Origin of the sequence: Kingella sp. SNUBH-2017 (assembly GCF_028680565.1) — a bacterium.
GTDB classification, from domain to species: domain Bacteria; phylum Pseudomonadota; class Gammaproteobacteria; order Burkholderiales; family Neisseriaceae; genus Kingella_D; species Kingella_D pumchi.
In genome coordinates this window covers 56,224-111,493 of sequence record NZ_JAPHVK010000008.1, presented here as the reverse complement: position 1 = coordinate 111,493, position 55,270 = coordinate 56,224, and the positions used below count along the sequence as shown (strand labels likewise).

Sequence of the window (55,270 nt, the reverse complement as noted above, 5' to 3'; positions counted from 1 at the left end):
GCCGGAAGGCGTTTTGGCGGCGATGGCCTGCAGAATCGGTTTTACATGCGGCCAGGCTTCTTCATTGCCGCCGGGCATAATCGACGGTCCGTGACGCGCGCCTTCTTCACCGCCGGAAATGCCGGCTCCTACAAAACGGATGCCTTTCTCGCGCAAATCCCGGGTGCGCCGTTCGGTATCGGGATAATTGGCATTGCCGCCATCGATAATGATGTCGCCGGCATCCAAAAGCGGCAGCAGCTGATCGATAAAGTCATCAACCGCTTCGCCGGCGCGCACCATCAGCAGGATTTTGCGCGGATGATCGAGCATCGCCACCAGTTCTTCCAAGCTGTAGGCAGCCTGAACGGTGCTTCCTTTGGCGGCGGTGGTGAGAAATTCCTGTGTTTTGGACGCGGTGCGGTTGTAAGCGGCAACCTTAAAACCCTTGTCGTTCATATTCAAAACCAGATTCTGCCCCATTACCGCTAGGCCGATTACGCCGATATCCGCTTTCATTTTGCTACCTTCCAAATATTTTGAGACGGCGCACTTTACATTAGCTTGTCTGACCAGACAACCGCTATTCCTGCGCCCGGGCTTTATCATTATTACGAATCTGATTTTAGAAATTTATTTGGTAATGTTAGTTTATATGGCCGGTCTGTTTTGCTGAATAAGAATAATTCATTCGATAAAACATTATCTTGAGTCGACGTCGAACCTGCGGAAAACCCTTGCGGAGGACAAAATAATCATGTGGAGTAATGTGGATAAAACTGGGCATAAATACGAATTCTGTGTATAAGTTACGCCGCGTTTTAGAATATACCGCCTGAAGCATACCCAAATCAGGCGGTTTCGGCTAAAATCCGTCCGGCTTTCAGGCTGCCTGATTTCGATAGGCAGCCTGAAAAAATCTTGGTCAGTCCGAAAGCCTTAAGGAATTGTTATGAAAGCATTGGTAGCCGTCAAACGGGTTGTCGATTACAACGTCAAAGTCCGCGTGAAAGCGGACGGTTCGGATGTTGATATTGGCAATGTGAAAATGTCGATGAATCCTTTCGATGAAATTGCGGTGGAAGAAGCCGTCCGTTTGAAGGAAGCGGGCAAAGTGAGCGAGGTGGTGGCGGTGTCGATCGGCAGCAAAAAAGCCGAAGATACCCTGCGTACCGCTTTGGCGATGGGCGCCGACCGTGCCGTGCATATCGAAACCGAAAGCAGCGTCGAGCCGCTGGTTGTGGCGAAACTGCTGAAAAAAATCGCCGAGCGGGAAGAGGCACAACTGCTGCTTTTGGGCAAACAGGCGATTGACGACGATGCCAACCAGACTGCGCAAATGCTGGCGGCGCTGATGAATGCGCCGCAGGCAACCTTTGCCGGCAAAATTGAAGTGAACGGCGGTGAAGTGTTGGTTAGCCGCGAAATCGACGGCGGCGAGGAAACGCTTGCTTTCAGGCTGCCTGTGGTGGTCAGCGCCGATTTGCGTTTGAACGAGCCGCGTTTTGTGAAGCTGCCAAGCCTGATGCAGGCCAAAAAGAAACCTTTGGAAAAGTATACCGTTGAAGAATTAGGCGTCGATATTTCGCCGCGTTTAGCGGTGGCAAAATACGCCGAGCCCAAACCGCGCCAAGCCGGTATCAAGGTGGCGGACGTTGATGAGCTGCTGGCAAAACTGAAAGAAGCAAAGGCAATTTAAGGAGCGCGAAATGACTGTATTGGTATTGGCCGAACACAACGGCAAAACTTTGAATCCGTCCGTACTGCATGCGGTAACGGCGGCCAAACAGCTGGGTGAAGTACACGTTTTGCTTGCCGGCTCGGATATCGGTGCGCTGGTGGCGCAAGCGGCGCAAATCGAAGGTGTGGCCAAAGTATTGGCGGCCGATGCGGCGCATTATGCCGAAAACCTTGCCGAAGAAATCGCACCGCTGCTGGTATCGCTGGCCGGAGGCTACCGCCATTTGCTGGCCGCTGCCAATGTTTACGGCAAAAACATCATGCCACGCGTTGCCGCCCTGCTCGACAGCCAGCAGGTTTCTGATGTTATTGAAATTGTTAATGAAAACACTTTTGTTCGCCCGATTTACGCCGGCAATGTGTTCATTACCGTTTCCAGCCGGGATCCGCATCTGGTACTGACCGTGCGCAGCAGTTCGTTTGACAAGGCTTCCGCCAGCGGCGGCAATGCCCAAATTGACAACGTAACGGCTACTGCGCCGCAGAATCTGAGCCGTTTTGTCAGCCGCAAGCTGACCGAGTCCGACCGCCCCGATTTGACTCAGGCGCGGGTAGTGGTTTCCGGCGGGCGCGGACTGGGCAGCACTGAGCAGTTTAATGCGCTGCTGACGCCGCTGGCCGATGCTTTGGGCGCCGCAATCGGTGCTTCACGCGCCGCCGTTGATGCCGAATATGCGCCCAACGATTACCAAGTGGGACAAACCGGTAAAATCGTTGCGCCCGAGCTGTATGTTGCCGTCGGCATTTCCGGCGCCATCCAGCACATCGCCGGCATGCAGGACAGCAAAGTGGTGGTCGCCATCAATAAAGATCCGGATGCGCCGATTTTTAATGTTGCCGATTTCGGCTTGGTGGGTGATTTGTTTGATGTTGTGCCAAAGCTGACAGCCGCTTTGCAGGCAAACGCATAAACAAGGTTTCACGTGAAACAAGGTTTGTTTCAGGCAGCTTGAAAACTGGTTCTATGGAAATATTCACTTATCAGACGATAGCCGCTTTGGTTCAGGCTGAATTTAAGGATAAAGGCAGCAGTTTTACCGCTTATGCCTATCCGGTTCGAACTAAATCTGAAGTGAAAGAATACGTCGATAAGCTGAAGCAAGAGCATCATAAGGCGCGGCACCATTGCTATGCCTACCGCATCGGCGTGGACGGCAACCGTTTTCGCGCCAACGACGACGGCGAGCCGGCGGGAAGTGCCGGTCGGCCGATACTCGGGCAGATTGACTCTTTCGGGCTGACTGATGTTTTGGTGGTGGTGGTGCGCTATTTCGGCGGCACGCTGTTGGGCGTGCCCGGCCTGATTCGGGCTTATAAAAGTTCGACCGAAATGGCTTTGTGTGAAGCGCAAATCATCGAAAAAAATATTGAAAAAACGGTATTGCTGCGCTGCGAATATCCGCATCTCAGCCAGATGCTGACCATAGGCCGGCAACATCAGGCGCAGGTGCTGGAGCAGGATTTGCAGCTGGACTGCCGGATTACATTCAGCATTCCCCTGTCGTCATACCGGCATTGTCTTGATGCCTGGATGGAAACACGGCAGGCGGAAATTATCGAACAGGCAGCCTGAAAAGTTTTCAGGCTGCCTTATTGTGATAAAGGAAAAGGGATAATTATGAAAGTGTTGGTAATCGGCGGCGGCGGCCGCGAGCATGCTTTGGCGTGGAAGCTGACGCAGTCTGAAAAAGTCTCGTGCGTGTATCTGATGCCCGGCAATGCGGGTACGGCGCGGGAAAATAAAATCGTTAATCTGGCGGCGAAAAGCCATCAGGAGTTGATTGAATTTTGCCGTGATGAAAAAATCGCTTTTACCGTTGTCGGTCCTGAGGCACCGTTGGCGGCGGGGATTGTTGATGATTTTCAGGCTGCTGGGCTGGCGATTTTTGGCCCCAGTCGTGCAGCGGCGCAGCTGGAAAGCTCCAAAGATTTTGCCAAAGCCTTTATGCAGCGGCACGGCATCCCTACCGCCGCCTACCAAACTTTTACCGATGCCGCAGCAGCGCATGCTTATTTGGAGCGAAAAGGCGCGCCGATTGTGATTAAAGCCGACGGTTTGGCGGCGGGCAAAGGCGTGATTGTTGCCGAAACTTTGGAGCAGGCGCATGCCGCGGTGGACGATATGCTGTGCGGCAACAAGATGGGCGATGCCGGCTCGCGGGTGGTGATTGAAGATTTTTTGCGCGGCGAAGAGGCCAGCTTTATCGTGATGGCCGACGGCGAAAACGTGCTGCCGATGGCCAGCAGCCAAGACCACAAACGCCTGTTGGACGGCGATAAAGGGCCGAATACCGGCGGCATGGGCGCGTACAGCCCGGCGCCGGTGGTCAGCCCGCAGGTGCACCAGCGGGTAATGGAAAAAATCATTTTGCCCACCGTGCGCGGTATGAAAGCCGAAGGCCATCCGTTTACCGGTTTTCTGTATGCCGGCTTGATGATAGACGGGCAGGGCGAGCCTTATACCGTCGAATTCAATTGCCGCTTCGGCGATCCCGAAACCCAGCCGATTATGAGTCGCTTGGACAGCGATTTGGCCGTTTTGGTTCAGGCTGCCTTAAACGGCACTTTGAACGAAGTTCAGGCTGCATGGAATCCGCAAACCGCGCTCGGTGTGGTGCTGGCGGCACAAAACTACCCCGATTCGCCGCGCAAAGGCGACGTAATCGAAGGGCTGCAGCAGGCTGAAGATGCCGGCTGCAAAGTTTTCCATGCCGGAACCGCCGCCGATGGTGCCGGCAATATTATCAGTGCCGGCGGACGGGTGTTGTGCGTGGTCGGGCTGGGTGACGATGTGGCACAGGCCAAAGCGCAGGCTTATCGCGGTGTCGATGCCGTTCGTTTTGCCGGCATGCAGTACCGCCACGATATTGGCGACAAGGCTTTGCCGGCCTGATGCCTGTTAGCCTGTTTTCAGGCTGCCTGAAAACAGGAAAAACACGAATATCAAAAAAACAATAGAAAAGCAGCCTGAAAAGCGTTTTCAGGCTGCTTCAAGCGTTTATCCGCGCTTAGTTGCGGCAGGTGGTTTCGACGTTGTTGCCGTAGGGATCGGAGAACTGGAAGAAAGCTTCGTTGCCTTTTTGGTGCCATTCGGTGGGCTTGTCATACAGGCCGTTTTTGGCGGCGTAGCGCTCTCCGGAAGCGGAAACTTCGCGTTTGAGATTGGCGCGTTTGCCGTCGTGAATCAGCGTCAGGCGGTCTTGGCCGGAGTGTTGGACTTCGACGATGAGGCCGTTTTCACATTCGAATTTGCTGCTGGCGTGGTTGTGGCGCGGTTCGGCATGGCGCTCTTCATAGCGCTGGTCGTGATGGGAGCCGTCATCGAGTACGCCGCAGGCAGTCAAAGCCAGAAGCAGGGACAAAGGGGCGAGCAGTTTGGCGGTTTTCATAAATCAAACTCCAAAAGTAAGTGGAAAAATGCTGCCGCGGGGCAGACGGAGACAATGCTAATCAGGCTTGCTGCCGCTGGCAATATCACTTGACACAAATTTACACCGCCAAGGGTGGCCGTTTCAGCTTTTCATTAGGCGCACAGCCTTATAAAATGAAGCCCTTTTGGTTCCAATCCGCCGCTTTCAGGCTGCCTGAAAAAGACACAGGATTAACATTTATATACTGGAAACACCATGACCGACTATTCCAAAACCGTCAATCTTTACGAATCCCCCTTCCCTATGCGCGGCAATCTGGCCAAGCGCGAGCCGGGTTGGGTGAAGCAGTGGCAGGAGCAGCAGCGCTACGCCAAACTGCGCCGGAAGGCGGCGGGGCGGCCGAAATTCATCCTGCACGACGGCCCGCCCTATGCCAACGGCGACATCCACATCGGTCATGCCGTTAACAAAATCCTGAAAGACATCATCATCCGCAGCAAAACGCTGGCCGGCTTCGACGCGCCCTATGTGCCGGGCTGGGACTGCCACGGCCTGCCGATTGAAGTGATGGTGGAAAAGCTGCACGGCAAAGACATGCCGCCGAGCCGTTTTCGCGAGCTGTGCCGCGAATACGCCGCCGAGCAGATTGCCCGCCAGAAAAAAGACTTTATCCGTCTGGGCGTGCTGGGCGACTGGGACAAACCCTACCTGACCATGGACTACCGGACCGAAGCCGACACCGTGCGCACGCTGGGCGAGATTTACAAGGCTGGTTATCTGTATCGCGGTGCCAAGCCGGTGCAGTTTTGTTTGGACTGCGGTTCGTCGCTGGCCGAAGCGGAAGTGGAATACAAAGACAAAGTCTCGCACGCTATCGACGTTGCCTATCCTTTCCAAGATCCCGCTGCGCTGGCCAAGGCTTTCAGGCTGCCTGAAAACGATGCGCCCGCCTTTGCGGTGATTTGGACGACCACGCCGTGGACGCTGCCCGCCAGCCAGGCAGTCAGCGCCGGTGAGAATATTGTTTACCAGCTGATCGACACGCCCAAAGGCCGCCTGCTCTTGGCCAAAGACCTGGCCGCAGCCGCTCTGGAGCGTTACGGTTTTTCAGGCTGCCCCGTGCTGGCTGAAACCAGCGGCGCTGCGCTGGAAGGCCTGCTGTGCCGTCATCCCTTCTTGGAGCGCGATATTCCGCTGCTACTGGGCGAACACGTTACCACCGATGCCGGTACCGGCTTGGTGCACACCGCGCCCGCGCACGGTTTGGAAGACTATTTTGTCTGCAACAAATACGGTATCGAACTCTACAATCCGGTCAATGCCGAAGGCCGCTACATCGGCGAAGTGCCGCGCGTGGCGGGCATGACCGTATGGCAGGCCAATCCGGTGATTATCGACTGGCTGCGCGAAAACGAGCGCCTGCTGTGCGAAGCCAAAATCGAGCACAGCTACGCCCACTGCTGGCGCCACAAAACCCCGCTGATCTACCGCGCCACCGGCCAGTGGTTTATCGGCATGGACAAAGCCGGTACCGACGGCAAAACCCTGCGCGACAAAGCCATCAAAGCGGTGGACGACACCGAATTTTTCCCCGCCTGGGGGCGCGCCCGTTTGCAGGCGATGATCGAAGGTCGCCCCGACTGGGTGGTTTCCCGCCAGCGCTACTGGGGCACGCCGATGACCTTTTTCGCCCACAAAGAAAGCGGCGAGCTGCATCCCGATTCCGCCGCGCTGCTGGAAAAAATCGCCAAACGCATCGAAGAAAAAGGCATCAACGCCTGGTTCGAACTCGACAAAGCCGAGCTGCTGTCGCCCGAAGACTGCGAACAGTACGACAAACTGCCCGACACCATGGACGTATGGTTCGATTCCGGCAGCACCCACTTTTCCGTGCTCAAACAGCGCGAAGAGCTGGCCTGGCCGGCCGATCTGTATCTCGAAGGCAGCGACCAGCACCGCGGCTGGTTCCAATCTTCCATGCTCACCGGCTGCGCCACGCTCGGCCGCGCGCCCTACAAGCAGCTTCTGACCCACGGTTTTGTCGTTGATCAAAACGGGCGCAAAATGTCCAAATCCATCGGCAACGTCGTCGCCCCGCAGGAAGTCTATAACGAATTCGGCGCCGACATCCTGCGCCTGTGGGCGGCCGCCACCGACTATTCCGGCGAGCTGGCCATCTCCAAAGAAATCCTGAAACGCGTTACCGAAAGCTACCGCCGCATCCGGAACACTCTGAGCTTTCTGTTTGCCAACCTGAAAGACTTCAGCCCGATTGAAGACGCCGTACCCTTTGCCGATATGGTGGAAATCGACCGCTACGCCTTGGTGCTTGCCCGCCTGCTGCAAGAGCGCGTGGCCGGCGACTACTACCCGCGCTACGCCTTCCACTTTGCCGTGCAGGACATCGTCCAATTCTGCTCCGAAGAACTCGGCGCCTTCTATCTCGACATCCTCAAAGACCGCTTGTACACCACCCAAGCCGGCAGCCACGCCCGCCGCAGCGCCCAAACCGCGCTCTACCACATCACCCGCAGCCTGGTGCTGCTGATGTCGCCGATACTCTGCTTCACCGCCGAAGAAGCGTGGGACATCATCGGCGGCGGCGAAGAAGACAGCGTGCTGTTCCACACCTGGCACAACTTCCCGCCCGCCAGCGCCGGCGAAGCGCCGCTGCTGCACAAATGGACCGCTGTGCGCGAAGCCCGCGCCGTGGTTAACGCCGCCATCGAACCGCTGCGCGCCGACAAAACTGTCGGCTCGTCCCTGCAGGCCGAAGTGGTGCTGACCGCACCCGAGCCGCTTTACGGCTACCTGAAAGCACTCGGCAATGAACTGCGCTTCGCCCTGCTGGTTTCCGCCGTGCGGCTGGAGAAAGGCGACACCCTTGCCGCCAGCGTTACCCCCAGCGCCGCCCCCAAATGCGAGCGCTGCTGGCACTACGTCGGCGACGTCGGCACCGTTGCCGCCCATCCCACCCTGTGCGGCCGCTGCGCCGACAATATCGACGGCCAAGGCGAAAGCCGCGACTACGTGTAAGGGCTTTCAGGCTGCCTTTGGCAAACAGGCAGCCTGAAACGCAAACCCCAAAAAGCAGCCTGAAAACGACCAATCCGGTTTTCAGGCTGCTTAAACCGCTTTTGTTCACCCGTATTTTTTCAGGCTGCCCATGTCCAATCCGCCCCAAACCATCGCTGCCGTCGCCACCGCCCCCGGGCGCGGCGGCGTCGGCGTAATCCGCATTTCCGGCAAAGAGCTGCTGCCGCTGGCGCAGGCTCTTAGCGGCGGCAAAACGCCCAAGCCGCGTACGGCGCTCTACACCGATTTCACCGCTGCCGACGGCACGCCGATCGACAACGGTCTGCTGCTGTATTTCCCCGCGCCGGCCAGCTTTACCGGCGAAGACGTTATCGAGCTGCAGGGGCACGGCGGGCCGGTGGTGATGCAGATGCTGCTCTCGCGCTGTTTGGAGTTGGGCGCCCGCGCCGCCGAGCCGGGCGAGTTCACCAAACGCGCGTTTCTCAACAACAAACTCGATCTGGCGCAGGCCGAAAGCGTGGCCGACCTGATTGACGCATCCAGCCAGAGCGCCGCCAAAATGGCGCTGCGCTCGCTCAAAGGCGAGTTTTCGCGGCACATCCACGCGCTGGTGGACGAATTGATTACGTTGCGGATGCTGGTAGAAGCCACGCTCGATTTCCCCGAAGAAGACATTGATTTTCTCGAAGCCGCCGATGCCCGCGGCCGGCTGGCGGCGCTGCAGCGGCAGGTGGAAGCCGTGCGCGCGTCGGCGCGGCAGGGCAGCCTGTTGCGCGAAGGTATGACGGTGGTGCTGGTGGGCGCGCCCAATGTCGGCAAGTCCAGCCTGCTCAACGCGCTGGCGGGCGACGAAGTGGCGATTGTTACCGACATCGCCGGCACCACCCGCGACACCGTGCGCGAGCAGATTGCGCTGGATGGTGTACCGGTACACATCGTCGATACCGCCGGCCTGCGCGAAACCGACGATGTGGTCGAGCAAATCGGCATCGGCCGCAGCCGCCGCGCCGCTGAAGAAGCCGATGTGGCGCTGGTGCTGGTTGATCCCGCCGAAGGTCTGAACGCCGCCACCCGCGACATTCTCGCCCAGCTGCCGGCCGGCCTGAAGCGGATTGAAATCGAAAACAAAATCGACTTAAACGGCACCACGCCCGAGCGCCAGGACTTAAACCAAGCGGCAGACAGCGGCGCCGCCACCCGCATCCGCCTGTCGGCCAAAACCGGCGCGGGGCTGGATTTGCTGCGGCAGGCGCTGCTCGATCAGGTCGGCTGGCAGGGCGAAAGCGAAAGCCTGTTTCTGGCGCGCAGCCGCCATTTGAGCGCGCTCGAAGCCGCTGCCGCCGAGCTGGACGCCGCCGCGCTGTGCAATAATCAGCAAATCGAACTGTTTGCCGAGCACCTGCGGCTGGCGCAGCTTGCCTGCAGCGAAATCACCGGCGAATTTAGCGCCGACGATTTGCTCGGCGTGATTTTCTCGCGCTTCTGTATCGGCAAATAATCGGCAAACAAAGGCAGCCTGAAAGCCCGAAATCCGTTTCAGGCTGCCGCTATCGGGATTGGCAGACACCATGTGGCACATCGTTATCATCGCCTATATTTTCACCACCGCCATGTTTGCGGTGGCGCAGCCGGGCATCGCCCGCAAGCTGATTTACCTGACCTTTTGGACGATACTGCCGACGTGGTTTTTTTTCTGGTCGGCAATGATCCGTCACCGCAACCGCCAGATGAAGCTGCAAGAGCGCCTGCCGCAGGGCGGGCAGCCTGAAAACGCTCCGCCACTGCCGCCCCAAGACGGCACGGCGGAAGATTGAGCGTTCAGGCTGCCGGCAAAGCATCCGGGCAGCCTGAAAAACAAGGCAGCCTGAAAGCCGGTCAAACCGTTTTCAGGCTGCCTTGTTCTTTGCCTTCATCCCGCGTCTCCCGCTTTTGCTATACAATCGCGCCCGCCGCGCCTGCGGACGATTAACCGTTTTTTATTCCTTAAGGACACCCACATGCTGCATCCCGAACAAGTAAAAGAAATGATCCAATCCGTCGCCCCCTGCGAATTTATCGAAGTGGAAGGCGACGGCCACCACTTTTTCGCCCGCATCGTTTCGCCCGCCTTTGAAGGTCTGAACCGGCTGGCGCGCCACCGCCTGATTAAAGACGGTCTGGCGGAAAAGCTGGCGAGCAACGAACTGCACGCGCTGTCGATTTCGATGGCCGCTACCCCCGCAGAATGGGAAAAGGCAGGTAAAGCCTGATTGCAGGCAGCCTGAAAAAACATGAGCGCGTTTGCCGAACATACCGAAGCCTACCTGCTGACGCTGGTTCAGCAGGGGCGCTCGCCGCATACCGTAGCCGCCGCGCGCCGCGATTTGGCGCAGCTGCTGCCGCTGCTGCCCGATAACAGCGAACCGCAGCGGCGCGATCTGACGGCGGCGCTGATGCGGCTGTCGCAACGCGGTCTCAGTCCCGCCTCGCTGGCGCGCAAGCTGTCGGTTTGGCGGGCTTATTGCGCTTTTCTGGTGGCCAAAGGCAGCCTGAAAAACAATCCGGCGGAAAACCTGAAAGCCCCCAAACAGCGCGAGCGTCTGCCCAAGGCGCTGGAGCGGGAAACTTTGGCGCTGATGCTCGACAGGGCGGCCGCCGATGCCGACGGGGCGCTGGCCTGCCGCGACTATGCGGCGGCGGAACTGATGTACGGCAGCGGACTGCGTTTGTCGGAACTGTGCGCGCTGAATCTGGCCGACGTCCGTTTTGCCGAAGGCTGGCTGGACATCAAAGCCGGCAAAGGCGGCCGCCAGCGCCGCGTGCCGCTGACCGCCAAAAGCATCGCCGCGCTGCAGGCCTATCTGCCGCTGCGCGTGGCGGCGGCGGGCGAAACAGCGCTGTTTACCGGCCAAAGCGGTCGTCGCATCGGCGCGCGCCAAATACAGAAGCGCCTTGCACAGTGGGCGCAGCAGCACGGTGGCGAATCTTTGTCGCCGCATATGCTGCGCCACAGCTACGCCAGCCATCTTTTGCAGGCTTCGCGCGATTTGCGGGCGGTGCAGGATCTGCTCGGCCACAGCAGCCTGAAAGCGACGCAGATTTACACCAAGCTCGATTTCGACCATCTGGCGCAGGTTTACGACCAGGCGCATCCGCGCGCGCAGCGGCAGCCTGAAAGCGCAGAAAAGGAAGAAACGTGAACAATCTCTACCAATGGGCGCAGGTGGTGCATCTGTTTTGCGCCATTGCCTTTGTGGGCGGCGTGTTTTTTGAAATGCTGGTGCTGGGCGTGATCCACGATAAAAAACGGGTGTCGCGCGAATCGCGCCGCGAAGTGGAGCGGGCGCTGTCCTACCGCGCCACCCGCGTGATGCCCTTTGTGGTGCTGGGGGTGTTCGTTTCCGGCATCACGATGGCACTCAACCGCTACCTTGCGGTGCTCAGCCAGCCCTTCGCGTCGGCCTTTTCCATCCAACTGACGCTGAAAATCTGCGTGGCGGCGAGCATTCTGGTGCATTTTGTGATTGCAGTTTACAAAATGCGCACCCACACCCTGACGGCAGCGTGGTCGAAATACATCCATATTGCGGTGTTCTGCCATATGCTGCTGATTGTGCTGCTGGCAAAAACTATGTTTTTCGTCAGCTGGTAGTTTGGAATAAAACAAAAAAGGCAGCCTGAAAACTTTTCAGGCTGCCTTTTTGGCGTTTGCCGGCATCAGATGCGCATCGGCATCACGATGTATTTAAAGTTCGGCTGGTTGGGCACGGTAAATAGGGTGGAGCGGTTGGCATCGCCGAAAGCCAGCTGCATATCGTCGCTGTGCACGCTGCGCAGCACGTCCATCAGATAGTTGATGTTGAAGCCGACTTCCAATTCGCCGCCTTGGTAGGCGATTTCCAAATCTTCCTGCGCTTCTTCCTGCTCGTTGTTGCTGCACAAAATCCGCAGCACGCCGGGCAGCAGCTGCAGGCGCACGCCGCGGAATTTTTCGTTGGCGAGAATCGCCGAGCGCTCCAGCGCGCCCAAGAGTTCGCTGCGGCCGATCAGGAAGATTTTGTCGTTGTCCAACGGGATCACGCGGTTGTAATCGGGGAATTTGCCGTCGATGACTTTGCTGACGATAACTGTGCCGTTACAGGTGAAGCGCACTTGGTTGCGCAAAAGTTCGATGTTGATGTCTTCGTTCGGACGGTTGAGCAGTTTCACCAGTTCGAGCACGGTTTTGCGCGGCAGGATGACTTCGGCTTTGGGCAGCTCGGCTTCGATTTCGCAGCTGGCGTAGGCCAGGCGGTGGCCGTCGGTAGCCACCAGGCGCAGCTGGCGGCCTTCCACCTGCAGCAGCAGGCCGTTGAGATAGTAGCGGATGTCCTGCACCGCCATGCTGTACTGCACTTGGCCGAGCATGGTTTTCAAATCTTCCTGCTTGAGCGAAAACTGGATTTCGGTTTCGTCTTCCACATTCATGGTCGGGAAGTCTTCGGCGGGCAGGGTTTGCAGGTTGAAGCGCGATTTGCCGGCTTTGAGCGTCAGCCGGCTGTCGGCCCAGTCGAGCGCGACGATGGCGCTTTCGGGCAGGGCACGCAGGATGTCCTGCAGTTTTTTGGCGTTGGTGGTGATGGCGAAATCGCCGCTTTCGGTTTGCGGGCCGCCGGTGTGGATTTGGATTTCCAGATCGGTGGCAAGCACGTCGGTTTCGCCGTCGCGGCTGCGGATCAGCACGTTGGAGAGTATTGGCAGGGTGTGCTTGCGCTCGACGATGCCGGTAACGGCCTGCAGCGGTTTGAGCAGGCTGTCGCGGTCGGTTTGCAGAATCAACATGGCGTTTCCTTAAATTGCGTTAGGATTGGGGCGGAATCTTATACGTTTGGCTGCAAATAATAAAGCGCAGGCAGCCTGAAAATGCGTTTTATCGCGCTTTTGCCGCACGGGCGGCGTTTTCAGGCTGCCTGCGGCCGGCAGGGCGTGGTGTCAGTTTTGCACCAGAATCAGCAGTTTTTCGTAGTCTTTTTTGGTTTCGGGGTCTTCGTCGCGCAGCTTGGTGATGTTTTTCACGCCGTGGATGACGGTGGTGTGGTCGCGGCCGCCGAAGGCTTCGCCGATGGCGGGCAGGCTCAGGCTGGTCAGCTCTTTGGCAATCGCCATCGCCATCTGGCGCGGACGGGCGAAATTGCGGTTACGCTTTTTGCCGGTGAGATCGGCGATGCGGATGTGGTAGTAGTCGGCCACCGCCTTCATAATCAGTTCGACGGTAATCGGCTTGTAGTTGTGGGCGATGATGTCGGTCAGGGTGTCGGTAACCATGTCCATATCGATCAGCGACACATTGTCGAAACGGCAGCGGGCGATCAGGCGGTTGAGCGCGCCTTCGAGCTCGCGCACGTTTTGTTTGACGTTTTGCGCGATAAACAGCACCGCGTCTTCTGCCAGCCGGATACCGGCGTCGGCGGCTTTGCGCTCGAGAATGTCCACCCGCATTTCCAATTCGGGCGGTTCCAGCTTCAGCGTCATGCCCCACGAAAAGCGCGAAACCAGTCGCTGTTCCATGTTTTCCAGGCTGCTGGGGAGTTGGTCGCAGGTCAGGATAATCTGCTGGTTGCGCGAATGGAAATGCTCAAACAATAGGAAAAACTCTTCCATCGTGCGGTCTTTGCCCTGGATAAACTGGATGTCGTCGATAATCAGCAGCTGGTAGCGCAGATACTGCTGCTTGAAAGAATCCCAGTTTTTCTGGCGCACCGCGGCCACAAAGGTGTTCACATAATCGTTGGCATGGATGTAGAGCACCTGCGCCGCCGGATTGATGCGCAGCAGCTCGTGGCCGACCGCCTGCGCCAAGTGGGTTTTGCCCAGACCGGTGCTGCCGTAAACGAAAAACGGGTTGTACATATCGTCGCCCGGTTTTTCGGCAATGCTTTTGGCCACCGCCACCGCCAGATGGTTGCCCTTGCCTTCGACCAGCGATTCGAAAGTATAGTCGCTGCTCAGATTGGTTTGCTTGTGGCGCTGCTTGGCGTCGGCATCGGCTTTGGCCTGCTCGATGGCGGAAGCGGGCGGCGCTTTTTTGCCGCTGTCTGCCGCGCCTTTTTCCGTGTTTTCCGCCGTGCTTTTTTTCGCCGGCCGCAGATTGCTCATGCGGCGGTCGAGAATTTCCTGCGCCGTCCGTGGCGAAGCGTCTTTGCCGCCGGCAGGCTGTGCGGTGGTTGGTGTCGGTTCGGCGTTTTCAGGCTGCTTTGCCGCCTGCCGCTCGAAAGGATAGCGGGTGCCGCTGCCGACTTTAATCAAAAGCGGCGGCGCATCCGGCGCCAGCAGCTCGCGCGCCTGGGCGAGCTTGGCGCCGTACTGTGAGCGCAGCAGGTTGGCGGCAAACTGGGTTTTGGCGTACACCACCCACGCGCCGTCCTCCTCGCCCACGGTCAGCGGGGCGATGGAAAAATCAAACTGCTGCTCGGTCAGCTCGGCCGCCAGCAGCGACAGACACTGCGGCCAAAATTCGGCTAGTTTCATCATTGCGGGATTCTTTGCATCAAAGGGGTGCCGCCACAGGCGCTCCACAGGCAGCCTGAAACAGACAAGACAAGGAAAAGGGAGAGTGCGGCAGAAGTTTTCTGTTTTATATTGAAAGCATTGCCTGCTTTTCAGGCTGCTTTCCAAGCGCCGCGAAAGGGCGGATTATATAGGCAAAGCCCGCCGAAAGCCATCATCGCCGCCGCCCTTTCCCCGCCCGCATTTAAGCCGCTTTGCGTCCGACACTTACCTATTTTTATTGACAAAAGACAGCAAAACAGGTTTAATCCGCCATTTTGTTTCGACAACATTTCACGGGAAAAAATCATGAAACGCACTTACCAACCTTCAGTTACCAAACGCAAACGCACCCACGGCTTTCTGGTGCGCTCCAAAACCCGCGGCGGCCGCGCCGTGCTGGCAGCCCGCCGCGCCAAAGGCCGCAAACGTCTGGCCGTATAATTGGACCAGAGTTTCGGCAAGTCCTGCCGCTTGTTGAAAACGGAAGATTTTTCTTCCGTTTTTGCATTGAAAAAGCAGCGCTCGCGCCACTTTGTGCAGGTGTTTTATTCCGCCGACAACGGCCTGGGCCGGGCTCGGCTGGGTTTGGTGGTTTCCAAGAAAACCGCCCGCCGCGCCAACCGCCGCAACTATATGAAGCGGCTGCTGCGCGACTGCTTCCGCCGCCACCGCCACGGCCTGCCGCCGCAGGACTTTATCGTCCGCGTGCGCACCGCCTTTACCCGCGAGCAGGCCGCCCAAGTGCAGGACGAACTGCTACGCCTGCTGGCCGGTTAGCCGGTTAAGCGGATCGGCAGTAAGGCAGCCTGAAAATACGGCGGCAAAATGCGGCGCCTGTTTTCAGGCTGCCTGAAAACGGCAAGATCCCTACCGTGCGGTGCTTGTGTAAAAATCGCGGAAAATTCGGTGCTTGGCATTGATATTTGTCGCCGGCATCCCGATTTTGCCGCGGTTCCTACTTTCAGGCTGCCTGAAAAATGCTCAGCAAACTGTTTCTACTGCTTATCCGCTTCTACCAGCGCGGCATCAGTCCGCTGCTGCCGCCGCGCTGCCGCTACACACCCACCTGCTCGCAATACGCACTCGAAGCCGTGCGCAAATACGGCGCGCTCAAAGGCGGCTGGCTGGCGGCCAAACGCATCGCGCGCTGCCACCCTTTCGGCGGCTGCGGCTACGATCCCGTTCCCTAATTCAGGAAATATCCGATGGATTTCAAACGAATGATGACAGCGATGGCGCTGTCGCTGCTCATTTTAATGGGTTGGCAAAAACTGTTTCCGCCGCCCGAACCTGCCGCTGCCCAACAGCCGGCGGCAACGGCCGAAGCCAAGCAGCAGGCTGCCGCGCTTAATGTGTCGGCACCGCTGACCGTTGAAACCGATACCGTTAAAGCGCTAATTGATGAAAAAAGCGGCAACCTGCTCGGTTTGACGCTGCGCCGTTACAATGCCACCAACGACGAACAGAAGCCGTTTGTGCTGTTTCAGACCGGTAAAGAGCACAATTATGCCGCGCTCTCATCCGTAGTGGATGAAAAGCACAATAATCTGCTGGAAAAAACCAGCTTCAGCGCCGCCCAGAAAAGCTACGCGCTTAAAGGCGACAAGCTGGAAGTGCGCCTGAGCGCGCCCGAGCAAAACGGCCTGCAGGTAGAAAAAGTCTATACCTTCAGCAAAAACAGCTATCTGATCAATGTCCGCTTTGAGTTGAAAAACACCGGCAGCGAGCCGCTGAAAGTCGGCGGCGACTACCAAATCGTCCGCGACAATTCCACGCCCGAGGGCGAGGGCTGGTTTATGCACAGCTATACCGGGCCGGTGGTGTACACGCCCGAGGGCGAATTTCAGAAGGTTGAATTTTCCAAGCTCGACGACGATTTCAAAAGCGGCCGCGACACCGCCGAATACCAGCGCAAAAGCCAGGGTGGCTACACCGGCATGATCCAGCACTATTTCATGTCTGCCTGGGTGATGCAGCCTGAAAAAGGCGCCAATGCCTGCGCCAACGGCTGCGAGATGAGCGTCAAGCGTGTGGGCGAAAACCTGTACCGCGCCGGCGTTTACCCCGCTGCCGTCGAGATTGCGCCCGGTCAGAGCAAAACGCTGTCTGCCGATCTGTATGCCGGCCCGCAGATTACCGAGATTCTCAAAAGTACCGCGCCCAATCTCGAATTGGCCAAAGACTATGGCCGCGTCCACATTTTCGCCGCGCCGCTGTTTGCCCTGCTCAAATGGCTGCACAGCCTGATCGGCAACTGGGGCTGGGCGATCGTGGTGCTGACCCTGATTGTCAAAATCGTCCTTTATCCCCTGAACAACGCCGCCTACCGCTCCACCGCCAAAATGCGCGTGCTGGCGCCGAAAATGGAAGCGCTGAAGAAAAAATACGGCGAAGACAAACTGGCGATGCAGCAGGCGATGATGCAGCTGTATAAAGACGAGAAAATCAACCCGCTGGGCGGCTGCCTGCCGATGCTGGTGCAGATGCCGATCTTTATCGGTTTGTACTGGATGATTTTCCTGTCCGTCGAACTGCGGCAGGCGCCGTGGCTCGGCTGGATCAGCGATTTGAGCCGTCCCGATCCCTGGTATGTGCTGCCGGCGATGATGGCGGCGACCATGTGGTTCCAAACCAAGCTCAATCCCGCGCCCACCGATCCGATGCAGGCGCAGATGATGAAGATTATGCCGCTGGTGTTTTCGGTGATGTTCTTCTTCTTCCCGTCCGGGCTGGTGCTCTACTATGTGGTCAACAACCTGCTGACCATCGCCCAGCAGTGGCACATCAACCGCCGCATGGGTTTTGCCGGCGCGGCTCCCGCGGTGGAAGTGCTCGACAAAGAGCCTGCTGCCAAAGGCGGCAAAGGCAAGAAAAAATAATTTCAGGCTGCCTGAAACCGTCAAACCGCGGTTTCAGGCAGTTTTGTTTTTCAGGCAGCCCGAAAGAACCCGGCGCGCAAAACCGACATTCCAACCTTTTCCAACCCGCAAGGATAGGCCATGCAAAATCCGATGAACTGGACGCAGCTGATGTCCGCCACCCGCTTTTATCTGGCCGACGACAACAGCGTGCGCCCGCTGCCGGCCAAAGCCGCCGAAGACTACCGCAGCGCGTATCACGTCGATTACGACCGCGTGGTATTCAGCAACGCCTTCCGCCGGCTCGGACGCAAAACCCAGGTGCATCCGCTGGCGAAAAACGACCACACCCACAACCGGCTGACCCACAGCGTCGAAGTCGCCAGCGTCGGCCGCAGTCTCGGCGCCCGCGCCGGCGGCATGCTGGCCGCTGCCGGCGAGTTGCCGGAGCATCTGCAGCCCGTCGATATCGGCACCGCCGTGCAGGTGGCCTGTCTGGCGCACGATTTGGGCAATCCGCCCTTCGGCCACACCGGCGAAGACGCGCTCAGAAGCTGGTTCAGGCAGCCTGAAAACGCCCGTTTTCTCGACGGCCTTAGCGATGCCGAACGCCGCGACGTGCAGGGTTACGAAGGCAACGCCCACAGCCTGCGCCAAATCGCCAGCCTGCAAAGCTACCGCAACAGCGGCGGCCTGCGGCTGACCGCTGCATCGGTCGGCGCCCTGCTCAAATACCCGTGGGGCAGCACCCGCGACGGCACCCGCGGCAAATTCAATATCTACCAAACCGAAATGCCCTATATCCGCAGCGTCGCCGCCGAACTCGGCCTGCTCGCGCAAGACAGCGACTGCTGGGCGCGCCATCCCTTGTCCTACCTGATGGAAGCTGCCGACGACATCTGCTACGCGCTGATGGACTTGGAAGACGCCGTCGATTTGGGGCTGCTCGATGCCGGCGACGTTGAAAGCCTGTTCCGCCGCCTTGCCCCCGCCGGCAGCGACAGCGGCGGCGCCAACAGCAGCGAACGCAGCGCCCTGCTGCGCGGCCCCGCCATCGGCCGTGCGGTGGACGAAGCCGCGCAAACCTTTTTCGACTGCCGCCACGAACTCTTAAGCGGCAGCCTGAAAGCCAAAGACCTGCTCGCCCTGTGCAGCGACGAAGTGCAGGGCACGCTGGAAGCGGCAAAAAAACTCGCCCGCGAGCGCGTGTTCCGCCACCGCAGCAAGCTGATGTACGAGCTGGCCAGTTTCCCCTGCCTGGCCACCATACTCGATGCGCTGGTGCCCGCCGTCCACAGCCTGCTGCGCGGCCGCCCCGACGTGCGCCAAACCCTTGCCCTCGGCCTACTCGACAACGACCCCGTCCGCGCCGACGACAGCCTGTACGCCGCCTATATGAAGGTGCTGGATTTCGTCGGCGGCATGACCGACAACTACGCCGCCCGCATGGCGCGCGAACTCTCCGGCCTTGATATGGCCTGAACAGGCATTTGGCAGGCGGGCAGAGCCGTCGCCGCCGCGCAAAAAAAGCAGCCTGAAAACCTTGGACAAGGTTTTCAGGCTGCTTTGCCTTTTAGCTAGGCGGCTGCCGATGCTTTCAGGCTGCTTTCGCCGTGCCGGTTGCGGACTTTACAACTGCTCCAGTTTCGCAAAGGCAGTATCCAGCGTTTTGATGCCTTCTTTGCCGAAGTTGATGGTCAGGCGGGCGCTGTCGCCTTTGTCGGAGGCGTCGATGATGACGCCGGTGCCGAATTTGGGGTGGCGCACGTTCTGCCCCAGGCGGTAGCCGTGGAAGTTTTGCCCGTCTGCTTCGGGGCTTTGCTGCTCCGATTGTCCGATGCCCTGCTGCGGGTGCAGAGTCGCGGCGGCATAGGGTTTGGCGGGGGCGGACAGGGTGTGGACGATGTCGGCGGGGATTTCGCCGACAAAGCGCGAGAGCACGCCGTATTGGGTTTGGCCGTGAAGGATGCGCTGCTGCGCCATGCTCAGATACAGGCGGCGGCGGGCGCGGGTGATGGCAACGTACATCAGACGCCGTTCTTCTTCCACGCCGCCGCGCTCGGCCAGGCTCCATTCGCTGGGGAAGCGGCCTTCTTCCATGCCGGTTAGGAAAACGGTGTCGAACTCCAGCCCTTTGGCGGCGTGGACGGTCATCAGCTGCACGGCGTCGTCGCCTTCGCCGGCGCTGTTTTCGCCGGATTCGAGCGCGGCGTTGCTGAGAAAGGCGAGTATCGGAAACTCGGGGCTGGCGGCGGCGCCTTCGGGCAGGGTTTCAAACTGGCTCTCTTCGGCTCGGAAGGAGAGCGCGGCATTGACCAGCTCGTCCAAGTTTTCGTTGCGCTCTTGGTCGGCGGGATTTTTCTGTTTCTGGTAATGCGCTTCCAGCCCGCTGTCGGCAATGATTTCGCGCAGCAGGTCGGGCAGCGAGAGCACGGCGGCCTGTTCGCGCAGGCCGTCGATCAGGCGCACGAAAGCGGCGATTTTGGCGGCTTTGGCGCCCATGCCGCAGGCAGCCTGAAAGAGTGAGCAGCCCTGTTCGGCAGCGGCGGCCTGGATGGTTTCGATGCTGCGGGTGCCGATGCCGCGCGGCGGGAAGTTGATCACGCGCAAGAGAGCGTTGTCGTCGTCGGGATTGACGGCCAGCCGCAGGTAGGCCAGCGCGTGTTTGATTTCCTGACGCTCGTAAAAGCGCAGGCCGCCGTAGATGCGGTAGGGAACGGCAGCCTGAAAAAGCTGCTGCTCGATAATGCGCGACTGGGCGTTGCTGCGGTAGAGCACGGCGCATTGGCTGTAGGCGCCGCCCTCGCGGTGCAGCGCCTGGATTTCTTCAACGGCGAAGCGGGCTTCTTCCAAATCGGTGGCGGCGCAGAACAGACGGATTTTGTCGCCCGCTTCGGCCTCGGTGCGCAGGTTTTTGCCCAGGCGTTCGCTGTTGTGGGTGATGACGGCGTTGGCGGCATCGAGAATGCGGCCGACCGAGCGGTAGTTCTGTTCGAGCTTGATCGGCGCGTCGATGTGGAACTCGCGCATCAGATCGGCCATATTGCCGACGTGGGCGCCGCGAAAGCGGTAGATCGACTGGTCGTCGTCGCCGACGGCAAACACCGCCGCGCCGCCGCCGGCCAAGAGTTTCAGCCAGGCGTATTGCAGTTTGTTGGTGTCTTGGAACTCGTCCACCAGAATGTGGCGGAAACGGTTTTGGTAATGGGTGCGCAGCACGTCGTGGCTTTGCAGCACTTCGTAGCAGCGCAGCAGCAGTTCGGCAAAATCGACCACGCCTTCGCGGCGGCACAGCGCGTCGTATTCGGCGTAATACTGGATCAGGCGGCGGGTGTGCGGATCGGGCGCTTCCAATGCTTCGGCGCGCAGCCCGCTTTCCTTTTGCGCGTTGATAAAGCCCTGCAGGGTGCGCGGTGCGATGACTTCTTCGGCAATGCCCGCGCTTTTGAGCAGGCGTTTGATCAGGGCGAGTTGGTCGCCGGAATCGAGAATCTGAAAACTCTGCGGCAGGCCGGCGTCGCGGTAGTGCTGGCGCAGGAAACGGTGGCACAGGCCGTGGAAGGTGCCCAGCCACATCGCCCGCAGGTTGTAGGGCAGCACCGCCCCCAGCCGCGCCTGCATTTCCTTGGCGGCCTTGTTGGTAAAGGTAACCGCCATAATGCTGTGCACGTCGGCCTGAGCCGTCTGCATCAGCCAGGCGATGCGGGTGGTGAGCACGCGGGTTTTGCCGCTGCCCGCCCCCGCCAGCACCAGCGCCGACTGCGGCGGCCAGGTAACGGCGGAAAGCTGCTCGGGGTTGAGATGGTCCAAAAGGCGGGTGTCTGCGCTGGAAAACATGGTTTCAGGCTGCCTGAAAAAGAAAAGCGGCGATTGTATAGCAAAGGCAGCCTGAAAACGCGGATTCGGTTTTCAGGCTGCCTTGCCGCAGGCAAAAAACGGCGCAAAAGTAAGGTTAAAAGCGTTTTTCAGGCAGCCTGAAAGCGCAAAAGGCAACAAAGCCGCAGCCAAAACCAATCACATACTTGCGGAAACAAATGAACGGCACTATCATTAGCATCCATTAAATTAAACTAAAGTTTGTAAGGAAACACACCATGTATGTCTGCATCTGTAATGCCGTTACCGACCACCAGATTAAAGAGAGTGTTGCCGCCGGCGCATCGTCGCTAACCGACCTGAAAGACCAGCTCGGCGTGGGCAACTGCTGCGGCTGCTGCACCGACCTTGCCGGCTCGTTTCTCAGCGCCGCCGCCGTTTCTTCAAGCATTTCGGTAACTTCGCCGATGGGCGCCGAACATTAATTCCCTTTCGTTTTCATTTTTCGTTTCCGTTGTATTCCTTTATCAAATTGGGCGGCTGTAACCAGGCCGCCGTTTTTTTGCCCGCCGCCTGCCGCATTTGCGTACAATCGCCGCTTTCAGGCTGCCTGCGAGAGTTGTCCGATTATCATGCGTAGAACTTCGTCCCGAACCAAAACCTTCTCCCCCTTCAAATGGCTTTTGCTGTTGCTGCTTGCCGCCGCCGGCGCCTATGCCGCCCTGCTGTTTGCCCCCAAAGGCACCGGCAAGCCCTATACCCTGCGTATCGCCAAAGGGCAGGGCATGGCCGCCGTCAGCCGCCGGCTGGCAGACGACGGCATCGTTTACAGCCGCTGGGTGCTGCTGTCGGCCGCCTATTTCGACGGCAGCCACGACAAACTCAAAGACGGCAGCTACCGCCTGCCCGCCCGCCTTTCGGCATGGGAAGTTCTGCAGCGCCTGAAAAGCGAAACGCCCGACACCGTGCGCGTGCAGATTATCGAAGGCATGCGCTTTTCGCAGATGCGCCGCCTGATCAACCAAAACCCCGACATCCGCCACGACACCGCTAGCTGGAGCGACGAGCAGCTTCTAAACGCCGTTGCTTCCGACATCCCCTACCATCATCCCGAAGGGCTGTTTTTCCCCGACAGCTACGAAATCAGCATGAACAGCAGCGATCTGCAGATTTTTCAGGCTGCCCACAAAGCCATGAACCAAGCGCTCGACCAAGCCTGGGAAAGCCGCAGCGCCGATCTGCCCTACCAAGACCGCTACCAGCTGCTGATTATGGCCAGCCTGATTGAAAAAGAAACCGCCCACGCGGAAGACCGCGGCAATGTCTCATCCGTATTCCGCAACCGCCTGCGCAAAAACATGCGCCTGCAGACCGACCCCACCGTGATTTACGGCATGGGCGACGCCTATCAGGGCAAAATTCGCAAAGCCGACCTGCAGCGCGACACCCCCTACAACACCTATACCCGCAACGGCCTGCCGCCCACGCCCATCGCTCTGCCCGGCCGCGCCGCGCTTGAAGCCGCCGCCCATCCCGCCGACAGCGATTATCTCTATTTCGTCTCACGCATGGACGGCAGCGGCAAAAGCCAGTTCAGCCGCACGCTGGAAGAACACAACGCCGCCGTGCGCCAGTACATCCTGAAAAAATAAGCACCGCAGATAAAAAAGCAGCCTGAAAACCGGTAACAAGGTTTTCAGGCTGTTTTTTCGTTTGGAACAAAATGGCTGTTTTGCCCTATATGCCGAAAACACCTGCCCCGCGCAGGCAGGGCTGGGTTGGGCGGGACGGTTCAGACTTTGACCACATAGGTATCGGCCAGCAGATCCCACAATACACGGCGGTCTCGCTCAACCATAAACAACAGTACCAAATTGGCTATTAGGGCGACAATGCTGATTATGCCGCCAAGTATCGGAATCGCCCCCAGAATGCTGACAATCAGGTTGTAGCCAAACTCACGCACCAATACATATTTGACAAACCCCGGATTGTCTCCGTCTGCATTTACCACACGGATACCGAGCAGTTTTTTACCGAAAGTCTGGCCGTATTTCGTCATCAGTACCACTTGGTAAACAAGGTAAGCCAATACCAGCGCGATGAACACCAACATCATAAGCTCGGCGTTGTTGCGGAATGAGGGCACGATAAGGGCAGCAACAATGCCGATAACAAATATCGGCAGGCTATCCACTATACGGGCACCGATGCGCTCGCCCGCGCCGGCCAGAACCAGGGTTTCTTCGTCCATTCGCGTGTCGATGGCGGTGGATTGGTAGGCTTCGCGGTAATCAGTACGCTGCGGCTGATTGTTGAAAGAACCGTTGGGGTTCGGGCGGTAGTCTTGCATAACGATATCCTTCGAGGGGTTTAACGAAAAAAGGGCGCAATTATAACGGGCTGACAAACAAAACTTAGCATTTTTAACCCAAATGCCGGAACAACACCGACGATCGCGGCATAAATGCTACAGCCGGCAAAAAGCAGCCTGAAAACCCTGTTATCGGTTTTCAGGCTGCTTTTCGTTTGGCCGCTGTTTTTCCCGTCGCATCAGATACCAGCGCAGCCGGCTGCGGATGTCGTAGCCGATCGAGCCGAAGCCGAGCATAAACAGCGTGGCGGAGACCGGCAGGGTGAAATGGTAGCCGATCTGGTGGTAGCCCCAGGCGCCGATGATGCCTCCGATCACAAAGCTGGCAACGGTGCCGGTAAACAGCGCCATTTTCGGGCGGTTTACTTTTACGTCGGGCAGGCGCGGATTGGTGTCGCGGCGGTAGTAGAGCACTTTGGCCAGCTCGATGCCCAAATCGGTTACGGTGCCGGTCATGTGGGTGGAGCGGATGGCGCCGCCGGAGAGCACGGTCATCACGGTGTTGTGCATGCCCATGATAAACGACAGAAACAGCACGGTAGGCGGCACCATCGCGCTGCCGATATGAGACAGCGCCACGCCCAGCAGGCCGAACAGCAAAAGATACAGCGCTTCCATCCACATCGACAGCGCATAGCTGCTGTGAAAACGAAAACGCTTGGCCCACAGGATAATCCAGCCCGAATGGGTGGCGCCGGTGAGATAAGCGAGCACGCCCGAGAGCGCCAGCAGGCCGGTTTGCCAGCGGCCGAGCGCGAACTCATCGGCAGCGTTGGAAAGGTGGCCGGTGATGTGCGAAGTGTAGCCGGCCACCGCAAAGAAACCGCCGGCGTTGATCGCCCCCGCCAAGAGCGCCATCAGATAGCCCAGCAGCCGGAAACGGAAGTCCGAAATCGGGCTGTCGTGCAGATAGGGCTTGTCTGCCTGCCAGAATGGGTGGGAAACGGTTTTGCGCGGGCGGCGGGTGCGGGACATGGCGGTAAAAAAGAAAGAAAACGGCGTTTTCGTTGTTCGGGCAGCCTGAAGTGCGGCAAAACGGCTTTCAGGCTGCCTGAAACACGGCGCCGGCATTTTAGCATCTGCCGCGCGGCGCGGGCTTTGACTGATATCCAAGCCGGCGGATATTTTTCAGGCTGCCCGAATATGGCAGGCAGCCTGAAAAATGCTTGGGCGCAAACGTTTCAGGCTGCCCGAATCCATCTCAAGGCAGCCTGAAAAGCCGTTAGGACAATTTTCCTGCCCGCGCCAGCGCATCGGCTTCGTCCAGCCGCTCGGGCGTGCCGACATCGAGCCACAGGCCGTGGTGGAACTCGCCGCCAACGCGCCCATCGGTCATCGCATCGCGCAGCAGCGGCGCGAGTTTGGCACGGCTGTGTGGCGCAATGCCGGCAAACAGCTCGGGCGCGTAAACGCCGACGCCGCTAAATGTGCCGCCCTGCGCGTTCGGCGCGGCGGCATCGGCGTGCAGCAGGCCGCTATTGTCGAGCGCAAAATCGCCCGCCGGATGGTGCGGCGGGTTGGGCACCAGCCACAGATGCGCCAGTAGGCTGCGTTCGGCAAGGGCGGCAGCGCGTTCGGCGGCAGCCTGAAAGTCGATATCGGTAAAAACGTCGCCGTTCACCACCAAAAACGGTTGATTACCCAAGAGCGGCAGCGCGGTGGCAATGCCGCCGGCGGTTTCCAGCCCGCCTTCGTTTTCCGGCGAATAGGCGATATTCACGCCCCACGCCGCGCCGTCGCCCAGCGCGTCTTCGATTTGGCGGCCGAGCCAGGCGTGGTTGATGACGATGTCGCGAAAACCGGCGGCGTGAAGCCGGCGCAGGTGGTGGACAATCAGCGCTTCGCCGCCGGCTTTCAGCAGCGGCTTGGGCGTGCGGTCGGTCAGCGGACGCATACGCTCGCCGCGTCCGGCGGCCAGAATCATGGCTTTCATGGGGAACCTTTGTGCAGTTTGGGTGTTTCGGATGGGCAAAAGCAGCCTGAAAAAATGCTGTCCGCCGCACGGAATACGCTTGTTTGGCGTTTGGCAAAGGCAGCCTGAAAGCCGCGAATACGGTTTTCAGGCTGCCTTTTGCGGTGGGGCGGGTTTAGTGGTTGTCGTCCACCCACACGCTGCCGCTGCCGTTTCTGTCCAGACGGATGCCGTCGGGGGTGCGGGTGTCGTAGTTGCGCTCGCGGCGGGTGTTGCCGATGCCGCGATCTTCGCTGCTGATGCTGCTGGAGCCGTGTTTGCGGCTTTGCTCGCGGTCATAGCGGTTGCTGAAATAGAACTGCTGGTTGCGGCTGCTGTTGCAGCTGCGGATGCTCAGGTAGTTTTCGGAGGCATCGAGGCATTTGCCCGAATCGGCGCTGCGGATGCGGCCGCCGTCGAGATACCAGCGCTGGTTGTCTTTGCCGTTGCATTGGAACAGGATAACGCGGCTGCCGTCGCGGGTTTCGCCGCCGGATACGTCCAGACAGCGGCCGTTTTGGCGGATGGTGCCGCTGCGCGAATCGAAGCGGAATTGTTGGTTGGACTGGCCGTGGCAGCGGTAGCGGATCAGGCTGTGGTGGTCGTCGCCGTGGATGTCGAGGCACTCGCCGCGGTCGGTGCGGATCAGGCCGCCGGCATCGTATTGGTCACGCTCGCGTTCGTAATCGTCGCGGCGGTTGTGTTCGGGGTAGTAGATGCGGTCGTTTTGCCCGTGCGAGTCGATGTCGATCAGATCGGGCAGCTGCACATTGCAGGCGGCCGGCATCAGCGGCAGCAGCAGGGCGGCGGTCATGGTTTTTTTATGTGGATTCCTTTCGTAAAAACAGCGGCTAAGGTCTTTCAGGCTGCCTGAAAACAGGCCGCGCCCAAGCCGGCGGCCGGCAGCATAAGGCCAAGCGGGCAGGCGGTAAACCGGCTGTACAAACGATTACGCTTTTTTTACAAATTCCGACTTTAAATTCATGGCGCTGCCGTCGATTTTGCAGGCGATGTCATGATCGCCTTCCTGCAGGCGGATGTTTTTCACTTTGGTGCCTTGCTTGATCACCTGCGAGCTGCCTTTGACTTTCAAATCTTTAATCAGCACCACGGTGTCGCCGTTGGCCAGCGGCGTGCCGTTGGCGTCTTTCACCACCGCCGCGCTCTCGGCGGCGGCTTCGTTTTCAGGCTGCCATTCGTGGGCGCATTCGGGGCAGACAAACTGGATGCCGTCGTGATAGGCGTATTCGGAGCCGCATTGCGGGCAGGCGGGTTGGGTCATGGTGGGTTCCTTAATAGTTGGCTAATAGTTGGCTTTCAGGCTGCCTGAAAGTGAAAAACGGTTTTTCAGTCTGCTTTTTTGTCCTTACGCAATTTGAGCGAAGGCGCGGCGGAAATAGGCGAGGGCGGGGCGGTTGTGCTTGCCCAGGCGGATTTCTTCGATGCCGACGTAGAAAATGCGGTGGGTGCCCATGTCGTGATGCTGGAGGATGCGGCCGTGCAGGTGGGCGAGGGCGTCGTCGATCTGCAGTTGGCCGCTGCTGCCGCGGTGCCAGATGTGCTGCTCGAAACGCTCTTCGTGGGTGAGTTTGGTGATGCCGGCAAAATGCTCGGCAGCGTCTTGCTGGTCGGCGGAAAGCACGTTGATGCACAGCTCGCCGTTGCCGGTGAGTATCGGGCAGATGCGGGTGTTGAGATTGACGCACAGCACCACGGTGGGCGGGGTGTCGGTAACCGGCGCGACCGAGGTCATGGTGATGCCGTAGCGGCCGTGTTCGCCGTCGGTGGTAATCAGATAGACGCCGGCGGCGCAGGCGGCCATGGCGTTGCGGAAATCCTGCTGGATGCTGTCCATGGCGGCCTACCGGTAGATTTTTTGCGCGCGTTTGACGGCGCAGACGATTTCGTGGGGAATGGTGCCGGCGGCGGCGGCCACTTCGTTGACGCTGATTTCGTCGCCGAAGAGTTCGACGCTGTCGCCGCTGCCGCCGCCTTTGCTCAAATCAACGGTGAGCATGTCCATCGAGATGCGGCCGATGATGCGGCTGGGGCAGCCTGAAACCGATACCGGCGCGCCGCTGCCGGCGTGGCGCGGGTAGCCGTCGGCATAGCCGCAGGCCACCAGGCCGACGCGGGTGGGGCGGCTGGTGTAGAAGGCGGCGCCGTAACCCACCGGCTCGTGCGCCTGCAGGATGCGTTCGGCAAAAACTTGGCTGGAGAGTTTCATTACCGGCTTGAGCCGGCTGTCGCGGCCGCCGAACGGGTCGATGCCGTACAGCGCGATGCCCGCCCGCCCCCATTCGCGGTGGCTGGCGGGGTGGGCGAGAATGGCGGCGGAATTGGCCAGGCTTTCGGCGCCGGGCAGTGCGGCGCAGATGCTGTCGAAGGTTTCGGTTTGCAGCTCGGTCATGCCGCTGTCGGCGATGTCGGCGCAGGCAAAGTGGCTCATTTTGACGATTTCGGCCACCTTCGGGCTTTGCTTCAGCGCGTTGTAGGCGGCGGCGTAGTCCTGCGGGAAAAAGCCGGCGCGGTGCATGCCGCTGTCCATTTTCAGCCAGACGTTTACCGGCGATTGCCAGTTGTGGGCGAGCAGCGCTTCTAGTTGCGCCTGCTGGTGGACGACCGGCCACAGGCGGTGTTGGTCAACCAAAGCGTATTCGGCAGCCTGAAACACCCCTTCGAGCAGCACGATGGGCTTTTGGATGCCGGCCTCGCGCAGCTGCAGCGCTTCTTCCAGCAGCGCCACCGCAAAGCCGTCGGCCTCGTTTTCCAGCGCCTGCGCGCAGGGCAGCGCACCGTGGCCGTAGGCGTCGGCTTTGATTACCGCCAGCATTTTGCCGCCGTGTAAGGCTTTGAGTGTCCGGTAGTTGTCGCGCAGGTGCTGCAGGCGGATTTCGCATATCAGGGGGCGCATGGTTGCTGTGTCCTAGGCTTAAAGGCAGCCTGAAAATGGGTAAAGGGGCGGATTATAGGGGCTTTACCGGTTTTGATAAACTGCCGGCAGCCGCGGCAGCCTGAAAATAAAGGCTTGCCTGAATGGCGGAAAACACACTAAAATGCGCGGTTTCGCAAATTGACGATTTTTTCAAAGGAATTCTCATGGTAGTTATCCGTTTGTCCCGCGGCGGTTCCAAAAAACGCCCGTTCTACAACATCGTAGTAACCGACCGCCGCGCCCGCCGCGACGGCCGTTTCGTTGAGCGCGTAGGTTTCTATAACCCCGTTGCCAACGAAAAACAAGAGCGCGTACGCCTGCAGGCCGACCGCCTGAACCACTGGATCAGCCAGGGCGCGCAAATCACTCCGGCCGTTGCCAAGCTGGTAAAAGAACAGCAAAACGCCGCTTAAGCCCACCCGCATGAGCGACTCCGCGCAATGGGTGGCCATGGGCTACATCAAAGGCGTATTCGGAATCAAAGGCTGGCTGAAAGTCAAAACCGATACCGAATACGCCGACAGTTTGCTCGATTACCGGCGCTGGCGGCTGCATAAAGACGGCAGGCGGCAAGACGTGGAAATCGAAGACGGCAAAATCGTCGGCAGCGAACTGCAGGTCAAATTCGCCGGCATAGACGACCGCGACCAGGCTGCCTTGCTGCGCGGCTACACCGTTGAAGTACCGCGCGACGAATTTGCCGAAACCGAAGAAGACGAATACTACTGGGTCGATTTGGTCGGCATGCAGGTGAAAAACCGCGCCGGCGAAACCATCGGTACGGTACAAAACCTGATGGAAACCGGCGCCCACGATATTCTGGTGGTGGCCAAAGCCGAAGGCAAAACGCTGATTCCCTTTGTCAGCCAGTTTATCGACGGCGTCGATCGGGAAAATCGCACCATTACCGCCGATTGGGGCAGCGACTACTGATGAAAATCCAAGCCCTGACCCTGTTTCCCGAAATGTTTGCCGCCATCGGCGAATACGGCGTAACCGGACGGGCGGCCAAACAAGGCATCTGGTCGTTTTGCGCCATCAACCCGCGCCGCTTTGCCGACAACCGTTTGGGCTATATCGACGACCGTCCTTTCGGCGGCGGCCCCGGCATGATTATGATGGCGCCGCCGCTACAGGCGGCAATCGACGAAGCCGTGGCCAACTGCAGCGGCAATCCCGCCAGTCGCCGCGTGATTTATCTCAGCCCGCAGGGCGCGCCGCTCACCCACCAAAAAGTGAGCGAACTTGCCGGCTACGACAATCTGATACTGCTTTGCGGCCGTTATGAAGGCGTGGACGAGCGCCTGTTGCAAAGCAGTGTTGATGAAGAAATATCCGTTGGCGATTTCGTCGTATCCGGCGGCGAGTTGCCGGCGATGATGCTGATGGATGCCGTGTTACGGTTGATTCCGGGGGTATTGGGCGACATCGAGTCTGCCGCGCAAGACTCGTTTGCCAACGGTCTTTTGGACTGCCCGCACTACACCCGGCCCAGCGAATTTTGCGGTATGGCCGTTCCCGAGGTTTTAAAATCGGGCAACCATGCCGCAATCGCGGAATGGCGCTTGGAACAGGCGCTGCGCCGCACTTTGAACCGCCGCCCCGATTTGTTGGAGGGGCGCGCATTGATCCCACAGGAAGCCCGATTGCTGCAAAAGATTCTGTCCGAGCAGCAGGATAAGGCATAATCCAATTATATTCAGGAGTTTTCACATGAATCTGATCCAACAGTTAGAGCAGGAAGAAATCGCCCGCTTGAACAAAGACATCCCCGCTTTCGCCCCCGGTGACACCGTTGTGGTGTGGGTGCGCGTGGTAGAGGGCAACCGTACCCGTCTGCAGGCCTATGAAGGTGTGGTGATTTCCCGCCGCAACCGCGGTCTGAACAGCAACTTCATCGTGCGCAAAATCTCCAGCGGCGAAGGCGTGGAACGTACTTTCCCGCTGTACTCTCCCCGCGTGGAAAAAATCGAAGTCAAACGCCGCGGCGACGTACGCCGTGCCAAGCTGTACTACCTGCGCGGCCTGACCGGCAAAGCCGCACGCATCAAAGAAAAACTGCCTGCCCGCAAACAGCAGCAAGACTAAGTTTGGTGCGAAAACCCGTTTCCATTATCCGGAAACGGGTTTTTGTTGGTACCGGTACGCAAAAGGCAGCCTGAAAACTTCTCAGGCTGCCTTTATTGTTTTGGTTTAATGGCTGCGTGCGGTTACGAAACGGGCAAGGCTGCGCAGATGCTCTGCCCGTTCGTCAAACGCCTGCAGCTGTGCCAGCGCTTCAGCTACCAGCTCTTCGGCATAGCGGCGGGCGGCGTCCAGCCCCATCAGTTTCACATAGGTCGGTTTGTCGGCCTCGGCGTCTTTGCCGGCGGTTTTGCCCAGCGTCGCGGTGTCGGCGCTGCAGTCGAGCACGTCGTCCACCACTTGGAAGGCCAGGCCGAGACAGGCAGCGTAGCGGTCGAGCTTTTCCAGCGCGGCATCATCCAAGTCGGGGCAGCTTAAAGCGCCCAGCAGCACGGCGGCACGAATCAGCGCGCCGGTTTTCAGGCGGTGCATCGCTTCCAGTTCGGTTTGTGACAGCGATTTGCCGACATTGTCCAAATCCACCGCCTGCCCGCCGGCCATGCCGAGACTGCCGGATGCTGCGGCCAGCGTGCGGATCATGTGCAGCTGGCGGTCGGCAGGCAGGCCGTTGGTTTGCGACAGCAGCTCGAAAGCCAGCGTTTGCAGCGCATCGCCGGTGAGCAGGGCGGTCGCTTCGCCGTAGCGGACGTGGCAGGTGGGCTTGCCGCGGCGCAGGGTGTCGTTATCCATGGCCGGCATATCGTCGTGCACCAGCGAGTAAACGTGGATGCATTCGACCGCCGCCGCCGCCTGCTCGCAGGCAGCCTGAACGCTCTTGCCCAGTTCGGCCGCCGCCAGCACCAGCAGCGGGCGCAGGCGTTTGCCGCCGTCCAAAACCGCATAACGCATCGCCTGATGCAGGCTTTCAGGCTGCTTTGATGCCGCGGGCAAAACCCGTTCTAAAATCAGCTCGGTCTGCGCGCGGGCGCGGCTTTGCCAGCCTGAAAAATCATTCTTTGCCGTCAAGATCCAGCTCCTTTAATCCGTCCGCATCCAATACCTGCAGTTTTTGTTCGACCTGCGCCAGTTTGTTCTGGCAAAAGCGCACCAGTTCGCTGCCTTCCTGATAGGCGGCCAGCGCTTCTTCCAGCGGCAGGCTGCTGCCCTGCATCGCTTCGGTAATCGCTTCCAGCCGCGCCAGAGCGTCTTCAAAAGTTTTCGGGGTGGTTTTGCGCGTCATGCTTGTGTTCCCGTGTCGGGTAGTCGGAGATTAAAGGCGGCGATTATAAGCCATAAAGGATTGCAGGCAGCCTGAAAGCGAGTGCGGGGCTTAAAACGGGACAACAAAAGGCAGCCAATAAAACTTTGACAAAACATCCAGCTAATGGAATAATCCGCCCCTTTCGCGCATGGGGCGCGGAAAATTTTTTTACCGAACAACTACACGGAGTTGAGTATGTACGCGGTCATAAAAACCGGCGGCAAGCAGTATAAAGTTGCCGTTGGCGAAAAATTGAAAGTAGAACAGATACCTGCCGAACTCGACAGCCAAATCGAACTGACCGAAGTTCTGATGATTGCTGACGGCGAGTCTGTAAAAGTAGGCGCACCCTTTATCGAAGGTGCGAAAGTAAAGGCTAAAGTAGTGGCACACGGACGCGGCGAGAAAATCCGCATTTTCAAAATGCGCCGCCGCAAACACTACCAAAAACGCCAAGGCCACCGCCAGAATTTCACCCAAATCGAAATCGTGGCCATCGCCTGATTACCCGTTCACCACAGTTTAAGGAGTATTAAACATGGCAACCAAAAAAGCCGGCGGTAGCTCTAAAAACGGCCGCGATTCAGAAGCCAAACGCCTGGGCGTGAAAGCCTACGGCAACGAACTGATCCCTGCAGGTTCCATCATCGTGCGCCAGCGCGGTACCAAATTCCATGCCGGCGACAACGTAGGCATGGGCAAAGACCATACCCTGTTCGCCAAAGTGGACGGCTATGTGGAATTCGCCGTAAAAGGCCGCCTGAACCGCAAAACTGTCAGCGTCCGCCCCTACACCGGCGAGAACTAAACCGCAGTTTTCCCGCCCTGCCCGTCAAACGGCAGGGCTTTTGCTTGCCCGCGTGAAGCAGCCTGAAAATAGCCGGCAGCGGGCAGACAAGCGCCGTGCCAGCCTGTATAATCCGCCCCTTTGTTTAACCCGCCGCCTCTTGCGAAAGCACCACCATGCTGTACAGCCTGCCTTATTTCCAGCAACATCTCGATGCCGATTTGGAACGTGTCAATGCGGTCATCGGCAAGGCCGTGCAGTCGGAAGTGGCGCTGATTTCGCAGATCGGCAGCTACATCATCAGCGCCGGCGGCAAGCGGCTGCGCCCCATCATCACCATTCTCGCCGGCAAAGTGCTGGGCTACGACGACGACAAACTCTACTCGCTGGCGGCAATGGTTGAATTTATCCACACATCCACCCTGCTGCATGATGATGTAGTCGATGAAAGCGAGCTGCGCCGCGGCCGCGCCACCGCCAATAATCTGTTCGGCAACGCCGCCGCCGTGCTGGTGGGCGACTTTCTCTACACCCGCGCCTTCCAGCTGATGGTCGGCTCGGGCAGCCTGAAAATCCTGGATGTGATGGCCGATGCCACCAACATCATCGCCGAAGGTGAAGTGATGCAGCTGATGAACATCGGCAATACCGACATCAGCGAAAGCCAGTATCTGCAGGTTATCCAGTACAAAACCGCCAAGCTCTTTGAAGCCGCCGCCCAAGTCGGCGCGATTCTTGCCGGCGCCGATGCCACGCAGGAGCAGGCACTGAAAGACTACGGTATGTACGTCGGCACCGCCTTCCAGATTATCGACGACGTGCTCGATTATTCCGGCAGCCCCGAGCAGATTGGCAAAAACGTCGGCGACGATTTGGCCGAAGGCAAGCCTACCCTGCCGCTGATTTACCTGATGCGCCGGGGCAGCGCCGAAGCCGCCGCCGACGTGCGCCACGCGCTCACCCACGCCGACCGCAGCTATTTCGACAAAATCCACGCCCACGTGCTCGCATCCGACGCGCTGGCCTACTGCACCGCGCAGGCGCGCCAAGCCGCCGAACGCGCCGCCGCCTGCCTTGAAGCGCTGCCGGATAACGAAGTGCGCCGCGCCATGCGCGATCTGGCAGAGCTGTCGGTAGCCCGTCTCTCTTAACCGTCTTTTCTGCAAAACCTCGCCGTAGTTCAACGGATAGAACGTATGCCTCCTAAGCGTAAAATACAGGTTCGATTCCTGTCGGCGAGGCCAATCTTTTTCGGGCGTAAAGCTCGTTTCTTGTTTTCTCCCGTCCTGTTTTCTGTTATTTTTGCCGCGCCAGCCGCTTTCAGGCTGCCTGCCGTATCCTTGCGGCAGCATAAACACACACAGGAGAAATCATCATGCGTCGTTTATTGTCCCAACTGTCTTTCCCGCTGGTTCAGGCGCCGATGGCCTACGCGCAAGGCGTGGAGCTGACCGCCGCCGTCTGCCGCGCCGGCGCGCTCGGTTCGCTGCCGGCGGCGATGTTCGCGCCCGATACTTTGGATGCCGCGCTGCACGAATTGCGCAGTTTGATTGGGGATGCGCCCTACAATCTCAATTTTTTCGCCCACCGCCCGCAATCGGTTACTGCCGAACAGCGGGCGGCTTGGCATCGGCTGCTGGCGCCGCATCTGGCGCGTTTTGGCCTGGCCGAAAGCGATATTCCCACCGATGCCGGCCGCAATCCCTTTGACGAGGCGATGTTGGAAGTGGTGCGCCGCCACCGGCCGGCGGTGGTCAGTTTTCATTTCGGCCTGCCGCAAAGCAGCCTGCTGACGGCCGTGAAAGACAGCGGCGCGCTGGTGCTCGGCAATGCCACTACCGCCGATGAAGCGCGCTGGCTGGAAGGGCAGGGCGCGGACGGCATTATCGTGCAGGGGCTGGAAGCCGGCGGCCACCGCGGCATGTTTTTATCGTCTGATTTGACGCGCCAGAGCGGCCTGTTTGCCCTGCTGCCGAATGTCCGCCGCGCGGTGTCGCTGCCGCTGATTGCCGCCGGCGGCATCAGCGATTCCGCCGCGGTGCGGGCGGCGCTAGATTTGGGTGCCGACGCCGTCCAATGCGGCAGCGCCTTTCTGCTGGCCGACGAAGCCAAAACCAGCCCCGCCTACCGCGCCGCGCTGCAAAGCCCGCAGGCGGCCGATACCGTGCTGACCAATCTGTTTAGCGGCGGCATCGCCCGCGGCATCCGCAGCGCCTATATCGACGAAGCCGGCCCGATCCATCCCGCCGCCCTGCCGTTTCCGCAGGCCGGAGCCGCCGCCGGATTATTGCGCCGCGCCGCCGAGCAGGCCGGCAGCAGCGAATATTCGTCGTTCTGGGCGGGGCAAAACGTATTGGCGGCACGGCCGGGCAGCGCCGCCAAAATCGTTGCCAGACTGGCCGCCGGCTTTCAGGCAGCCTGAAACCGCCGCTTGGGCAGCCTGAAACGCCCAATCCGCCGCCAACGCGGCGATTTTTTCGTGCGGCGCTGTTTTCAGGCTGCTTTTGTCTATGTCAGTCGTCAGGCAGCCTGAAAACTGCGGCAAAACACGGCATTTGGGCTGCCGCGCAAAACCGAACCCGCACCGCGGCTTTTAGTCAAGCGGCTGATGCGTCTGCCTTACCTTTTCTAATGGTTCTTAACCCGTTATTGCATGAAATCGGGTAGAATGCCCGAGTTTTTATGGTGCGCGCGCAACACTAGGCGGCGCACTTCCATTTGGCCGGCGCCCAAACGGCTTTCCGGCACACTCTTTCGCGGCTGCGGCCGCTCCCGACCAATACAGCAGGCTGCTTGCCGCAGCCTGAAACGATTGCGGACGAATATGAATCTCTTCAAACAACTATGCGGCACGGCCTGCTGCCTGCTCGGCCTGCTGGCACTGCCCGCCACGGTCTCGGCGGCGCCCGCCAAGAAGCCCGCCAAAACCGCGGCCAAGCCGGCCGAAAAGAAAACCGACAAAAAATCCGATAAGGCCGACGCCAAAAAAGACAGCAAAAAAGCAGCCAAACCCGCTGCCGACAAAACCCCAAACGCCAAAGGCAAAGCTGCAGACAAAAACAAAAAAAACGACCAAGACACCCGCAAAGACAAAAACCAAGACAAAGCAAAAAAAGCTAAAGACAGCGCCAAAGACAAAGCCCGCGACGCCAAAAACGGCAAAACCAAAGAAAAGCAGCCTGAAAGCGCCAAAACCAAAGAAAAAGAACGCGGCAAGCCCGCCGGCAAAGCCCAGGCAAAAAAGCCGGCCGACGATCCGCTGCATTCCATCATCAGCCGCAAAAGCAAAACCGTCCCACATACGCCGGCGCCCAAAGCGGAGCCCAAGCCCGATACGGCAGCCAAGCCGGACGAAACGCCGAAGTCGTCTGCCAATAATTCCCCCGATCACGACGAACTCGACCGCCTGATTGCGCGCAAAAGCGACGAAGCGAAAAAAAGCCGTTCCGCCGAAGTCGCCGCCGCGCCGGCGCGCAAAGAGAGCGACAAAGAAAACGCTACCGAAGACAAACGCCCAATCAGCAAGGGCGATGCCGACGAGTTGATCGGCAACGCCATGGGTCTGATCGGCGTCGCCTACCGCTTCGGCGGCACTTCGCCCAGCACCGGCTTCGATTGCAGCGGCTTTATGCAGCACATTTTCCGCAAAGCCTTCGCCGTCAATCTGCCGCGCACGTCCGCCGAGCAGGCGCGCGTCGGCACTTATGTTGCCCGCACCGATCTGCAGCCGGGCGACATGGTGTTCTTCCGCACCCACGGTTCGCGCATTTCCCACGTCGGCATGTATGTCGGCAACAACCGCTTTATCCACGCGCCGCGTACCGGCAAGCGCATCGAAATCGTCAGTCTGTCAAACAAATACTGGAACGCCCGTTACGCCACCGCCCGCCGCGTGAAGCGCAACAACGCCGACCGTTTCGTCCGCTGATCCCGCTCACTTAAGGAAGACTATGCCGCAACCCAAAATGCCGGTTTGGTACGGCGACGACGGCGAAATCGTCTCGTGTACCGAAAAAATCAAAGTGATGGAGCAAAACATGGGCGAGCTTTTTCAGGCTGCCCAAGACGCTTTTGAAGACGGCCTGCTGATGGGCTGCAGCGAGCGCCAGCTGCGCGAATATCTGGCCGCGCTGATGGCAGCGGTGGACAATCCCTACCGCAAAAAGCCCTAAGTTCCATATCTGCCGCCGTTTCAGGCTGCCTGAAAAACCGCCCGTAGCGGCGGTTTGCCGTTTATCCCCAACCGAAAGCATCCGCATGGACAACCGCCGCCAAATCATTCTTGACACCGAAACCACCGGCCTGTATCCCAATGCCGCCGAAAACCCCGACCGGCTGATTGAATTTGCCGGTTTGGAAATGCGCAACCGCAGTTTTACCGACGAAAAACTGCATCTTTACGTCCATCCGCAGCGTGATATCCCCGCCGAAGCCGCCGCCGTGCACGGCATCACACTCGACAAGCTCGAAGGCAAGCCGGTGTTTGCCGAAGTGGCGCAACAGATTGCCGACTTTATCCGCGGCGCAGAGTTGGTGATCCACAACGCCAAATTCGACGTCGGCTTTCTCGATGCCGAGTTCGCCCGTCTCGGCATGCCCGGCGTTGAAGATTTGGGCTGCACGATTACCGACACGCTGGCAATGGCGCGCGAACGCTATCCCGGTCAGAAAAACAATCTTGATGCGCTGTGTAACCGCCTGGGGGTTGACCGCAGCCGCCGCGTGCTGCACGGCGCACTGATCGACTGCGAGCTGCTCGGCGGCGTTTATCTGGCGATGACCCGCGGCCAGTTCAGCCTGACCGACGCTTTCGAGCAGGAAGACGACGACACCCCGCAAACCACTGCCCCGCAGCCGGCCGACCATCTCCCGCGCCCTGTCGGCGTAAAACTGAAAGTGCTGGCGGCCGACAGCGAAGAGCGCGCCGCCCACGAAGCTTTTCTCGACCAAATCGACAAATCCTGCGGCGGCACCAGCATTTACCGCGCCGATGCCGGCAGCGCGCAGCAATAAACCGGCGGCAGCCTGAAAACCAGGCAACCGCCGCCAATATGCCAATATTAAAGGGCAGCCTGAAAACTTTTCAGGCTGCCTTTTTAATGTGTTGACGCTATTGCGGTGCCGCTGCCGCGTCGTGTTCGGCGATACAGTTTTGCAAGGCGGTAACCAGTTTGTCGAAAATCTCCTTGCTTTCTTTGGTTTCGCGGCCAAGCCCGTGGCTGATCAGCGCTTTGCGCCAGGCGGTGCGGTCGGGGTATTGCGCGGAAACCTGGTCGTAACCGCAGCCGCAGATTTTCTCGGCCGCCGCCGCGGTATAGCCCGGTTCGCCGTCTTCAGGCTGCTGCATTTCTTCGGAGCAGCTTTTGATGACTTCTTGGCGGGTTTCCTTGTCGTCAATATTGTTGGCCATGGTTTCGACGGCGGTATCGCAGCCGGCCAGCAGCAGGGTTAGGGCAAGGGCGGGGAGCAGGGTTTTCATGGTTATGGATGAATTAAAGATTGGGGGGCTGTGTAGAAGTCCGTCAAGCCGGCGTTCAGGCTGCCTTGTCTGGTGGGTAAGGCAGCCTGAAAGGGGAAGACTTATTCGATGCAGGATTCGACGGCCTTGACCAGCTGCTTTTCAAAAGCCTTGTTTTTGGCGCTGGCAGGGTTGCTGTTGTACTCGGCGAAGGCTTGGCGCCAGGCGGTGCGGTCGCTGTATTTGGCGGACACTTTGTCGTAGCCGCAGCCGCACAGTTCGGCGGCCTGCGCTTTGCTCACGGAGCCGTTGGACGCTTGGTGCGCGCTTGCGGCGCAGGAATCGACGAAACTTTTGCGCATGATTGCTTCGTCGGGTTCGCCGGCGTTGTTGGCGGTGTCGCTGCCGGGGTTGCAGCCGGCGAGCAGGGTGCAAAAGAGCGCGGCGGCGAGTACGGTTTTGGCGGTCATGGATTTCTTTCCTTCGGGTGGTGGGAAAAAGCGGTTTTCAGGCTGCTTTCTGCTTTTTGGACATGGCGGCCAGGCAGCCTGAAAACCGTGCGGACTATCTGCCGGCGAGAAACACCAGCTCGGCGAGCGCCGCCAGCCGCAGGGTGTCGCTGCCCCAGCGCGGGTGGTGCAGGCGGCGCATCCATAAAATCGGGCGCACGGTTTTGCCTACCGCAGCGGCGGCCGGCAGGGTGCGGTGGCGGCGCCAAACGGCGGCGGCGGCGGGCAGCAGGCCGTTTTCGCGCAGCCAGAAGGCGCTGGATTGCAAGTAGCACAGATAATCGCGGCTTTGACAGTGCGCCAGCGGCAGATAGCGGCCGGGGTCGTCTTCAAAGTCGATAAAGCCGGTTTCGCCGTCGTCGCAGGCGATGATGTTGCGGCCGAAAGCCTGGCTGAGATACTGATCGCGCTGATGGACGGCGGCGATGGCGTCCAGTCCGCGCTGCCAGCAGGCAACCGGATCGGCGGCAATTTTGATGGCGTCGAGAATATCGGTGTCGCCCAGATGGCTGAACATCAGCGCGTCGGCGTTGCGGGCGAGCAGCTGCGGCACGCGCACGCCGGCGGCGGTGAGGGTGGTCAGCCTTTGGGCTTCGGTATCGAGCGCGGTGCGGCCGCCGAAATTGGGTACGGGGCGCAGCACGCCCAGCCGCAGCAGCGAAGCGATGGCGCCAAGCAGGCGGTAGCGCCAGGCGGCGATGGTCTTGCCGGTTTTGCGCACCCATACGGTTTGGCCGTCGGCAAGGGTGTGGCGCGCGATGGTGTCCTGCTGCTGCGGCAGGATGGCGGCAAGCGCGGCGGCGTAATCGGTTTCGTTCATTGTTTTCAGGCTGCTTCGGATACGGGGGGCGCAGTTTGCCACACTTCCTGCACCGCGTCGCGCAGCAGCGCCAGCGCCGGATCCTGGCCGTATTCGTCGAGATAGACGAAGCTCATCGGCAGTTGCTGCTCGAATTCGTCGATCAGGGCGATGGGGCTGCCTTGGGCTTGGGCGGCTTGGGCGCTGTGTTTGGGTACCATCGCCAGGCCGATGCCGTCGGCAGCCAGGCCGATAATGGCCTGCGGGTAGTCGCAGATAATCTGTTTTTTCGGCGTGAGTTTGTGGCGGTGCCAGAACTGCTGCAGGTTTTTGTGGCTGCCGGAAACGCCGGACATTTCGATCCAGGTGAAGTCGTTGAGACTGCGCGGCAGGCCGCTGCGCAGGCGGCTTTCGTCGTCGGTGTGGCAGATGAGCGAGTAGGCGATGTGCTCCAGCGGCACGCTTTGCAGGGTGCGCTGGTTGAGCGGGCCGAGAAAAAAGCCGCCGTGCAGGCGTTTGGCCAGGATGCGGCTGAGGATTTCGCCGCTCATGCCGTATTGGATGTGCAGTTGGACGCCGGGTTCGCGGCGCACGATGCTGCGGGTGAGGCGGCTGACTTTGTCGGCGCGGATGGGGTGGATCAGGCCGAGGCGGGCGTGGTGGATGTAGTCTTCCGACAGGGTTTGCGCGAACACTTCGAGCCGGTGTTTGTGCTGCAACAGCTCTTCGGCTTCGGGCAGCAGCACTTCGCCGGCGCGGGTGAGGGTCATGCCGCTGTTGGTGCGGGTAAACAGCGGCGTGCCGACGTCGGCTTCGAGCGCCTTGATTTGGGCGGAAACGGCGGGCTGGGAAAGAAACAGCTTTTCGGCGGCCTGGGTAAGGTTTTGGGTGTGGGCGACGGTGATAAAGGCGCGCAGTTGGTTGATGTCCATGTGGGTTCCGTGTCTTCGGGCGTGTTGACAATCAGCGTTGCGGCGGTGTTTTTGGCAAAAAATGCCCGCCTGCCGCGTCAAAAATGCTCGCAAGGTGTCCAACCTTGCTGTGCTTTTTTCCTTGCATTCGGCCATTTTTTACTCAAAAAACCGCTTCGCAAGCCGAATGTCAACACGCCCTAGTTTGAGGCAGCCTGAAAACCGGTGGCAGGGTTTCAGGCTGCTTTTGTTTTGCGGGGGAGGTCTGAAACGGTTTTTTCAGACGCCTTTGCGGCTTTCAGGCTGCTTTTCGTTTTTTAACATAATGCAGGGCGGCGGGTAAAGCAGTTTGCTTTTGGATGGGAAGCGGTGGCTGAGCGGGCGGGCGGAGATGTTTTTCAGGCTGCTTTTTTGGGAGTGGATGGACGGCAAAAAGCAGCCTGAAAAAACAGAAGCCGTCTGAACCCGAAATCAGGTTTTCAGAGAGCCGCGAACACGCAAAGGCAGCCTGAAAAATGTTTCAGGCTGCCTGCGCTGTTGGTTTTGCTTTGCGTTTTTTAACAAAAAACAAAACCGGCGCAGCAGTAGTTATCTGTAAAAAAACTTTGTTAAATCAAATTTGAATGCGGCGGTTATTTGCGGCGCGGATATGCGGTATCAGAAAAAAAAATTAGCCTGGGGCGCTCGGGCTTGTTTATAAATTGCTGCAAGGTTGGGGCGCGGGCCGTTGCAGACGGTTCGCAGGCAGCCTGAAAGGTTTTCAGGCTGTCTGTGTTTTCAGGCTGCAGCTCTTTCGCTTCCCCGGCCGACAATGATCCGAAAAACGATGAGAAGAGGAGCAAACCGATGAGTAAAGCGCAAACTCGAAACCATGCTGCGGAAAAAGCGCGGGCGGCCAGGGTGCTGGCGCATCCGGCTTTCCGTTCGATGGCGCGGCAGAAAGCCTGGTTGGGCTGGAGTTTTTCCGCGATTGTGTTCGCGGTGTATGTGGCCTATATCTGGGTAATCGGCACGTCGCCGCAAACGCTGGCGGCGAAGGTGAATCCGGGGGAGGTGACGACCTGGGGCATTTGGGTCGGGATGTTTGTGATTGTGTTTTCTTTCCTGATTACGCTGGTTTATGTGTGGCTGGCCAACGGCAAATTTGAGGAGATGACGCAAAAAGCGGTGCGCGAAACACAAGAAGGAGAAAAATGATGGGAAAACATAAGTTTCTGTTTGCCGCGTGGGCGGCGGGTTTTTCAGGCTGCCTGTGGGCGGATGCGTTTAGCGGCGAGGTGGAGAAACAGGCGACCAACTGGACGGCTGTGGTGATGTTCTTCATCTTCGTGGGCGCCACGCTGTGGATTACCAAATGGGCGGCGAAGAAAAACCGTTCCACCCAGGATTTCTACACCGCCGGCGGCGGTATCACCGGCTTTCAAAACGGGCTGGCGATTGCGGGGGATTTTATGTCGGCCGCGTCGTTTCTCGGCATTTCGGCGATGGTGTTCACCACCGGTTACGACGGCCTGATTTATTCGACGGGCTTTCTGGTCGGCTGGCCGCTGGTGCTGTTTCTGGTGGCGGAGCGGCTGCGCAATCTGGGGCAGTTTACCTTTGCCGATGTGGCGGCCTACCGCCTGAAACAGACGCCGGTGCGCCTGTTTGCCGCTTCGGGTTCGCTGCTGGTGGTGATGCTGTATCTCATCGCGCAGGTGGTGGGCGCGGGCAAGCTGATCCAGCTTTTGTTCGGCATGGACTATATTTGGGCGGTGCTGATTGTCGGTGCGCTGATGGTGGCCTATGTGCTGTTCGGCGGTATGCTGGCGACGACTTGGGTGCAGATGATTAAAGCCGTGTTGCTGTTGGGCGGCGCAACGTTTATGTCGTTTATGGTGCTGTATGTCAGCGGTTTCAGCATGGAAACGATGTTCCAAAAAGCCGTCGATACCCATACGCTCGGCGAGGCGATTTTGGCGCCCGGCGGCTTGGTGAAAAATCCGGTGGACGCGCTCTCGCTCGGCCTGGCGCTGATGTTCGGCACCGCCGGCCTGCCGCATATCCTGATGCGTTTCTTCACCGTGCCCGATGCCCGCGAAGCGCGCAAATCGGTGGTCGTCGCTACCGGCTTTATCGGCTATTTCTACCTGCTCACCTTTATCATCGGTTTTGGCGCGATTATTTTCCTGACCAATAATCCCGAGTTTTTCAAAGCCGTAGTCAAAGACGGCAAAACCGTGTACGAAATGATCGGCGGCACCAATATGGCGGCGGTGCATTTGTCGGCAGCCGTCGGCGGCAACCTGCTGTTGGGCTTTATTTCCGCCGTAGCTTTCGCCACCATTTTGGCGGTGGTGGCCGGGCTGACCCTGTCGGGCGCATCGGCGGTGAGCCACGACATTTATTCGTCGGTGATCCGCAAAGGGCGGGCGCAGCCGAAAGAGGAAATGCGCGTATCCCGCGCCGCCACTTTGGGTTTGGGCGTGTTGGCCATCATCTTCGGCATTGCCTTTGAAAACCAAAACGTCGCCTTTATGGTCGGCCTTGCTTTCGCCGTCGCTGCCTCGGCCAACTTCCCCGTGCTGATGCTGAGCATGTTCTGGAAAGGGCTGACCACGCGCGGCGCCGTCGCCGGCGGCTTTGCGGGACTGATCGGCGCGCTGGTGCTTATCGTGCTCGGCCCCACCGTGTGGGTGAGCGTGCTGCACAACGACAGCCCCATCTTCCCCTACGGCAACCCCGCCCTGTTTACCATCCCGCTGGCCTTTGTCGTGGCGTGGATCGTGTCGGTGCTCGACAAATCCGAGCAGGCCGCGCAGGACAAAGCCGGTTTCGATGCCCAATACGTGCGCTCGATGACAGGCATCGGTGCGGCGGAAGCGTCGGATCATTAGACTGGATGGCAAACGGTTTTCAGGCTGCCTTTACCAAACACCAATGGCAAAAGCAGCCTGAAAACGGCAAAAACCAAACAGGCAGCCTTTTTCAGGCTGCCTGATGATTTGGGTTTCGGCATCGCTCGCCAAACCAGCCAAAAAACCGCAAGCGCCATTATCCGCTGAAGCTGCCTGTTCAAACGCTTTCAGGCTGCTTTCACTAAAGCTAAAGGCAGCCTGAAAACTTCAGCGGCGTTTTTTTCAGGCTGCCTGAGTGTTTGGCAAAAGCAGCCTGAAAATAGTGGGAATCAAACAGGCAGCCTGAAAAGGCCGCCTGTTTTAGTGCTGATGGAGAGACGAAACCGTGCGCCGGCATTTGCTGCTTGTTTTTCCAAACGTGCCATCAGGCAGCCTGAAAACGGAATCAGTGCTTTCAGGCTGCCTGATCGTTATCGCTCTCGATTTCAAGGTGCGGGCCGCGCTGTTTGAAGGCTTCCTGAAAAGCCGCCAACAGCGCGGCGTCGGTGTACCAGCGGCCGTTATCGGTGAGCAGGGCGCCGCTGTCGCAAACCATAACGGCGCTGCGGCCGGAAACGGGATCAGTTTCGCGGATGCGCAAGCGGCCGGCGGCCGGCCAGATGCCGCGCGGCAGGGCGGGCAGCGCCCGGCGCGCGCTGCGCTCGTGTAAATCAAAGTCTTGCCGCGCGCAGGCAGGGCTGCAGCCGCCGGCCAGCGCGGCGGGACACGGTGCGCCCGCCGGCAGGGTGTGGGGCAGGATGCCGAGCAGGGTCGGGCACAAACCGCTGTCCTGCGCCCATTGCTGCAGGCTGCGTTTAGCGGCTTTCGGATGTTTGAACACGCCCGTCGGCGCATGCTCGCGCCAGCCTGAAAGCAGCGGGCGCACACGGGCTTTCAGGCTGCCTGCGGGGGCGCCGGCAAACCATTCGATGCTGTGGCAGCCGGTATTTTCTTCGGGTGGCGGCAGCCGGTGTTCGGCCAATAGCGCAATGCGCAGGGCGTGGCTGTGCAGGCTGCCGGCGGCGGGCAGAAACTGCAGCCGCGCGACGGCATCCGGCTGGCGGTGCAGCAGCCGCACGGTTTCGCGAAAAGCCTGACGGTGGCTGTGCACGGCGCCAACGGCACCGTCGTGCCCGTACCAAACCGATACGCCATAGCCGTCGCCAAACGCGGACAAATCGTCGCGCAGCGCAGTGGAAATACCCGCCGGCAGCCGCTGCGGATTGAGCAGGCTCTCGGCGGTGTTTTGCCAGCGCTCGGCACCGTGCTCGGCCAGCGCGGCCTGCAGATACTGCGCCAGCGCTTCCACATCGGCCAGCGCCCGATGGCGGCCGCGCACGTTGATTTGGTGTCGTTCGATAATGCTGTCGAGACTGTGCTTGCGCTGCTGCGGATAGAGTTTGCGCGAAAGCTGGACGCTGCACAGCGCCGGCGCGCCAAAGGCAAAACCGTGGCGGCGGCATTCCTGCTGCAGCATGGTGTAGTCGAAACGGCTGTTGTGCGCGATCAGCAGGCTGCCGCGCAGTTGCGGCAGAATCTGCGGCAGGCATTGGGAGAGCGTCGGCGCGCCGGCAACGGTGTCGTCGCTGATGCCGGTGAGTTCGGCAACAAAGCGGCTGATGGGAATCTGCGGATTGACCAGTTGTTCGACGGCGCTCACCGCACCGTTTTCAAAACGCAAAAAAGCGATTTCGGTAATGCGGTCGCGCTCGAGATGGCCGCCGGTGGTTTCCAAATCAAGAATGGCCACCGGCTGTCCGAAGGCGGCGAGCTGTTCGGCCAGCGGCTGTAAATATCGGTAGGGCATGGGATGGGTGCCGCGCGGGCGGCGGAAAATTTTTCGGCAGGGGTGCGGCGGGATTTTTTCTTGTTTTCAACAGGGAAACCGGAAAAGCCGCTGGAAATGGGGCGCGGATTATAAAGTTTTTTAAAAATTTTCGGCAATAATGCTTGACGCAAAACGGTGCCGTTACTATAATCCGAATCTTTGCTGCACCCGTAGCTCAGTTGGATAGAGTATCTGGCTACGAACCAGAGGGTCGGGCGTTCGAATCGCTCCGGGTGCGCCAAAAACCATTCCGCGCCCATCGTCTAGCGGTTAGGACATCGCCCTTTCACGGCGGTAACCGGGGTTCGATTCCCCGTGGGCGTGCCAGTTTAGAGAAAAAGCCTGCAAGCGATTGCAGGCTTTTTCGTATTGTGTCGAAGCAATCGGGCGGGCGGTTTGCAGATGCCGCTGCCGCTGCCGCAGTTCCCAAGCCGGCAACAGGCGTTTTACCCTTTGCGCGCCAAGTTTTCAGGCTGCCTGCCGCACGTCCCGCAGGCAGCCTGAAAATATATGCCGCCGAACGGGCTGCTTGCGGCAGCCGCGAAAGTCTGATCAGCCTGCCTATTACCCGCCATCGGCGCGCGCAATGAGCAATCAGGACATTGCGGTTAAAGCAAACCCGCCTGGCTCTTTTCAGGCTGCCTTTGCAGCGCGGCGGCTTTTAGTATAATCCGCGCTTTTTCAGGCAGCCTGAAAGCTGCTGCCAAACCACAAAACCACAGAAAGAAACGAATATGACCGTCAAACCACGCTTCACTCTCTTTGCCGCCGCGCTGCTGCTGGCAGCCTGCGGCGAACCGGCTGCGCAAAATGCCGCTTCGGCGGCGCCTAGCGCATCATCCGCCGCTTCCGCTCCCGCCGTTGATACCGCCGCATCATCTGCCGCTTCGGCGTCGGCACCGTTTTCGCTGGCGATGAAAACCGATTTGGAGCAGATTTGGTCGGTGCTGCAGCCCGGTTTTAGCGAGCAGGCGGCCAAGGAAGTGGAATGGTCGCGCCGCATTGATGCGGCGAAAACAACGGCGCAAGTCCAAGCGGTTGCCGAAGAGAGGCTGGCGTTGAACGACAAACAATGGCGCGCGCTGCAGGATTTGAAGCTGGTCGATTCCACCGCGCAGTCGCTGCGCGACCGGCTGGTGCTCGAAGGGCGCAAGAGCAGCGAAGCCTATCAGGCCGAGCTGGCCGTTGCCCGTGAGAAAAGCGGTGGCGTGTTGAGCGAAGAGCAGTTTGCCAAACTAACTGCCGGCGAACGCGAACGCCAGGTGGAAATATCGCAAACGCTCACCGAACTGCTGAAGCTGTCCAAACAGGCCGGCATCAAAAACGAGCTGGTGCAATAGCGCCGCCGCCCGTATTTTCAGGCTGCCTGCCGCCCGCAAGGCAGCCTGAAAAACCATTCGCAAGGAGACGCCCATGAATATCCGCGCCGTATTGTTCGATCTCGACGGCACGCTGGCCGATACCGCGCCCGACTTGGGTGCGGCGCTCAACAGCCTGCTGCGCGCGCTGGGGCAGCCTGAAAAAGCGCTGGCCGACATCCGTCCCCACTCCAGCCACGGTGCCGCCGCGCTGCTCGCTTTCGGCATGGGCATCACGCCCGAGCATCCCGACTATCCCGGGCTGCGCCGCCGCTATCTGGACGAATACCAAGCCTGCAACGGCGAAGCGAGTGTTTTGTTTGACGGCATTCCCGAATTGTTGGAAGAGATCGACGGCCGCAATCTGGTTTGGGGCATCGTAACCAACAAGCCCGAAGCCCTTGCCCGAGAGCTGGCCGACGCGCTGCCGCTGCCGGTGCTACCTGCGGTGCTGGTCGGCGGCGACACCTGCGCCCAAGCCAAGCCTTCGCCGCAGCCGCTGCACCACGCCTGCGCCGCCATTGGCATTCCCGCCGCGCACTGCCTGTATATTGGTGACGCCGAACGCGACATGCAGGCCGCCAAAAACGCCGGTATGGTGGCGGTGCTGGCCGAATGGGGCTATATCGGCGCCGACGATTGCATAGCAGACTGGCCGGCCGATTACACCGTCCGCCACCCCGCCGACATCGTCCGCCTGCTGTAAGCCGTGCAAACAAGGCAGCCTGAAAACGCAATCTTCCGTTTTCAGGCTGCTTTTTGCTTTACAGACGGCGTTTTCAGGCTGCCTTATTTCTTCAACCTGCCATGCAGTTCCTGCACGCTGTACACGCCCATGTTGTTCAGGCTTTTGGCGCCTTCGCTCATGGCTTCGCCGCCGGCGACGGTGGTGTATTGCGGCACGCGCTGGGTGAGGGCGCTGCGGCGGATGCTGTGGCTGTCGGCGATTTCCTGCGGGTTGCTGGCGGTGGTGTTCACCACTAGGGCAATTTCGCCGTTTTTAATCGCATCGACAATGTGCGGGCGGCCTTCGGGGACTTTGTTCACGGTTTGCACCACCACGCCGTGCGCGGTGAGATAAGCCGCCGTGCCGCGTGTGGCGCACACGCCGTAGCCTAAGGTTTGGAAGTTTTTGGCCGTCTGAACAATCAGCGGCTTGTCTTCTTCGCGCACGGAAAGGAAGATTTTGCCGGTGGCGGGCATGCGTTCGCCTGCGCCGAGCTGGGCTTTGAGATAGGCTTCGGAGAAGGTTTCGCCCACGCCCATCACTTCGCCGGTGGAGCGCATTTCGGGGCCGAGAATGGTGTCCACACCGGGGAATTTGATGAAGGGGAACACGGCTTCTTTCACGGCATAGAAATCGGGGATGATTTCGTGTTCTACGCCTTGCTCTTTCAGGGCGATGCCTGCCATCGCGCGCGCGCCGATTTTGGCAAGCGGCTGGCCGGTGGCTTTGGAGACAAACGGCACGGTACGCGAAGCGCGCGGGTTCACTTCCAACACAAACACCACGCCGTCCTGCACGGCAAACTGTACGTTCATCAGGCCGACCACATTCAGCGCATACGCCATCGCTTTGGTTTGGCGGCGGATTTCGTCTTGGATTTCTTCGCTGAGCGAGTAGGGCGGCAGCGAGCAGCCGGAGTCGCCAGAGTGGATGCCTGCCTGTTCGACGTGCTGCATGATGCCGCCGATAACGACGTCTTTGCCGTCTGAAACGCAGTCCACATCAACTTCAATCGCGTTGTTTAGGAAGAAATCGAGCAACACGGGGCTGTCTTCGGATACCTGCACGGCTTCGCGCATGTATTTTTGCAGCTCTTCGGCGGAGTGCACCACCTGCATGGCGCGGCCGCCGAGTACGTAAGACGGGCGCACCACCAGCGGATAGCCGATTTCTTCGGCTTTGGCGAGCGCTTCTTCTTCGCTGCGGGCGGTGCGGTTGGGCGGCTGGCGCAAGCCCAAATCGTTCAATACTTTTTGGAAACGCTCGCGGTCTTCGGCGGCGTCGATGCTGTCGGCGGATGTGCCGATGATGTTCACGCCGTTTTCAACCAGTGCGTTGGCGAGTTTCAGCGGGGTTTGGCCGCCGTAATGCACAATCACGCCCCACGGGTTTTCGGTGCGGACGATTTCCAACACGTCTTCCAGCGTCAGCGGCTCGAAATACAGGCGGTCGCTGGTGTCGAAGTCGGTGGACACGGTTTCGGGGTTGCAGTTGACCATGATGGTTTCAAAGCCCGATTCGCGCAGCGCCAGCGCGGCGTGAACGCAGCAGTAGTCAAACTCGATGCCCTGACCGATGCGGTTCGGGCCGCCGCCGAGAATCATCACTTTTTTACGGTCGGAAGGACGCGCTTCGCATTCCTCTTCGTAAGTGGAATAGAGATAGGCGGTTTCGGTGGCGAACTCGGCGGCGCAGGTATCGACGCGTTTATAGACGGGATGCAGCTTCAGTGCGTAGCGGTGTTCGCGCACTTCTTTTTCTTTTACGTCCAAAAGCTGCGCGATGCGTTTGTCGGAGAAGCCTTTGCGTTTCAGACGACGTAGGGCGGCGAAATCCAAATCTTGCAGGCAGCCTGCACTTACCTGCTGCTCTTCTTTCACCAAGTCTTCGATTTGTGCCAAGAACCAAGGGTCGATGGCGCAGATTTCGTGGATTTCTTCCAGCGTGAAGCCCGCGCGGAACGCGTCTGCCACAAACAGCATACGCTCGGGGCCGGGGTTGGCCAGTTCGCGGCGAATTTCCGCTTTGTCGGAGCTTCTCGGATTGAAGCCGCACAAGCCGGTTTCCAAGCCGCGCAGGGCTTTTTGGAAGCTTTCCTGAATGGTGCGGCCCATCGCCATCACTTCGCCCACGGATTTCATCTGCGTGGTCAGGCGGTCGTCTGCGGCGGGGAATTTTTCAAACGCGAAACGCGGGATTTTGGTAACCACATAGTCGATGGAAGGCTCGAACGACGCGGGCGTGCGGCCGCCGGTGATGTCGTTGCGCAACTCGTCCAGTGTAAAGCCGACCGCCAGCTTCGCCGCCACCTTCGCAATCGGGAAGCCCGTCGCCTTGGAAGCCAGCGCGGACGAACGGCTCACGCGCGGGTTCATCTCAATCACAATCATCTCGCCGTTTGCAGGGTTTACCGCAAACTGCACGTTCGAGCCGCCGGTATCCACGCCGATTTCGCGCAATACCGCCAAGCTTGCGTTGCGCATGATTTGGTATTCCTTGTCCGTCAGCGTTTGCGCCGGCGCAACCGTAATCGAGTCGCCCGTATGCACGCCCATCGGGTCGAAGTTTTCAATCGAACAAATGATGATGCAGTTGTCCGCCTTATCGCGCACCACTTCCATCTCGTACTCTTTCCAGCCGAGCACGGACTGCTCAATCAGCAGCTCATGCGTGGGCGACGCGTCAAAACCGCGTTCGCAAATCGCCAAAAACTCATCTTTATTGTAGGCAATGCCGCCGCCCGAACCGCCCATCGTGAAAGACGGACGAATCAGCGTCGGAAAGCCGACCTGTTCCTGCGCCGCCAAGGCTTCGTTCATCGTGTGGCAGACAAAAGATTTCGGGCAGGAGAGGCCGATTTTTTCCATCGCTTCCTTAAAGCGGCCGCGGTCTTCCGCCTTGTCGATGGCGTCTTCCGTCGCGCCGATCAGCTCGACATTGTATTTCGCCAACACGCCGTTGCGCGCCAAATCCAGCGCACAGTTCAGCGCAGTCTGACCACCCATCGTGGGCAGAATCGCATCGGGCCGTTCCTTGGCGATAATCTTCTCCACCGTCTGCCACATAATCGGCTCGATGTAGGTAACATCCGCCATTTCAGGGTCGGTCATGATGGTGGCGGGGTTGGAATTCACCAGAATGACTTTATAGCCTTCTTCACGCAAAGCCTTACAGGCCTGTGCGCCCGAATAGTCAAATTCGCAGGCCTGACCGATAACGATAGGGCCGGCGCCGATGATAAGGATGGATTTTAGGTCAGTACGTTTGGGCATGATGTTTCCTGTTGGATTAAGTCTAAAGTTAATCTATTTTAACTGAAGGTAATGTTTTCAATGAATTGAGAAAGTTATGCCATTCTGCAACTTCCTCCTGTTTCTCAATAATTTTTTCAAATGGCAATAAATTCTCAAAGGTTAGGAAATTAACGCAAAATTTAATAGCAGTATCTATTTTATTTTTTAAATTTGGAATTTCTTTTACTTCCTTTGCCCAATGTGCTAAGTCTTTAGATGATAATAAATCAATTTTATCTATTGGGAAATTTTCTATAAATTTTTTTAGTGTATCAGTAATTAGAAGTTTTAAATTATTCTGATCATACATTGCTTCTATACCAGAAACTGTAGCTATATTTTCTTCGATATATTTAATTTCGGTCCTACCTATATTTTCGTAGATAGCTTTTTCTTTTTCTGTCAGTTCTCTTTCAATTGTTATTTGATAAGTCCTATCTCTAGACATTTTTGAAATTTTTTTTCGAACAGTTTCTGGAATTCCTTTGCCATCTCTTAATTGACTAATATATCGATTAATATTTTTTGCAATTTTAAGTCGTGTCTCACACCATTCATTTAAGTTGTTTAAATTGAAGGTATGTAATTCTTCTCGATTAGTGTAGTCTTTGATATCTTGAGTTAATTTTGATGACATAGTTTTAAAATCAACCCCAAAATATTTTTCACCACAATCTTTTCCAATATTTGTAATATGCCCATCAGTAGATACTACAATGTAACCATTTTGATGTTGAGTGTGGCAATTTTTCAATCCACATATAACTTTTCCATGTTCTCCACTGTACTGACCTATAATTTCTTTTAATTTGGTTTCTTCTGGATTTATCTCTCTTCTAAAACCAGCCATTTCTTCTAAGTCAGACCAGTTTTTTATGTAAACTAAGTTTCTATCTTTTTTTAAAGTAATCATGATAAGTCTTTAAGATGCAGTAATGTACATATAGAGTTGAATGATCTTTTATTGCTTTAAAAGTTACCTGAAAATTAGTTGACTCTTTTTGAGAGTAAGCAAGCGTAGGTTGGGTCTTGACCCAACAAAATTGTTAAATTATCTGCCTCATGTTGGGTTTTCAACCCAACCTACCGCGAGGTGTTTGGCCGTTGCTTGAGGCCGTCTGAAACTGTAGGTTGGGTCGAGACCCAACAAGAAACCGTTAAATTATCTATCTCATGTTGGGTTTACAACCCAAGCTACCAAGGTTCGCCAAAACTGCTGTCTTCCATATCGCCGACTGCCCAATCTGCGGGCAATATTCCCTGCCGCACATAACGGTGAAACGAGGAATACGGCCAATCTGCCACACGGGTAACGTATCCGTGTTTGACGGGGTTGATATGGATGTAGTCGATATGGGCGTTTAAATCTTCTTGGCTGCGGATTTCGTGTTCCCAATAGCGCCGCTGCCAAATGCCGCACTCGTTTTTATGTCTGCGCGACGGGGAAACGGTTTCGGTTTTTGGTAGTGCCCGCGAAAACTTGGCTTTAATCAGGCGCAGGCGCATTGGGTAGTTTTGATCGTGTTCGGGTAGTTTGACCAACAGGTGCAGGTGGTCGGGCAATACACACACGGCGGTAATTTCAAAAGGATGCCGCGCCCTGACTTCAGCAAACGCCTGACGCAGGCTGCCAATATAGCGCACCAGCAAATCTTGTTTTCTGTCTTGCAGGGCAAGTGTGAAAAAATAGCTGCCGCCCGGGGTAAATGCGCGGCGGTATTGCATGGCCTGCTCCCGTTTATGTTTTCGTTTGGGTTTAACAAGGTAGTAAGTTTGTGCGTTTGATGTTGGGTTTACAACCCAACCTACCCTACTTGCCTCCCCAATTTCAAACTACTTTTTCAGGCAGCCTGAAAGTCTTTTTGCGCTTTCAGGCTGCCTGTTTTAGCGGTTTTACGCTTTGGCCGCTGCCATGCTGGCAATAAATTTGTCGAACAGATAGCCGACGTCGTGCGGGCCGGGGCTGGCTTCGGGGTGGCCTTGGAAGGTGAAGGCGGGGCGGTCGGTCAGTTCGATGCCTTGCAAGGAGCCGTCGAACAGCGAACGGTGGGTTACGCGGGCGTTGGCGGGTAGGGTGTCGGCATCGACTTCAAAGCCGTGGTTTTGGCTGGTAATCATCACGCGGCCGCTGTCCAAGTCTTGCACGGGATGGTTGGCGCCGTGATGCCCAAACGGCATTTTGCGGGTTTTACCGCCGAGCGCGAGTCCCAAAAGCTGGTGGCCTAGGCAGATGCCGAAGAAGGGTTTGCGGCTGTCGAGCACTTGGCGCAGGGCGGTGATGGCGTAGTCGCAGGGTTCGGGGTCGCCCGGGCCGTTGGAGAAGAAGATGCCGTCGGGGTTCAGGGCGAAGGCTTCGGCGGCGGGGGTTTGCGCGGGGACGACGGTCAGGCGGCAGCCGCGCTCGGCAAGCATGCGCAGGATGTTGGTTTTGATGCCGAAGTCGTACACGACAACGTGATAGCGGCTTTCAGGCTGCCTGAAACCTTCGCCGAGCTGCCATACGCCTTCGGTCCATTGGTAGGGCTGGCTGACGGTAACTTCTTTGGCCAAGTCTTTGCCGACCATGCTGCCGAAGGCGGCGATCAGTTCGCGGGCTTTGTCTTCGGTGGCGTCGCTGCCGGTGAGAATGGCGCCGGCCTGGGCGCCTTTGTCGCGCAGGATGCGGGTGAGGCGGCGGGTGTCGATGTCGGCGATGGCGACGGTTTTTGTGCGGATCAGGTATTCCTGCAGGCTCTCTTGGGCGCGGAAGCTGCTGTGCAAAAGCGGCAGATCGCGGATAACCAGGCCGGCGGCGTACACTTCGCGGCCTTCGGTGTCTTCGCCGTTGGCGCCGGTGTTGCCGATGTGCGGGTAGGTCAGGGTAACGATCTGCCTGCTGTAGGATGGGTCGGTAAGGATTTCCTGATAGCCGGTCATCGAGGTGTTGAACACGACTTCGCCGGAGGTCGAACCCGGATGGCCGACGGAGATGCCGCGAAAGATGCTGCCGTCGGCAAGAACGAGAATGGCGGGGGTGGACATGGGTGGCTCCTGTGATGGGTCGGAAGGCGCGGTCGGCCTGCAAGAATGGGTGTGTGTTTCGCTGTGAAGGCAGCCTGAAAAGCTTTCAGGCTGCCTGAAGTGTTCTGGAAACCTGTTCAAAAAAAAGCACGCGCACAACTGCTAAGCGGCTGTGTGACGTGCTTCTGTACGCGGCGGATTCCCTGCCGCAGAAAGCAGCGCATTCTACGTCAAAACCTGCCTGCTTTCAAGTTGGCGGCGGGCGGGCGCGGCTATTCGAACAGGGCGCAAGTGCCGTCTTCGGCGCAGTTGGTGCGGCGGTAAAGGCGGATCAGGCGGGTGGTGGATGAGTCGTGTTCGGCCGGTTCGATGGCGCCGGTCAGCTCGCCGAGTATGGTTTTGGCCAGCTGCTTGCCCAGTTCCACTCCCCATTGGTCGAAGCTGTTGATACCCCAAATTACGCCCTGCACGAAGACTTTGTGTTCGTAAAGCGCGATCAGGCTGCCCATATTGCGCGGGTCGATGCGGTCGGTCAGGATGATGTTGCTGGGGCGGTTGCCGTCGAACACTTTGTGCGGCACCAGCTCGGCGATTTCGTTTTCAGGCTGCCCCTGCGCCTGCAGCTCGGCGCGCACTTGGGCGGCGGTTTTGCCCTGCATCAGCGCTTCGGCCTGGGCGAATACGTTGGAGAGCAGGATTTCGTGGTGGCCGGGCAGGTTGCTGCGTTTTTCCAAACTGGCAATCAGATCGACCGGCACCAGCTGCGTGCCCTGATGCAGCATTTGGAAAAAGGCGTGCTGGCCGTTGATGCCCGACTCGCCCCACAGCACGGGGCCGGTGCCGGCGCGCACGCGGCCGCCGTCGAGCCGCACCTGTTTGCCGTTGGATTCCATATCGAGCTGGCGCAGGAATTTGGGCAGCAGGTGCAGGTGGTAGTCGTAAGGGGCGACCACGCAGCTGCCGCTGCGGTAAAAGTCGATATACCAGATGCCCAGCAGCGCCAGCACCACCGGCATATTCTGCGCCAGCGGCGCGGTGGCGAAATGGCGGTCCATCAGGTGGGCGCCTTCGAGCATGTCGATAAAGTTTTCTTCGCCCAGATACAGCATAATCGGCAGGCCGATGGCCGACCACAGGCTGTAGCGGCCGCCCACCCAGTCCCAAAACTCAAACATATGCGCCGGATCAATGCCGAACTCCGCCACCGCCTGACGGTTGGTGGAAACGGCAACGAAATGGCGGGCGATGTCCGCTTCGCCGGCTTCGCGCAAAAACCATGCGCGGGCGGTGCGGGCGTTGGTGATGGTTTCCTGGGTGGTAAAGGTTTTCGACGCGATTACAAACAGCGTGGTTTCGGGGCGCACCTTATCGAGCACGTCGCGCAGCTGGGCGCCGTCCACGGTGGAAACGAAGTGCATGTTCAGCCGCGGCGAGCCGTAAGGCGCGAGCGCCGAACACATCATCAGCGGCCCCAAATCCGAGCCGCCGATGCCGATATTGACCACGTCGGTAATCATCTGGCGGGTATAGCCCAGCCATTGGCCGCTGCGCACCGCGCGGGCGAAGTCGCCCATCTGCGAAAGCACCGCGCGCACTTTGGGCATCACGTCTTCGCCGTCCACCACCACCGGCGCGGCGGAAAGGTTGCGCAGCGCGGTGTGCAGCGCGGCACGGTGTTCGCTGCGGTTGATTTTTTCGCCGGCAAACATCGCGGCGATTTTTTCCGGCAGACGGCATTCTTCGGCCAGCGCCACCAAATCGTTCATCACGCGGTCGGTGATGCGGTTTTTCGAATAATCGAGCCGGATGCCGCCGGCTTCCAGCCAGTAGCG

57 protein-coding genes and 3 tRNA genes (2 of these 60 running past the window's edge) are annotated in these 55,270 nt (G+C 58.8%); 35 read left to right on the top strand and 25 right to left on the bottom strand.

The genetic code is table 11. From position 1 onward, the window contains the following. Window positions 1–498 carry the beginning of a decarboxylating NADP(+)-dependent phosphogluconate dehydrogenase gene (gnd, locus tag OP500_RS07785; RefSeq protein ID WP_274070624.1) on the bottom strand. The gene continues 951 nt to the left of window position 1, outside the view, so 498 of the gene's 1,449 nt are visible here — the first part of the coding sequence; it begins with the start codon at window positions 496–498; its stop codon lies beyond the left edge, outside the window. 433 nt (window positions 499–931) lie between these two features. Here gnd and OP500_RS07780 point away from each other — a divergent pair, with 433 nt between their 5' ends. The 4 genes from OP500_RS07780 to purD are packed head-to-tail and all read left to right on the top strand — an operon-like array spanning window position 932 to window position 4,612. Further along, window positions 932–1,678 (top strand): electron transfer flavoprotein subunit beta/FixA family protein, encoded by a 747-nt coding sequence (locus OP500_RS07780; protein ID WP_274070623.1) that lies wholly within the window; start codon window positions 932–934, stop codon window positions 1,676–1,678. Between the two features lie 10 nt (window positions 1,679–1,688). Then, complete coding sequence (locus OP500_RS07775; protein WP_274070622.1) at window positions 1,689–2,630, top strand: electron transfer flavoprotein subunit alpha/FixB family protein; 942 nt, start codon at window positions 1,689–1,691, stop codon at window positions 2,628–2,630. 53 nt (window positions 2,631–2,683) lie between these two features. Beyond that, complete coding sequence (locus OP500_RS07770) at window positions 2,684–3,292, top strand: IMPACT family protein (protein WP_274070621.1); 609 nt, start codon at window positions 2,684–2,686, stop codon at window positions 3,290–3,292. Between the two features lie 45 nt (window positions 3,293–3,337). Further along, on the top strand, window positions 3,338–4,612 hold the full coding sequence (gene purD / locus OP500_RS07765; protein ID WP_274070620.1) for a phosphoribosylamine--glycine ligase: 1,275 nt from the start codon (window positions 3,338–3,340) through the stop codon (window positions 4,610–4,612). Window positions 4,613–4,727: 115 nt separating this feature from the next. On the opposite strand, the gene OP500_RS07760 is transcribed toward purD, so the two are convergent. Beyond that, window positions 4,728–5,108: an MliC family protein gene (locus OP500_RS07760; RefSeq protein ID WP_274070619.1), complete on the bottom strand. Its 381-nt coding sequence runs from the start codon at window positions 5,106–5,108 to the stop codon at window positions 4,728–4,730. A gap of 237 nt (window positions 5,109–5,345) precedes the next feature. Between OP500_RS07760 and ileS the strand changes: the two genes are divergently transcribed. The 6 genes from ileS to OP500_RS07730 all read left to right on the top strand — a co-directional run bounded on the left by ileS (window position 5,346) and on the right by OP500_RS07730 (window position 11,757). Then, complete coding sequence (ileS, locus tag OP500_RS07755; protein WP_238748374.1) at window positions 5,346–8,126, top strand: isoleucine--tRNA ligase; 2,781 nt, start codon at window positions 5,346–5,348, stop codon at window positions 8,124–8,126. A gap of 130 nt (window positions 8,127–8,256) precedes the next feature. Then, window positions 8,257–9,624, top strand: coding sequence for a tRNA uridine-5-carboxymethylaminomethyl(34) synthesis GTPase MnmE (mnmE, locus tag OP500_RS07750; RefSeq protein WP_238748375.1), 1,368 nt, complete (start codon window positions 8,257–8,259; stop codon window positions 9,622–9,624). Between the two features lie 70 nt (window positions 9,625–9,694). Next, entirely contained in the window at window positions 9,695–9,940 is a 246-nt protein-coding gene (locus OP500_RS07745; protein WP_238748376.1) for a hypothetical protein, read from the top strand. Window positions 9,941–10,123: 183 nt separating this feature from the next. Next, the gene (locus OP500_RS07740) at window positions 10,124–10,375 is read left to right on the top strand and encodes a BolA family protein (RefSeq protein ID WP_238748377.1); all 252 of its coding nucleotides are present in this window, start codon (window positions 10,124–10,126) and stop codon (window positions 10,373–10,375) included. A 21-nt stretch (window positions 10,376–10,396) separates the two neighbouring features. Continuing rightward, window positions 10,397–11,305, top strand: coding sequence for a tyrosine-type recombinase/integrase (locus OP500_RS07735; protein ID WP_238748378.1), 909 nt, complete (start codon window positions 10,397–10,399; stop codon window positions 11,303–11,305). Next, window positions 11,302–11,757, top strand: a complete 456-nt coding sequence (locus OP500_RS07730; protein ID WP_238748379.1) for a CopD family copper resistance protein — start codon at window positions 11,302–11,304, stop codon at window positions 11,755–11,757. The genes OP500_RS07735 and OP500_RS07730 overlap by 4 nt, the downstream gene beginning before the upstream one ends. 65 nt (window positions 11,758–11,822) lie before the next feature. On the opposite strand, the gene dnaN is transcribed toward OP500_RS07730, so the two are convergent. Continuing rightward, on the bottom strand, window positions 11,823–12,926 hold the full coding sequence (gene dnaN, locus OP500_RS07725; RefSeq protein WP_238748380.1) for a DNA polymerase III subunit beta: 1,104 nt from the start codon (window positions 12,924–12,926) through the stop codon (window positions 11,823–11,825). Between the two features lie 150 nt (window positions 12,927–13,076). Continuing rightward, a complete protein-coding gene (gene dnaA, locus OP500_RS07720) occupies window positions 13,077–14,612 on the bottom strand; it encodes a chromosomal replication initiator protein DnaA (protein ID WP_238748414.1) in 1,536 nt (511 codons plus the stop codon). Window positions 14,613–14,939: 327 nt separating this feature from the next. On the opposite strand from dnaA, the gene rpmH reads away from it, so the two are divergent. The 5 genes from rpmH (at window position 14,940) to OP500_RS07695 (ending at window position 18,973) form a co-directional block, all read left to right on the top strand. Further along, entirely contained in the window at window positions 14,940–15,074 is a 135-nt protein-coding gene (gene rpmH, locus OP500_RS07715) for a 50S ribosomal protein L34 (protein ID WP_002214728.1), read from the top strand. Next, a complete protein-coding gene (gene rnpA / locus OP500_RS07710) occupies window positions 15,075–15,410 on the top strand; it encodes a ribonuclease P protein component (protein WP_238748382.1) in 336 nt (111 codons plus the stop codon). A gap of 200 nt (window positions 15,411–15,610) precedes the next feature. Continuing rightward, window positions 15,611–15,823, top strand: coding sequence for a membrane protein insertion efficiency factor YidD (yidD, locus tag OP500_RS07705; protein WP_238748383.1), 213 nt, complete (start codon window positions 15,611–15,613; stop codon window positions 15,821–15,823). Window positions 15,824–15,838: 15 nt separating this feature from the next. Beyond that, complete coding sequence (gene yidC, locus OP500_RS07700; protein ID WP_238748384.1) at window positions 15,839–17,512, top strand: membrane protein insertase YidC; 1,674 nt, start codon at window positions 15,839–15,841, stop codon at window positions 17,510–17,512. A gap of 120 nt (window positions 17,513–17,632) precedes the next feature. Further along, window positions 17,633–18,973, top strand: coding sequence for a deoxyguanosinetriphosphate triphosphohydrolase (locus tag OP500_RS07695; protein ID WP_238748385.1), 1,341 nt, complete (start codon window positions 17,633–17,635; stop codon window positions 18,971–18,973). Between the two features lie 147 nt (window positions 18,974–19,120). Here the strand turns inward: OP500_RS07695 and OP500_RS07690 are convergent, their stop codons facing one another. Continuing rightward, complete coding sequence (locus OP500_RS07690) at window positions 19,121–21,328, bottom strand: UvrD-helicase domain-containing protein (protein ID WP_238748386.1); 2,208 nt, start codon at window positions 21,326–21,328, stop codon at window positions 19,121–19,123. A gap of 257 nt (window positions 21,329–21,585) precedes the next feature. On the opposite strand from OP500_RS07690, the gene OP500_RS07685 reads away from it, so the two are divergent. Together OP500_RS07685 and mltG are read left to right on the top strand one after the other, a co-directional pair. Further along, window positions 21,586–21,792 carry a (2Fe-2S)-binding protein gene (locus OP500_RS07685; RefSeq protein ID WP_238748387.1) on the top strand — a complete coding sequence of 69 codons (207 nt, stop codon included), beginning with the start codon at window positions 21,586–21,588 and terminating at the stop codon, window positions 21,790–21,792. A gap of 147 nt (window positions 21,793–21,939) precedes the next feature. Further along, a complete protein-coding gene (gene mltG / locus OP500_RS07680; protein WP_238748388.1) occupies window positions 21,940–22,959 on the top strand; it encodes an endolytic transglycosylase MltG in 1,020 nt (339 codons plus the stop codon). A gap of 140 nt (window positions 22,960–23,099) precedes the next feature. Here the strand turns inward: mltG and OP500_RS07675 are convergent, their stop codons facing one another. The 7 genes from OP500_RS07675 to alr all read right to left on the bottom strand — a co-directional run bounded on the left by OP500_RS07675 (window position 23,100) and on the right by alr (window position 28,546). Beyond that, a complete protein-coding gene (locus OP500_RS07675) occupies window positions 23,100–23,660 on the bottom strand; it encodes an RDD family protein (RefSeq protein ID WP_238748389.1) in 561 nt (186 codons plus the stop codon). Window positions 23,661–23,810: 150 nt separating this feature from the next. Beyond that, window positions 23,811–24,656 carry a YoaK family protein gene (locus tag OP500_RS07670; RefSeq protein ID WP_238748391.1) on the bottom strand — a complete coding sequence of 282 codons (846 nt, stop codon included), beginning with the start codon at window positions 24,654–24,656 and terminating at the stop codon, window positions 23,811–23,813. Window positions 24,657–24,903: 247 nt separating this feature from the next. Beyond that, window positions 24,904–25,614 carry an N-acetylmuramate alpha-1-phosphate uridylyltransferase MurU gene (murU, locus tag OP500_RS07665; RefSeq protein ID WP_238748393.1) on the bottom strand — a complete coding sequence of 237 codons (711 nt, stop codon included), beginning with the start codon at window positions 25,612–25,614 and terminating at the stop codon, window positions 24,904–24,906. 154 nt (window positions 25,615–25,768) lie between these two features. Beyond that, entirely contained in the window at window positions 25,769–26,446 is a 678-nt protein-coding gene (locus OP500_RS07660) for a ricin-type beta-trefoil lectin domain protein (protein WP_238748394.1), read from the bottom strand. 135 nt (window positions 26,447–26,581) lie between these two features. Continuing rightward, window positions 26,582–26,914 (bottom strand): zinc ribbon domain-containing protein YjdM, encoded by a 333-nt coding sequence (locus OP500_RS07655; protein ID WP_274070616.1) that lies wholly within the window; start codon window positions 26,912–26,914, stop codon window positions 26,582–26,584. An 84-nt stretch (window positions 26,915–26,998) separates the two neighbouring features. Continuing rightward, the gene (hpaC, locus tag OP500_RS07650; protein ID WP_274070615.1) at window positions 26,999–27,487 is read right to left on the bottom strand and encodes a 4-hydroxyphenylacetate 3-monooxygenase, reductase component; all 489 of its coding nucleotides are present in this window, start codon (window positions 27,485–27,487) and stop codon (window positions 26,999–27,001) included. 6 nt (window positions 27,488–27,493) lie between these two features. Continuing rightward, the gene (gene alr, locus OP500_RS07645) at window positions 27,494–28,546 is read right to left on the bottom strand and encodes an alanine racemase (protein ID WP_238748397.1); all 1,053 of its coding nucleotides are present in this window, start codon (window positions 28,544–28,546) and stop codon (window positions 27,494–27,496) included. A 185-nt stretch (window positions 28,547–28,731) separates the two neighbouring features. On the opposite strand from alr, the gene rpsP reads away from it, so the two are divergent. Genes rpsP through rplS form a run of 4 tightly spaced genes read left to right on the top strand, consistent with a single transcriptional unit; the run spans window position 28,732 to window position 30,655 of the window. Further along, a complete protein-coding gene (rpsP, locus tag OP500_RS07640) occupies window positions 28,732–28,980 on the top strand; it encodes a 30S ribosomal protein S16 (protein WP_238748398.1) in 249 nt (82 codons plus the stop codon). 10 nt (window positions 28,981–28,990) lie between these two features. Then, window positions 28,991–29,500, top strand: coding sequence for a ribosome maturation factor RimM (gene rimM, locus OP500_RS07635; protein WP_238748399.1), 510 nt, complete (start codon window positions 28,991–28,993; stop codon window positions 29,498–29,500). Then, the gene (gene trmD, locus OP500_RS07630; RefSeq protein WP_238748400.1) at window positions 29,500–30,255 is read left to right on the top strand and encodes a tRNA (guanosine(37)-N1)-methyltransferase TrmD; all 756 of its coding nucleotides are present in this window, start codon (window positions 29,500–29,502) and stop codon (window positions 30,253–30,255) included. Before rimM ends, trmD begins: the two co-directional genes overlap by 1 nt. A 25-nt stretch (window positions 30,256–30,280) precedes the next feature. Further along, entirely contained in the window at window positions 30,281–30,655 is a 375-nt protein-coding gene (rplS, locus tag OP500_RS07625) for a 50S ribosomal protein L19 (protein ID WP_238748401.1), read from the top strand. A 105-nt stretch (window positions 30,656–30,760) separates the two neighbouring features. Here the strand turns inward: rplS and OP500_RS07620 are convergent, their stop codons facing one another. After that, complete coding sequence (locus OP500_RS07620; protein WP_238748402.1) at window positions 30,761–31,657, bottom strand: polyprenyl synthetase family protein; 897 nt, start codon at window positions 31,655–31,657, stop codon at window positions 30,761–30,763. Continuing rightward, window positions 31,641–31,871: an exodeoxyribonuclease VII small subunit gene (locus OP500_RS07615; protein ID WP_238748403.1), complete on the bottom strand. Its 231-nt coding sequence runs from the start codon at window positions 31,869–31,871 to the stop codon at window positions 31,641–31,643. The genes OP500_RS07620 and OP500_RS07615 overlap by 17 nt, the downstream gene beginning before the upstream one ends. A 216-nt stretch (window positions 31,872–32,087) precedes the next feature. On the opposite strand from OP500_RS07615, the gene rplU reads away from it, so the two are divergent. The 8 genes from rplU to dnaQ all read left to right on the top strand — a co-directional run bounded on the left by rplU (window position 32,088) and on the right by dnaQ (window position 37,692). Next, window positions 32,088–32,396, top strand: coding sequence for a 50S ribosomal protein L21 (gene rplU, locus OP500_RS07610; protein WP_274070614.1), 309 nt, complete (start codon window positions 32,088–32,090; stop codon window positions 32,394–32,396). A 34-nt stretch (window positions 32,397–32,430) separates the two neighbouring features. Further along, a complete protein-coding gene (gene rpmA, locus OP500_RS07605) occupies window positions 32,431–32,700 on the top strand; it encodes a 50S ribosomal protein L27 (protein ID WP_238748404.1) in 270 nt (89 codons plus the stop codon). A gap of 155 nt (window positions 32,701–32,855) precedes the next feature. Then, complete coding sequence (locus tag OP500_RS07600; RefSeq protein WP_238748405.1) at window positions 32,856–33,830, top strand: polyprenyl synthetase family protein; 975 nt, start codon at window positions 32,856–32,858, stop codon at window positions 33,828–33,830. Between the two features lie 18 nt (window positions 33,831–33,848). Continuing rightward, window positions 33,849–33,923: transfer RNA gene (locus tag OP500_RS07595), tRNA-Arg, on the top strand. Window positions 33,924–34,054: 131 nt separating this feature from the next. Continuing rightward, on the top strand, window positions 34,055–35,101 hold the full coding sequence (locus OP500_RS07590; RefSeq protein WP_274070613.1) for an NAD(P)H-dependent flavin oxidoreductase: 1,047 nt from the start codon (window positions 34,055–34,057) through the stop codon (window positions 35,099–35,101). Between the two features lie 984 nt (window positions 35,102–36,085). Then, window positions 36,086–36,607, top strand: a complete 522-nt coding sequence (locus OP500_RS07585; protein ID WP_407659234.1) for a C40 family peptidase — start codon at window positions 36,086–36,088, stop codon at window positions 36,605–36,607. 22 nt (window positions 36,608–36,629) lie between these two features. After that, window positions 36,630–36,851, top strand: coding sequence for a hypothetical protein (locus tag OP500_RS07580; protein WP_238748407.1), 222 nt, complete (start codon window positions 36,630–36,632; stop codon window positions 36,849–36,851). Between the two features lie 85 nt (window positions 36,852–36,936). Further along, window positions 36,937–37,692, top strand: a complete 756-nt coding sequence (dnaQ, locus tag OP500_RS07575) for a DNA polymerase III subunit epsilon (protein WP_238748409.1) — start codon at window positions 36,937–36,939, stop codon at window positions 37,690–37,692. Window positions 37,693–37,789: 97 nt separating this feature from the next. Here the strand turns inward: dnaQ and OP500_RS07570 are convergent, their stop codons facing one another. From OP500_RS07570 to OP500_RS07550, 5 genes are all read right to left on the bottom strand, one after another. Then, a complete protein-coding gene (locus OP500_RS07570) occupies window positions 37,790–38,158 on the bottom strand; it encodes a hypothetical protein (protein WP_238748410.1) in 369 nt (122 codons plus the stop codon). Between the two features lie 101 nt (window positions 38,159–38,259). After that, a complete protein-coding gene (locus OP500_RS07565) occupies window positions 38,260–38,607 on the bottom strand; it encodes a hypothetical protein (protein WP_238748411.1) in 348 nt (115 codons plus the stop codon). 94 nt (window positions 38,608–38,701) lie between these two features. Continuing rightward, window positions 38,702–39,466, bottom strand: a complete 765-nt coding sequence (locus tag OP500_RS07560; RefSeq protein ID WP_238748412.1) for a hypothetical protein — start codon at window positions 39,464–39,466, stop codon at window positions 38,702–38,704. Window positions 39,467–39,471: 5 nt separating this feature from the next. Further along, window positions 39,472–40,377, bottom strand: a complete 906-nt coding sequence (locus OP500_RS07555) for a LysR family transcriptional regulator (RefSeq protein ID WP_238748413.1) — start codon at window positions 40,375–40,377, stop codon at window positions 39,472–39,474. Between the two features lie 258 nt (window positions 40,378–40,635). Beyond that, entirely contained in the window at window positions 40,636–40,788 is a 153-nt protein-coding gene (locus OP500_RS07550; protein WP_238748637.1) for a hypothetical protein, read from the bottom strand. A 414-nt stretch (window positions 40,789–41,202) separates the two neighbouring features. Between OP500_RS07550 and OP500_RS07545 the strand changes: the two genes are divergently transcribed. Then, the gene (locus tag OP500_RS07545; RefSeq protein ID WP_238748638.1) at window positions 41,203–41,553 is read left to right on the top strand and encodes a DUF485 domain-containing protein; all 351 of its coding nucleotides are present in this window, start codon (window positions 41,203–41,205) and stop codon (window positions 41,551–41,553) included. Next, window positions 41,550–43,232 carry a cation acetate symporter gene (locus tag OP500_RS07540; RefSeq protein WP_274070612.1) on the top strand — a complete coding sequence of 561 codons (1,683 nt, stop codon included), beginning with the start codon at window positions 41,550–41,552 and terminating at the stop codon, window positions 43,230–43,232. Before OP500_RS07545 ends, OP500_RS07540 begins: the two co-directional genes overlap by 4 nt. Window positions 43,233–43,647: 415 nt before the next feature. Here OP500_RS07540 and OP500_RS07535 read toward each other — a convergent pair whose 3' ends face one another. Continuing rightward, a complete protein-coding gene (locus OP500_RS07535) occupies window positions 43,648–45,039 on the bottom strand; it encodes a 3'-5' exonuclease (protein WP_238748640.1) in 1,392 nt (463 codons plus the stop codon). A 185-nt stretch (window positions 45,040–45,224) separates the two neighbouring features. Between OP500_RS07535 and OP500_RS07530 the strand changes: the two genes are divergently transcribed. The 4 genes from OP500_RS07530 (at window position 45,225) to OP500_RS07515 (ending at window position 47,124) form a co-directional block, all read left to right on the top strand. Continuing rightward, window positions 45,225–45,301, top strand: a tRNA-Arg gene (locus tag OP500_RS07530). Window positions 45,302–45,312: 11 nt separating this feature from the next. After that, window positions 45,313–45,387, top strand: a tRNA-Glu gene (locus OP500_RS07525). Between the two features lie 407 nt (window positions 45,388–45,794). Continuing rightward, the gene (locus OP500_RS07520; RefSeq protein ID WP_238748641.1) at window positions 45,795–46,400 is read left to right on the top strand and encodes a hypothetical protein; all 606 of its coding nucleotides are present in this window, start codon (window positions 45,795–45,797) and stop codon (window positions 46,398–46,400) included. 73 nt (window positions 46,401–46,473) lie between these two features. Then, window positions 46,474–47,124: an HAD family hydrolase gene (locus OP500_RS07515; RefSeq protein WP_238748642.1), complete on the top strand. Its 651-nt coding sequence runs from the start codon at window positions 46,474–46,476 to the stop codon at window positions 47,122–47,124. Window positions 47,125–47,207: 83 nt separating this feature from the next. Here the strand turns inward: OP500_RS07515 and carB are convergent, their stop codons facing one another. From carB to pgi, 5 genes are all read right to left on the bottom strand, one after another. Beyond that, window positions 47,208–50,417 (bottom strand): carbamoyl-phosphate synthase large subunit, encoded by a 3,210-nt coding sequence (gene carB, locus OP500_RS07510; RefSeq protein WP_274070611.1) that lies wholly within the window; start codon window positions 50,415–50,417, stop codon window positions 47,208–47,210. A gap of 28 nt (window positions 50,418–50,445) precedes the next feature. Further along, window positions 50,446–51,351, bottom strand: coding sequence for a hypothetical protein (locus OP500_RS07505; protein ID WP_274070610.1), 906 nt, complete (start codon window positions 51,349–51,351; stop codon window positions 50,446–50,448). A 281-nt stretch (window positions 51,352–51,632) separates the two neighbouring features. Beyond that, window positions 51,633–52,163: an REP-associated tyrosine transposase gene (locus OP500_RS07500; RefSeq protein ID WP_274070609.1), complete on the bottom strand. Its 531-nt coding sequence runs from the start codon at window positions 52,161–52,163 to the stop codon at window positions 51,633–51,635. Between the two features lie 168 nt (window positions 52,164–52,331). Then, a complete protein-coding gene (gene carA, locus OP500_RS07495; protein WP_274070608.1) occupies window positions 52,332–53,459 on the bottom strand; it encodes a glutamine-hydrolyzing carbamoyl-phosphate synthase small subunit in 1,128 nt (375 codons plus the stop codon). Between the two features lie 251 nt (window positions 53,460–53,710). Continuing rightward, a protein-coding gene (gene pgi / locus OP500_RS07490; RefSeq protein ID WP_274070607.1) for a glucose-6-phosphate isomerase crosses the window boundary here: on the bottom strand, window positions 53,711–55,270 show its 3' portion. It continues 108 nt past the right edge of the window; 1,560 of the gene's 1,668 nt are visible here — the last part of the coding sequence; its start codon lies off the right edge, out of view — the gene reads right to left on this strand; its stop codon occupies window positions 53,711–53,713.

Bases quoted from the DNA above. Each gene is read 5' to 3' on its own strand.
- OP500_RS07780 (WP_274070623.1), top strand. From the start codon at position 932: ATGAAAGCATTGGTAGCCGTCAAACGGGTTGTCGATTACAACGTCAAA.
- OP500_RS07775 (WP_274070622.1), top strand. From the start codon at position 1,689: ATGACTGTATTGGTATTGGCCGAACACAACGGCAAAACTTTGAATCCG.
- OP500_RS07770 (WP_274070621.1), top strand. From the start codon at position 2,684: ATGGAAATATTCACTTATCAGACGATAGCCGCTTTGGTTCAGGCTGAA.
- purD (WP_274070620.1), top strand. From the start codon at position 3,338: ATGAAAGTGTTGGTAATCGGCGGCGGCGGCCGCGAGCATGCTTTGGCG.
- OP500_RS07760 (WP_274070619.1), bottom strand. From the start codon at position 5,108: ATGAAAACCGCCAAACTGCTCGCCCCTTTGTCCCTGCTTCTGGCTTTG.
- ileS (WP_238748374.1), top strand. From the start codon at position 5,346: ATGACCGACTATTCCAAAACCGTCAATCTTTACGAATCCCCCTTCCCT.
- mnmE (WP_238748375.1), top strand. From the start codon at position 8,257: ATGTCCAATCCGCCCCAAACCATCGCTGCCGTCGCCACCGCCCCCGGG.
- OP500_RS07745 (WP_238748376.1), top strand. From the start codon at position 9,695: ATGTGGCACATCGTTATCATCGCCTATATTTTCACCACCGCCATGTTT.
- OP500_RS07740 (WP_238748377.1), top strand. From the start codon at position 10,124: ATGCTGCATCCCGAACAAGTAAAAGAAATGATCCAATCCGTCGCCCCC.
- OP500_RS07735 (WP_238748378.1), top strand. From the start codon at position 10,397: ATGAGCGCGTTTGCCGAACATACCGAAGCCTACCTGCTGACGCTGGTT.
- dnaN (WP_238748380.1), bottom strand. From the start codon at position 12,926: ATGTTGATTCTGCAAACCGACCGCGACAGCCTGCTCAAACCGCTGCAG.
- dnaA (WP_238748414.1), bottom strand. From the start codon at position 14,612: ATGAAACTAGCCGAATTTTGGCCGCAGTGTCTGTCGCTGCTGGCGGCC.
- rpmH (WP_002214728.1), top strand. From the start codon at position 14,940: ATGAAACGCACTTACCAACCTTCAGTTACCAAACGCAAACGCACCCAC.
- yidD (WP_238748383.1), top strand. From the start codon at position 15,611: ATGCTCAGCAAACTGTTTCTACTGCTTATCCGCTTCTACCAGCGCGGC.
- yidC (WP_238748384.1), top strand. From the start codon at position 15,839: ATGGATTTCAAACGAATGATGACAGCGATGGCGCTGTCGCTGCTCATT.
- OP500_RS07695 (WP_238748385.1), top strand. From the start codon at position 17,633: ATGCAAAATCCGATGAACTGGACGCAGCTGATGTCCGCCACCCGCTTT.
- OP500_RS07690 (WP_238748386.1), bottom strand. From the start codon at position 21,328: ATGTTTTCCAGCGCAGACACCCGCCTTTTGGACCATCTCAACCCCGAG.
- OP500_RS07685 (WP_238748387.1), top strand. From the start codon at position 21,586: ATGTATGTCTGCATCTGTAATGCCGTTACCGACCACCAGATTAAAGAG.
- mltG (WP_238748388.1), top strand. From the start codon at position 21,940: ATGCGTAGAACTTCGTCCCGAACCAAAACCTTCTCCCCCTTCAAATGG.
- OP500_RS07675 (WP_238748389.1), bottom strand. From the start codon at position 23,660: ATGCAAGACTACCGCCCGAACCCCAACGGTTCTTTCAACAATCAGCCG.
- OP500_RS07670 (WP_238748391.1), bottom strand. From the start codon at position 24,656: ATGTCCCGCACCCGCCGCCCGCGCAAAACCGTTTCCCACCCATTCTGG.
- murU (WP_238748393.1), bottom strand. From the start codon at position 25,614: ATGAAAGCCATGATTCTGGCCGCCGGACGCGGCGAGCGTATGCGTCCG.
- OP500_RS07660 (WP_238748394.1), bottom strand. From the start codon at position 26,446: ATGACCGCCGCCCTGCTGCTGCCGCTGATGCCGGCCGCCTGCAATGTG.
- OP500_RS07655 (WP_274070616.1), bottom strand. From the start codon at position 26,914: ATGACCCAACCCGCCTGCCCGCAATGCGGCTCCGAATACGCCTATCAC.
- hpaC (WP_274070615.1), bottom strand. From the start codon at position 27,487: ATGGACAGCATCCAGCAGGATTTCCGCAACGCCATGGCCGCCTGCGCC.
- alr (WP_238748397.1), bottom strand. From the start codon at position 28,546: ATGCGCCCCCTGATATGCGAAATCCGCCTGCAGCACCTGCGCGACAAC.
- rpsP (WP_238748398.1), top strand. From the start codon at position 28,732: ATGGTAGTTATCCGTTTGTCCCGCGGCGGTTCCAAAAAACGCCCGTTC.
- rimM (WP_238748399.1), top strand. From the start codon at position 28,991: ATGAGCGACTCCGCGCAATGGGTGGCCATGGGCTACATCAAAGGCGTA.
- trmD (WP_238748400.1), top strand. From the start codon at position 29,500: ATGAAAATCCAAGCCCTGACCCTGTTTCCCGAAATGTTTGCCGCCATC.
- rplS (WP_238748401.1), top strand. From the start codon at position 30,281: ATGAATCTGATCCAACAGTTAGAGCAGGAAGAAATCGCCCGCTTGAAC.
- OP500_RS07615 (WP_238748403.1), bottom strand. From the start codon at position 31,871: ATGACGCGCAAAACCACCCCGAAAACTTTTGAAGACGCTCTGGCGCGG.
- rplU (WP_274070614.1), top strand. From the start codon at position 32,088: ATGTACGCGGTCATAAAAACCGGCGGCAAGCAGTATAAAGTTGCCGTT.
- rpmA (WP_238748404.1), top strand. From the start codon at position 32,431: ATGGCAACCAAAAAAGCCGGCGGTAGCTCTAAAAACGGCCGCGATTCA.
- OP500_RS07600 (WP_238748405.1), top strand. From the start codon at position 32,856: ATGCTGTACAGCCTGCCTTATTTCCAGCAACATCTCGATGCCGATTTG.
- OP500_RS07590 (WP_274070613.1), top strand. From the start codon at position 34,055: ATGCGTCGTTTATTGTCCCAACTGTCTTTCCCGCTGGTTCAGGCGCCG.
- OP500_RS07580 (WP_238748407.1), top strand. From the start codon at position 36,630: ATGCCGCAACCCAAAATGCCGGTTTGGTACGGCGACGACGGCGAAATC.
- dnaQ (WP_238748409.1), top strand. From the start codon at position 36,937: ATGGACAACCGCCGCCAAATCATTCTTGACACCGAAACCACCGGCCTG.
- OP500_RS07570 (WP_238748410.1), bottom strand. From the start codon at position 38,158: ATGAAAACCCTGCTCCCCGCCCTTGCCCTAACCCTGCTGCTGGCCGGC.
- OP500_RS07565 (WP_238748411.1), bottom strand. From the start codon at position 38,607: ATGACCGCCAAAACCGTACTCGCCGCCGCGCTCTTTTGCACCCTGCTC.
- OP500_RS07560 (WP_238748412.1), bottom strand. From the start codon at position 39,466: ATGAACGAAACCGATTACGCCGCCGCGCTTGCCGCCATCCTGCCGCAG.
- OP500_RS07555 (WP_238748413.1), bottom strand. From the start codon at position 40,377: ATGGACATCAACCAACTGCGCGCCTTTATCACCGTCGCCCACACCCAA.
- OP500_RS07545 (WP_238748638.1), top strand. From the start codon at position 41,203: ATGAGTAAAGCGCAAACTCGAAACCATGCTGCGGAAAAAGCGCGGGCG.
- OP500_RS07540 (WP_274070612.1), top strand. From the start codon at position 41,550: ATGATGGGAAAACATAAGTTTCTGTTTGCCGCGTGGGCGGCGGGTTTT.
- OP500_RS07535 (WP_238748640.1), bottom strand. From the start codon at position 45,039: ATGCCCTACCGATATTTACAGCCGCTGGCCGAACAGCTCGCCGCCTTC.
- OP500_RS07520 (WP_238748641.1), top strand. From the start codon at position 45,795: ATGACCGTCAAACCACGCTTCACTCTCTTTGCCGCCGCGCTGCTGCTG.
- OP500_RS07515 (WP_238748642.1), top strand. From the start codon at position 46,474: ATGAATATCCGCGCCGTATTGTTCGATCTCGACGGCACGCTGGCCGAT.
- carB (WP_274070611.1), bottom strand. From the start codon at position 50,417: ATGCCCAAACGTACTGACCTAAAATCCATCCTTATCATCGGCGCCGGC.
- OP500_RS07505 (WP_274070610.1), bottom strand. From the start codon at position 51,351: ATGATTACTTTAAAAAAAGATAGAAACTTAGTTTACATAAAAAACTGG.
- OP500_RS07500 (WP_274070609.1), bottom strand. From the start codon at position 52,163: ATGCAATACCGCCGCGCATTTACCCCGGGCGGCAGCTATTTTTTCACA.
- carA (WP_274070608.1), bottom strand. From the start codon at position 53,459: ATGTCCACCCCCGCCATTCTCGTTCTTGCCGACGGCAGCATCTTTCGC.